50 protein-coding genes and 1 pseudogene (1 of these 51 cut by a window edge) are annotated in these 57,671 nt (G+C 65.3%); 21 read left to right on the top strand and 30 right to left on the bottom strand.

The genetic code is table 11. From position 1 onward, the window contains the following. A protein-coding gene (gene uvrA, locus ON00_RS14850; protein WP_010407071.1) for an excinuclease ABC subunit UvrA crosses the window boundary here: on the bottom strand, positions 1-2,356 show its 5' portion. 656 nt of this gene lie to the left of the window's left edge; 2,356 of the gene's 3,012 nt are visible here — the first part of the coding sequence; its start codon is at positions 2,354-2,356; its stop codon lies off the left edge, out of view. Between the two features lie 58 nt (positions 2,357-2,414). Between uvrA and ON00_RS14845 the strand changes: the two genes are divergently transcribed. The 3 genes from ON00_RS14845 (at position 2,415) to ON00_RS19925 (ending at position 5,344) form a co-directional block, all read left to right on the top strand. Beyond that, positions 2,415-3,629 carry a DNA cytosine methyltransferase gene (locus ON00_RS14845; protein ID WP_010407070.1) on the top strand — a complete coding sequence of 405 codons (1,215 nt, stop codon included), beginning with the start codon at positions 2,415-2,417 and terminating at the stop codon, positions 3,627-3,629. Further along, a complete protein-coding gene (locus ON00_RS14840; protein WP_010407069.1) occupies positions 3,616-4,434 on the top strand; it encodes a GIY-YIG nuclease family protein in 819 nt (272 codons plus the stop codon). Before ON00_RS14845 ends, ON00_RS14840 begins: the two co-directional genes overlap by 14 nt. 103 nt (positions 4,435-4,537) lie before the next feature. Then, the gene (locus ON00_RS19925; RefSeq protein ID WP_010407067.1) at positions 4,538-5,344 is read left to right on the top strand and encodes an energy transducer TonB; all 807 of its coding nucleotides are present in this window, start codon (positions 4,538-4,540) and stop codon (positions 5,342-5,344) included. A 6-nt stretch (positions 5,345-5,350) separates the two neighbouring features. On the opposite strand, the gene ON00_RS14830 is transcribed toward ON00_RS19925, so the two are convergent. The 11 genes from ON00_RS14830 to ON00_RS14780 all read right to left on the bottom strand — a co-directional run bounded on the left by ON00_RS14830 (position 5,351) and on the right by ON00_RS14780 (position 15,902). After that, complete coding sequence (locus ON00_RS14830; protein ID WP_010407064.1) at positions 5,351-5,995, bottom strand: trimeric intracellular cation channel family protein; 645 nt, start codon at positions 5,993-5,995, stop codon at positions 5,351-5,353. A gap of 172 nt (positions 5,996-6,167) precedes the next feature. Further along, a complete protein-coding gene (gene lpdA, locus ON00_RS14825; RefSeq protein ID WP_010407062.1) occupies positions 6,168-7,559 on the bottom strand; it encodes a dihydrolipoyl dehydrogenase in 1,392 nt (463 codons plus the stop codon). Beyond that, positions 7,552-7,818 (bottom strand): DUF433 domain-containing protein, encoded by a 267-nt coding sequence (locus ON00_RS14820; RefSeq protein ID WP_029622945.1) that lies wholly within the window; start codon positions 7,816-7,818, stop codon positions 7,552-7,554. The genes lpdA and ON00_RS14820 overlap by 8 nt, the downstream gene beginning before the upstream one ends. A gap of 22 nt (positions 7,819-7,840) precedes the next feature. Further along, a complete protein-coding gene (locus ON00_RS14815; RefSeq protein ID WP_010407057.1) occupies positions 7,841-8,338 on the bottom strand; it encodes a DUF1877 family protein in 498 nt (165 codons plus the stop codon). 14 nt (positions 8,339-8,352) lie between these two features. Further along, positions 8,353-9,579: a 2-oxoglutarate dehydrogenase complex dihydrolipoyllysine-residue succinyltransferase gene (odhB, locus tag ON00_RS14810; protein ID WP_010407055.1), complete on the bottom strand. Its 1,227-nt coding sequence runs from the start codon at positions 9,577-9,579 to the stop codon at positions 8,353-8,355. Between the two features lie 131 nt (positions 9,580-9,710). Further along, positions 9,711-12,641 (bottom strand): 2-oxoglutarate dehydrogenase E1 component, encoded by a 2,931-nt coding sequence (locus ON00_RS14805; protein ID WP_010407053.1) that lies wholly within the window; start codon positions 12,639-12,641, stop codon positions 9,711-9,713. 213 nt (positions 12,642-12,854) lie between these two features. Then, entirely contained in the window at positions 12,855-13,739 is an 885-nt protein-coding gene (gene sucD, locus ON00_RS14800; RefSeq protein WP_010407050.1) for a succinate--CoA ligase subunit alpha, read from the bottom strand. 62 nt (positions 13,740-13,801) lie between these two features. Continuing rightward, entirely contained in the window at positions 13,802-14,098 is a 297-nt protein-coding gene (locus ON00_RS14795) for a GIY-YIG nuclease family protein (RefSeq protein WP_010407049.1), read from the bottom strand. A gap of 53 nt (positions 14,099-14,151) precedes the next feature. Beyond that, positions 14,152-15,114 carry a malate dehydrogenase gene (gene mdh, locus ON00_RS14790; protein ID WP_010407048.1) on the bottom strand — a complete coding sequence of 321 codons (963 nt, stop codon included), beginning with the start codon at positions 15,112-15,114 and terminating at the stop codon, positions 14,152-14,154. Positions 15,115-15,265: 151 nt separating this feature from the next. Continuing rightward, positions 15,266-15,565 (bottom strand): hypothetical protein, encoded by a 300-nt coding sequence (locus ON00_RS14785; protein ID WP_010407046.1) that lies wholly within the window; start codon positions 15,563-15,565, stop codon positions 15,266-15,268. A gap of 10 nt (positions 15,566-15,575) precedes the next feature. Continuing rightward, positions 15,576-15,902 carry a YbjQ family protein gene (locus tag ON00_RS14780; RefSeq protein ID WP_010407044.1) on the bottom strand — a complete coding sequence of 109 codons (327 nt, stop codon included), beginning with the start codon at positions 15,900-15,902 and terminating at the stop codon, positions 15,576-15,578. A gap of 81 nt (positions 15,903-15,983) precedes the next feature. On the opposite strand from ON00_RS14780, the gene ON00_RS14775 reads away from it, so the two are divergent. Then, a complete protein-coding gene (locus ON00_RS14775) occupies positions 15,984-17,126 on the top strand; it encodes an acyltransferase family protein (RefSeq protein WP_010407043.1) in 1,143 nt (380 codons plus the stop codon). On the opposite strand, the gene zapE is transcribed toward ON00_RS14775, so the two are convergent. Both zapE and ON00_RS14765 read right to left on the bottom strand, forming a co-directional pair. Then, complete coding sequence (zapE, locus tag ON00_RS14770) at positions 17,065-18,174, bottom strand: cell division protein ZapE (RefSeq protein ID WP_010407041.1); 1,110 nt, start codon at positions 18,172-18,174, stop codon at positions 17,065-17,067. The two genes, ON00_RS14775 and zapE, sit on opposite strands and share 62 nt — an antisense overlap. Before the next feature lie 193 nt (positions 18,175-18,367). Further along, a complete protein-coding gene (locus tag ON00_RS14765; RefSeq protein WP_010407038.1) occupies positions 18,368-19,153 on the bottom strand; it encodes a succinate dehydrogenase iron-sulfur subunit in 786 nt (261 codons plus the stop codon). 266 nt (positions 19,154-19,419) lie between these two features. Here ON00_RS14765 and ON00_RS14760 point away from each other — a divergent pair, with 266 nt between their 5' ends. After that, entirely contained in the window at positions 19,420-20,163 is a 744-nt protein-coding gene (locus ON00_RS14760) for an SDR family NAD(P)-dependent oxidoreductase (protein ID WP_010407035.1), read from the top strand. A 56-nt stretch (positions 20,164-20,219) separates the two neighbouring features. On the opposite strand, the gene ON00_RS14755 is transcribed toward ON00_RS14760, so the two are convergent. From ON00_RS14755 to sdhC, 4 genes are all read right to left on the bottom strand, one after another. Further along, positions 20,220-20,780, bottom strand: coding sequence for an ATP-dependent Clp protease proteolytic subunit (locus tag ON00_RS14755; RefSeq protein ID WP_010407033.1), 561 nt, complete (start codon positions 20,778-20,780; stop codon positions 20,220-20,222). Positions 20,781-20,869: 89 nt separating this feature from the next. Next, entirely contained in the window at positions 20,870-22,672 is a 1,803-nt protein-coding gene (gene sdhA / locus ON00_RS14750; protein WP_010407029.1) for a succinate dehydrogenase flavoprotein subunit, read from the bottom strand. After that, the gene (gene sdhD / locus ON00_RS14745; RefSeq protein WP_010407027.1) at positions 22,665-23,063 is read right to left on the bottom strand and encodes a succinate dehydrogenase, hydrophobic membrane anchor protein; all 399 of its coding nucleotides are present in this window, start codon (positions 23,061-23,063) and stop codon (positions 22,665-22,667) included. Before sdhD ends, sdhA begins: the two co-directional genes overlap by 8 nt. A 1-nt stretch (position 23,064) precedes the next feature. Further along, on the bottom strand, positions 23,065-23,475 hold the full coding sequence (gene sdhC, locus ON00_RS14740; protein WP_083834118.1) for a succinate dehydrogenase, cytochrome b556 subunit: 411 nt from the start codon (positions 23,473-23,475) through the stop codon (positions 23,065-23,067). 241 nt (positions 23,476-23,716) lie between these two features. Here sdhC and ON00_RS14735 point away from each other — a divergent pair, with 241 nt between their 5' ends. From ON00_RS14735 to ON00_RS14725, 3 genes are all read left to right on the top strand, one after another. Beyond that, a complete protein-coding gene (locus tag ON00_RS14735; protein WP_029622943.1) occupies positions 23,717-25,060 on the top strand; it encodes a methyl-accepting chemotaxis protein in 1,344 nt (447 codons plus the stop codon). Between the two features lie 19 nt (positions 25,061-25,079). Further along, positions 25,080-26,459, top strand: a complete 1,380-nt coding sequence (locus ON00_RS14730) for a methyl-accepting chemotaxis protein (protein WP_010407018.1) — start codon at positions 25,080-25,082, stop codon at positions 26,457-26,459. 61 nt (positions 26,460-26,520) lie between these two features. Continuing rightward, complete coding sequence (locus tag ON00_RS14725; RefSeq protein ID WP_029622942.1) at positions 26,521-27,219, top strand: SDR family NAD(P)-dependent oxidoreductase; 699 nt, start codon at positions 26,521-26,523, stop codon at positions 27,217-27,219. 1 nt (position 27,220) lies between these two features. On the opposite strand, the gene ON00_RS14720 is transcribed toward ON00_RS14725, so the two are convergent. From ON00_RS14720 to ON00_RS14700, 5 genes are read right to left on the bottom strand one after another with little or no spacing between them, the layout of a single operon-like run. Next, positions 27,221-27,796 (bottom strand): nucleotidyltransferase family protein, encoded by a 576-nt coding sequence (locus ON00_RS14720; protein WP_010407011.1) that lies wholly within the window; start codon positions 27,794-27,796, stop codon positions 27,221-27,223. A 4-nt stretch (positions 27,797-27,800) separates the two neighbouring features. Further along, a complete protein-coding gene (locus ON00_RS14715) occupies positions 27,801-28,721 on the bottom strand; it encodes an XdhC family protein (protein ID WP_029622941.1) in 921 nt (306 codons plus the stop codon). 36 nt (positions 28,722-28,757) lie between these two features. Further along, positions 28,758-30,965, bottom strand: coding sequence for a xanthine dehydrogenase family protein molybdopterin-binding subunit (locus tag ON00_RS14710; RefSeq protein WP_010407005.1), 2,208 nt, complete (start codon positions 30,963-30,965; stop codon positions 28,758-28,760). Continuing rightward, positions 30,962-31,936, bottom strand: a complete 975-nt coding sequence (locus ON00_RS14705) for an FAD binding domain-containing protein (protein ID WP_010407003.1) — start codon at positions 31,934-31,936, stop codon at positions 30,962-30,964. The genes ON00_RS14710 and ON00_RS14705 overlap by 4 nt, the downstream gene beginning before the upstream one ends. Then, positions 31,933-32,433: a 2Fe-2S iron-sulfur cluster-binding protein gene (locus tag ON00_RS14700; RefSeq protein WP_010407001.1), complete on the bottom strand. Its 501-nt coding sequence runs from the start codon at positions 32,431-32,433 to the stop codon at positions 31,933-31,935. The genes ON00_RS14705 and ON00_RS14700 overlap by 4 nt, the downstream gene beginning before the upstream one ends. A 111-nt stretch (positions 32,434-32,544) precedes the next feature. Between ON00_RS14700 and ON00_RS14695 the strand changes: the two genes are divergently transcribed. Both ON00_RS14695 and ON00_RS14690 read left to right on the top strand, forming a co-directional pair. Next, positions 32,545-33,594, top strand: coding sequence for a glycerophosphodiester phosphodiesterase (locus ON00_RS14695; protein WP_010407000.1), 1,050 nt, complete (start codon positions 32,545-32,547; stop codon positions 33,592-33,594). Beyond that, positions 33,594-33,872 carry a hypothetical protein gene (locus tag ON00_RS14690; RefSeq protein ID WP_010406998.1) on the top strand — a complete coding sequence of 93 codons (279 nt, stop codon included), beginning with the start codon at positions 33,594-33,596 and terminating at the stop codon, positions 33,870-33,872. The genes ON00_RS14695 and ON00_RS14690 overlap by 1 nt, the downstream gene beginning before the upstream one ends. 22 nt (positions 33,873-33,894) lie before the next feature. On the opposite strand, the gene ON00_RS14685 is transcribed toward ON00_RS14690, so the two are convergent. Further along, positions 33,895-34,587, bottom strand: a complete 693-nt coding sequence (locus ON00_RS14685; RefSeq protein WP_010406996.1) for an esterase/lipase family protein — start codon at positions 34,585-34,587, stop codon at positions 33,895-33,897. Positions 34,588-34,674: 87 nt separating this feature from the next. On the opposite strand from ON00_RS14685, the gene phhA reads away from it, so the two are divergent. Further along, positions 34,675-35,541 (top strand): phenylalanine 4-monooxygenase, encoded by an 867-nt coding sequence (gene phhA / locus ON00_RS14680; protein ID WP_010406994.1) that lies wholly within the window; start codon positions 34,675-34,677, stop codon positions 35,539-35,541. Here phhA and ON00_RS14675 read toward each other — a convergent pair. After that, positions 35,538-36,284 carry a UTRA domain-containing protein gene (locus ON00_RS14675; protein WP_211207128.1) on the bottom strand — a complete coding sequence of 249 codons (747 nt, stop codon included), beginning with the start codon at positions 36,282-36,284 and terminating at the stop codon, positions 35,538-35,540. The genes phhA and ON00_RS14675 overlap by 4 nt on opposite strands. 16 nt (positions 36,285-36,300) lie before the next feature. Continuing rightward, positions 36,301-36,858, bottom strand: a complete 558-nt coding sequence (locus ON00_RS14670; protein ID WP_010406990.1) for an HD domain-containing protein — start codon at positions 36,856-36,858, stop codon at positions 36,301-36,303. Positions 36,859-36,979: 121 nt separating this feature from the next. Here ON00_RS14670 and ON00_RS14665 point away from each other — a divergent pair, with 121 nt between their 5' ends. Both ON00_RS14665 and ON00_RS14660 read left to right on the top strand, forming a co-directional pair. Continuing rightward, positions 36,980-39,118, top strand: coding sequence for a phosphocholine-specific phospholipase C (locus ON00_RS14665; RefSeq protein WP_010406989.1), 2,139 nt, complete (start codon positions 36,980-36,982; stop codon positions 39,116-39,118). After that, positions 39,111-39,866, top strand: a complete 756-nt coding sequence (locus ON00_RS14660) for an acid phosphatase (protein ID WP_010406988.1) — start codon at positions 39,111-39,113, stop codon at positions 39,864-39,866. The genes ON00_RS14665 and ON00_RS14660 overlap by 8 nt, the downstream gene beginning before the upstream one ends. Positions 39,867-39,879: 13 nt before the next feature. On the opposite strand, the gene ON00_RS14655 is transcribed toward ON00_RS14660, so the two are convergent. Together ON00_RS14655 and ON00_RS14650 are read right to left on the bottom strand one after the other, a co-directional pair. Further along, on the bottom strand, positions 39,880-42,006 hold the full coding sequence (locus ON00_RS14655; RefSeq protein ID WP_010406987.1) for a phosphocholine-specific phospholipase C: 2,127 nt from the start codon (positions 42,004-42,006) through the stop codon (positions 39,880-39,882). Positions 42,007-42,073: 67 nt separating this feature from the next. Next, positions 42,074-44,779, bottom strand: coding sequence for a TonB-dependent receptor (locus tag ON00_RS14650; protein ID WP_010406986.1), 2,706 nt, complete (start codon positions 44,777-44,779; stop codon positions 42,074-42,076). Positions 44,780-44,951: 172 nt separating this feature from the next. On the opposite strand from ON00_RS14650, the gene ON00_RS14645 reads away from it, so the two are divergent. After that, the gene (locus ON00_RS14645) at positions 44,952-45,788 is read left to right on the top strand and encodes a DeoR/GlpR family DNA-binding transcription regulator (protein ID WP_010406985.1); all 837 of its coding nucleotides are present in this window, start codon (positions 44,952-44,954) and stop codon (positions 45,786-45,788) included. 10 nt (positions 45,789-45,798) lie between these two features. On the opposite strand, the gene ON00_RS14640 is transcribed toward ON00_RS14645, so the two are convergent. Together ON00_RS14640 and ON00_RS14635 are read right to left on the bottom strand one after the other, a co-directional pair. Next, positions 45,799-46,224, bottom strand: a complete 426-nt coding sequence (locus ON00_RS14640) for a flagellar basal body protein (protein ID WP_010406984.1) — start codon at positions 46,222-46,224, stop codon at positions 45,799-45,801. Positions 46,225-46,226: 2 nt separating this feature from the next. Beyond that, entirely contained in the window at positions 46,227-49,082 is a 2,856-nt protein-coding gene (locus ON00_RS14635; RefSeq protein WP_040601685.1) for a hypothetical protein, read from the bottom strand. 93 nt (positions 49,083-49,175) lie between these two features. Here ON00_RS14635 and ON00_RS14630 point away from each other — a divergent pair, with 93 nt between their 5' ends. The 7 genes and pseudogenes from ON00_RS14630 to ON00_RS20940 form a co-directional block, all read left to right on the top strand. Further along, on the top strand, positions 49,176-50,204 hold the full coding sequence (locus ON00_RS14630) for a flagellar motor switch protein FliG (RefSeq protein WP_010406981.1): 1,029 nt from the start codon (positions 49,176-49,178) through the stop codon (positions 50,202-50,204). Positions 50,205-50,217: 13 nt separating this feature from the next. Then, positions 50,218-50,877: a FliH/SctL family protein gene (locus ON00_RS14625; protein WP_010406980.1), complete on the top strand. Its 660-nt coding sequence runs from the start codon at positions 50,218-50,220 to the stop codon at positions 50,875-50,877. Positions 50,878-51,036: 159 nt separating this feature from the next. Then, entirely contained in the window at positions 51,037-52,587 is a 1,551-nt protein-coding gene (gene fliF, locus ON00_RS14620; RefSeq protein WP_010406978.1) for a flagellar basal-body MS-ring/collar protein FliF, read from the top strand. Between the two features lie 13 nt (positions 52,588-52,600). Further along, complete coding sequence (gene fliN / locus ON00_RS14615; RefSeq protein ID WP_010406976.1) at positions 52,601-52,954, top strand: flagellar motor switch protein FliN; 354 nt, start codon at positions 52,601-52,603, stop codon at positions 52,952-52,954. Beyond that, the gene (locus ON00_RS14610; protein ID WP_010406974.1) at positions 52,951-54,294 is read left to right on the top strand and encodes a sigma 54-interacting transcriptional regulator; all 1,344 of its coding nucleotides are present in this window, start codon (positions 52,951-52,953) and stop codon (positions 54,292-54,294) included. Before fliN ends, ON00_RS14610 begins: the two co-directional genes overlap by 4 nt. A 5-nt stretch (positions 54,295-54,299) precedes the next feature. Then, complete coding sequence (flhA, locus tag ON00_RS14605; protein ID WP_010406973.1) at positions 54,300-56,384, top strand: flagellar biosynthesis protein FlhA; 2,085 nt, start codon at positions 54,300-54,302, stop codon at positions 56,382-56,384. 60 nt (positions 56,385-56,444) lie between these two features. Next, a pseudogene (locus ON00_RS20940) lies at positions 56,445-57,671 on the top strand (hypothetical protein); the annotation flags it as partial.

Below are 57,671 nucleotides of genomic sequence, written 5' to 3'. Positions count from 1 at the left end.
AGCGGCCGGGCTTGTAGCCGCGCGCCTGCGCCTCGGGCAGCCCTGCGAACCAGTCGCGGATCTGGGTGAAGGCACCGGTATAGGTGGCGGGGTTGCTGCGCGGGGTGCGGCCGATCGGCGACTGGTCGATATCGATGACCTTGTCGAGATATTGCAGGCCGGTGATCTTGTCATGCTTGCCCGCCAGCACCCGCGCGCCGTTGAGCGCGCGCGCGGCGGAGGCATAGAGCGTGTCGATCGTGAAGCTCGATTTGCCGCTGCCGCTGACCCCGGTGATGCACGTAAAGGTGCCGAGCGGCAGGCTGGCCGTCACGCCCTTCAGATTGTTGGCGGTGGCGTTGTGGACGGTCAGTTTCTTGCCATTGCCCTTGCGCCGGGTGGTCGGCACCGCGACCTCGCGCCGGCCCGACAGATAATCGGCGGTGATGCTGTTGGGGTTGGCGAGCACTTCCTCGAACGTGCCCTGCGCGACGATCGCGCCGCCATGGACGCCAGCCCCCGGCCCCATGTCGATGACATAATCGGCGGTGCGGATCGCATCCTCGTCATGCTCGACCACCAGCACGGTGTTGCCGAGGTCGCGCAGGCGCCGCAGCGTTTTCAGCAGCATGTCATTGTCGCGCTGGTGCAGGCCGATGCTGGGCTCGTCGAGCACATAGAGCACGCCCGACAGCCCGCTGCCGATCTGGCTGGCGAGGCGGATGCGCTGCGATTCCCCGCCCGACAGCGTGCCGCTGGTGCGATCCAAGTTGAGATAATCGAGCCCGACATTGTTGAGGAAGCCCAGGCGCTCGAGGATTTCCTTGAGGATGCGCTCGGCGATCGCGCGTTGCTGGTCGGTGAGGTCGGCGGGGACGGATTCGAACCAAGCGAGCGCATCGACCACCGACAGGCGGGTGACGCTGGAAATGTCGCGCATGCCGATCTTGACCGCAAGCGCCTCCGGCTTGAGCCGCGCACCGCCGCACACTTCGCACGCGGCGGAGCTTTGGTATTTGGCGAGTTCCTCTCGCATCCACGCGCTTTCGGTCGAGAGCATGCGGCGGTTGAGGTTGCCGATCACGCCCTCGAACGGCTTCTTCACGTCATACGACTTCTTGCCGTCGATGAAGGTCAGTGTCACCGGCTTGCCGCCGGTGCCGTGCAGGATGATGAGCTTCACCTCGCCCGGCAGATCCTCCCACGGCGTATCCAGGCTGAAGCCGAATTCGCGCGCCAGGCTGCCCAGCACCTGCATGTAATAGGGGCTTGGCGGGTTGGACTTCGCCCAGGGCACGACCGCGCCCTTCTTGATGCTGAGCGCATGGTTGGGGACGACAAGGTCCTCGTCGAACAGCAGCTTTTCGCCCAGCCCATCGCACGCCGGGCATGCGCCTTGGGGGGCGTTGAAGGAGAAGAGGCGCGGCTCGATCTCGGCGATGGTGAAGCCCGAGACGGGGCAGGCGAATTTCTCGCTGAACACGATGCGGTTGGCGGGGATGCCCGCACCTTTCATTGCGCCGCCAAGGCTCCCCTCCCGCTCGCGGGAGGGGTTGGGGGAGGGCATATCGCCTGAAAATGATTGGCGCGCCTCTTTAACAGCCCCTCCCCCAGCCCCTCCCGCAAGCGGGAGGGGAGCAGAAAGCGCCGCCACCGTTGTGTCCACCAAATCGACATAGGCCAGCCCCTCGGCCAGCTTCAGCGCCGCCTCGAAGCTCTCGGCCAGTCGCGTCGCCATGTCGGGGCCGACGACGAGGCGGTCGACCACCACCTCAATGTCATGCTTCAGTTTCTTGTCGATCGCGGGCGCTTCGTCGATTTCATAAATCTCGCCGTCGATGCGGACGCGGGTGAAGCCCGCTTTCTGCCATTCGAGCAGTTCCTTCTTATACTCGCCCTTGCGCCCGCGCACGACCGGCGCGAGCAGGTACAGCCGCGTGCCCTCGGGCAGCGCCATCACCCGGTCGACCATCTGGCTGACGGTCTGCGCCGCAATCGGCAGGCCGGTCGCGGGCGAATAGGGAATGCCGACGCGCGCCCACAGCAAGCGCATATAATCGTAAATCTCGGTGACGGTCGCCACAGTCGAGCGCGGGTTGCGGCTGGTGGTCTTCTGCTCGATGCTGATCGCAGGCGACAGGCCCTCGATATGGTCGACATCGGGCTTTTGCATCAGCTCGAGGAACTGGCGCGCATAGGCGCTGAGGGACTCGACATAACGCCGCTGCCCCTCGGCATAGATGGTGTCGAAGGCGAGGCTCGATTTGCCCGATCCCGACAGGCCGGTGATGACCGTCAGCGTATCGCGCGGAATGTCCACGCTCACGTCCTTAAGGTTGTGCTCGCGCGCGCCGCGCACCGAAATATGAGTCAGCATGAAGGACGTGTTCCAGATTTGTTCTTGAAAGGCAAATGGCAATCGGGCAAAACCCAACATGGCGTCGCCAGTCGGCATCGACAAGCAGGGGGCTTGCACCGGGCAAGCGATCGGGCATGGTGAATCGATGAACGAACGGCCCGGCTTTTACGAATTTTTCGCAGGCGGCGGAATGGCCCGCGCGGGGCTGGGCGGAACGTGGCAATGCCTGTTCGCCAATGATTTCGACCCCAAAAAGGCCAAGGCCTATGCCGACAATTGGGGCACGAACGAGCTGTGGCTTGGCGATGTGGGCGAGGTAACCCTCGGCCAATTGCCCGGCCAGGCGGATTTGGTATGGGCGTCCTTCCCGTGCCAGGACCTTTCACTCGCCGGGGCCGGAGCCGGGCTGACGGGCGCACGCTCGGGCGCGTTCTGGCCGTTTTGGAAGTTGATCCGGGATTTGAGCAAACAGGGTCGCAAGCCGCGCGCGATCGTACTGGAAAACGTCTGCGGGCTGCTGACATCGCGGAACGGCGCAGATTTCGCCGCGCTGTGCCAGACGGTGGGAGACGCCGGCTATTGGCTGGGCGCGATGGTGATCGACGCACAGCATTTCGTGCCGCAGTCGCGCCCGCGCCTGTTCGTCATCGCGCTCGATCGCGACGTGGAGATGCCCGCCCGCGTCTTCAGCCCGTGGGCGGTCGATCGCTGGCATCCCGAGCGGCTGCGACAGGCGCAGGCCGCGCTGCCGGAAAAGCTGCGCGCGCAATGGCTGTGGTTCACCGCCCCGGCCCCGGCCCCGCGCCAGGCACGCCTCATTGATGTCATCGAGGATCACCCCGGCGATGTCGCGTGGCACAGCGCTGCTGACACAAAGAAGCTGCTGGCGATGATGAGCAAGGGGAACCGGGCGAAGGTTGATCTGGTCGCGGGCAATGCCCGGCGGGCGATTGGTGCGGTCTACAAGCGCACGCGGTTCGAAGGCGGCAAGAAGGTGCAGCGCGCCGAGGTTCGCTTCGATCTGGCGGGCTGCCTGCGCACGCCGGGTGGCGGATCCAGCCGCCAGACGATCCTGGTGGTCGAGCGTGGCAAGGTGCGCACGCGGCTCATCTCTGCTCGCGAAACCGCGCGGCTGATGGGGCTGCCCGAAGCGTATCGCCTGCCCGAGCGCTATAACGATGCCTATCATTTGACGGGCGATGGCGTGGTCGTTCCGGTCGTGCGCCACATTGCGGAATGGGTGCTGGAACCTGCGCTGACGCAATCGGGGATCGCCCTTGCCTCTGCTTAAGGAACCGCGATCGCCGACCCGGCGTCGGGTCGCCGACATCGACACCAAAAGTGCCCCCGATGAGACGATCGAGCTGCGCCGCGCGCTTGAGCAGTTCAAGCGGCAGAAACTCTCCGATTTCTTCGACCAGGCCCCCACGACGAAAGCTGGGGTCTCGATTTCGGTCGGGGCGGTGAAATGGGGCGTCTACGCCTTTTTCGATTATGATGGGGAGCCGATCTATGTCGGCCAGACGCGCGAAACCGTGGGCGGGCGGATCGGGCGGCATTTGACCAACCAGCGGACCGATGCGGTGGCGATGTCGGTGCTCGATCCATTCGAAGTGCGTACGATCAAGGTCTGGCTGCTGCCCGAATATCAGGACGTGAAGGGCGATCCGAAACGCGTGCCCGCTGCGCGAGCCGCGGCAGACCACCTCAACGCGCTGGAACGCAGCGTGTTCGTAAAGCTCGTCAGCGAAAGCGATTTCGGCCGCATCCTGAACGAAAAGGATCCGCCCGACGTTCCGTTATGCGCTTTGCCGCCCGCGATCGAGGGCGAGATCGTCAGCCCCGACGTGCTCAAGCTTCGCCAACACCCCGATGTCCGGATCGCGCGGCGCGCGCAAACCATCGCCAGGCTGGCGCAGATCATCGCCGGACGCGACGTGCAGGCCGGGCTGCGGCGTGCGTTGGCGACGCAGGCCGATCGACTGGCATGGCTGGCGAACGAACGCTTCGCGGCGCTCGGCGGCGAAGCGGCGGTCGAGCAACGCGACGCGGACGAGCCGACGGACCATGACATGGATGGCGGGGAGGCGGCGTAATCCGCCGCGCCAAGCAACGCATGCGCGCGTAACGGCGAACGATCGGTTGCCCAGCGGCAACGAACCGCTAAAATCCGAAAAAAGAAGATGCTGGGGGCCATTCATGAAGACGATCGCGATTGTGGCGCTGTTGGGGCAGGTTCTCGCGACATCGACGGACGCTCCGCTGGTCCCAAGCGGTAAGTGGACCGTCGACTATGCCAATGCTGGCTGCATCCTGTCGCGGGATTATGGAACGGTGCCCGCAGTCACATCCATCGGGTTCAATCCCTTTCCGCTCGGCGACACGCTTGAAGTCATCACGGTATCGCCGGGCATCCCCGCGAAACGCTACCAGAAATTGAAGGGTACGCTGACGCTGCAGCCGTCGGGTGAAACCTTTCAGAGCGAGGTTACCGTTTATGGCATCGCCGCCAGAAACAACACCCTCACCACCTTGAACGCCGAAGGCGATATCGCGGCGAAGTTACTGCGCTCGACCAGCATATCGATCGCGTTGGCCGACGGAACCCGAAAGAGCTTCGCGGTGCCCGGCATGCCGGGCGCGGCAGCGGCGCTGAGGGCCTGCCAGGACGATTTGCTGAAGAGCTGGGGCATCGACCCCACCGAACGCGACCGCGTTCCGACGCCCAAACCGCGCACCGAGGTTGCGACGTGGCTCAGCACCGACGACTATCCCTCCGAAGCGATGGCATCGCATTCGGAGGGCACCTCCGTGATCGTATGGACGATCCAGCCGAACGGCCTGATTGGCGATTGTCGCATCGTCCAATCCAGCGGATCAAAACCTCTGGACGACACCGCCTGTCGCGCTTTCAAAAAGAAGGGAAGATATGCCGCGGTCATCGACCGTGACGGAAAACCTGCAACAGCGCACGCGATGCACAAAGTCGTATGGCGTCTTCCCTAACGGCAGCTATTTCGCCCCATAAGCCGGCAGCCCCAACCGCCACCGGATCGCCGCCGCGCGCAGCGCGAAGCCACAGCTTGCTGCCACGCCCGCCGCGACCGTCGGCGATATGCCCAGTTCGACCAGCGCGACGTGCAGCCCCGCCGCCAGCGCGGCTGCGGTGACATAGAGTTCGGGCCGCATCAGGATCGACGGTTCGCCCGCCAGCACGTCGCGGATGATACCGCCGACGCACGCCGTCACCACCCCCATCAGTGCCGCAGGCACGGGCGGGATGCCGAAGGCCAGCGCCTTGGCCGCACCGAACACGGCATAAGCGGCTAGCCCTACGCCATCGAGCCAATCGAGCGCCGAGGTCGGCGCGTGCGCGCCCTGCCACCAGCCGCGCGGTGTCGTCCACACCAAGACCGCCACCGCGAGGCAAATGGCGGCAACCAGCGGATCATGCACCCAAAAGACCGGCGCACCGATCAACAGATCGCGCACCGACCCGCCGCCAACCCCGGTGATCAGCGCGAAGAAGGCGGCGGTGACGAAGGTCTGCCCGCGCCCCGCCGCCGCCAGCGCACCGGTAATGGCGAACACGGCGATCCCGAACAAATCGAGCCACGGCAGGATCGAGCCGAATTGCCAGGGGGCGAGCGGGAGCATCCGCACTCCTGTAGCGCGCTTGCGCGAGGAAATGAATGCTGGGGCGGGGCGTGTCGCAGAGGTGGCGCGGCATGGGCAAAGCCCATGCCGTCGGTCGCGGCTGTAGCCGCGCCGGCCGGACGCGGCTCGGCCGCGCGGCTTTAGCTGACGCTAAAGCCTTAGCCGCCGCGTCTCAGACGTGGATCGCCTTCCCGCGTACCGCCATCGCCGCTTCCTTGATCGCCTCGCTATGCGTCGGATGAGCATGGCAGGTGTAGGCGATGTCCTCGCTGGTCGCGCCCATTTCCATGCCCAAAGCCGCCTCGGCGATCATCGTGCCTGCGGGCACCGCGATCGCCCAGACGCCGATTACGCGGTCCGATTTGGCATCGGCGATGATCTTCACGAAGCCGTCGGGCTCGTGATTGGTCTTGGCGCGGCTGTTGCCCGCCATCGGGAACTTGCCGACCTTGATCTCGCCTTTGGCCTTGGCCGCTTCCTCGGTCAGGCCGACCCCAGCGATTTCGGGCCAGGTGTAGACCACGCTCGGGATGACATCGTGGTTCACGATGCCGGTCAGCCCGCCGATATTCTCGGCAACGGCAATGCCCTCATCCTCAGCCTTGTGCGCGAGCATCGGGCCGGGGATGACATCGCCGATCGCCCAGATGCCGGGGACGCTGGTCTGGAAGCGGTGATCGGTGTCGATCTGGCCGCGTGCGTTGGTGGCAAGACCCGCCTTTTCGAGCGCCAGGCCGTCGGTATTGGGACGGCGGCCGATCGCGACCAGCACGCAATCCGCCGTGATCGTCTCGGCGGCACCCCCCGCGGCGGGTTCGACCGTGATGCTGGCGGTGTCGCCGCTCACCGAAACGCCGGTGACCTTGGTCGAGAGCTTGAATTCGATGCCTTGCTTGCGGAAGATCTTATTGGCTTCCTTGCGGATGTCGCCATCGAAGCCCGGCAGGATCTGGTCGAGATATTCGATGCAGGTGACCTTGGCCCCCAGCCGCCGCCACACGCTGCCCAGCTCAAGCCCAATCACGCCGCCACCGATCACGACGAGATGCTCGGGCACCTTGGCCAGTTCGAGCGCACCGGTCGAATCGACCACGACCTTCTGGTCGACCGTCACGCCCGGCAGCGGGGTGACCGAGGAACCGGTCGCGATCACGATGTCTTTGGCGGTAACGGTCTGCTCGCCGACCTGCACGGTGTGCGCATCGACGAACGCGCCGCGACCCTTCAGCCACGTCACTTTGTTTTTCTTGAACAGGAAGGCGATGCCGCCGGTCAGTTGCGTGACGGCGTCGATGCGCTGCGCGTGCATCGCGGGCAAATCGAGCTCGGGCGTGACCTTGATGCCCATCTTGGCCATCGTGCCATTGGCGGCGGCATCGAAATATTCCGACGCATGCAGCATCGCCTTGGAGGGGATGCAGCCGACGTTGAGGCAGGTGCCGCCCAGCGTCTCGCGGCTCTCGACGCACGCGGTGCGGAGGCCCAGCTGCGCCGCGCGGATCGCCGCGACATAGCCGCCGGGGCCGGAACCGATGATGAGGACGTCGTAATCATAGTCAGCCATGGTGGTGTTCGCCTTTCAGTCGGTTGCGTTTTGCCGCAACCAGATCGCGCGTGAAACCCAGCATTGCTTGGAGCTGGGCGCGGGTAAGATGGGGATAGTCTGCTAGAATATCGTCAAGGCTGTAACCGCCTTCAATGAGTCCAAGCAGGTGATCCAAATACAGTCGTGTGCCGACGATGCGGACCTTGCCCATGCAGACACTTTCGTCTGTGACGATGATACCGTCCCATGGGGTTCGGTGCTCGGGTGTCTTTGCCATTTGCCGTTCGCCGTTCGCTACTTCAGGCCAAGATACGGACCGCGCCGTCGCCAGCCGCCGCGCAAGCAGCGGAAAGCCGTCGCAAGGCGGGAACGCCCTGCAGAATATATTCGAGCGCCAACTCGTCGCCGTCGTCGGCGAAGGCATCGGCCAGATAGATATCGCTCTCTAGCATCGCCGCATTATCATATCGGCCCGACAAGGCAGCATCATCGATCTGGCGAAACGCCGTGTCAAAGGCTTGCATCTCCTCGGGGCTGATGATCCAGAATTCATCCAGCCCGTCCACATCCTGGCTAACCGCTTCGCCAATATCGGCGATGATGCCGAGCGGGCTGTGGCTGTCATATGCCGCACCGGTCAGCATGAAGTGAAGCGCATGCCAGGCTTTGTCGAATTCGATCAGATCGGCTTCGACATCACCGTCCTCGAAAGCAAATTTCTGCACTTCGCTGGGGTCGCGCCGTAACGCCGCGATGTCCGACGGGCTTGCCCGCCGCAGGTACATCACCATCCCCATTGCAGCGCCCCCCCTTATAGGTCGATCAAAATCCGGGTAGGATCCTCGATAGCATTTTTCAGCGCGACGAGGAACGTCACCGCTTCGCGACCATCGATCAAACGGTGATCGTAGCTGAGCGCCAGATACATCATCGGGCGGATCACGATCTCGCCGTTGACGACGACCGGGCGGTCCTCGATGCGGTGCAGGCCGAGCACGGCGGCCTGGGGCGGGTTGATGATCGGGGTCGACATCAGCGAGCCGAACACGCCGCCATTCGAGATGGTGAAGGTACCGCCCTTCATCTCGTCCATTTTGAGCGTGCCGTCCTTGGCGCGCTTGCCGAAATCGCCGATCGTCTTTTCGACTTCAGCAACCGACATCTGGTCGGCATCGCGCACCACCGGCACGACGAGCCCGCCCGGCGACGACACCGCGACCGAGATGTCGGCATAATCGTGATAGACGATCTCATCGCCCTCGATCGAGGCGTTGACGCTGGGGATGTCCTTCAGAGCGAGGCACGCCGCCTTCACGAAGAAGCCCATGAAGCCAAGGCGGACGCCATGCTTCTTCTCGAACAGATCCTTATATTTGGCGCGCGCTGCGATCACGGCGCTCATGTCGACGTCGTTAAAGGTCGTCAGCAAGGCGGCGGTGTTCTGCGCTTCCTTCAGTCGCTTGGCGATCGTCTGGCGCAGGCGCGTCATCCGCACGCGCTCTTCCTTGCGGCCCGTAGCGGCGGCAACAGACGAGGCGACCGGGAGCGGCTCGCTCGGCGCGGGGGCTGCGGCGGGGGTTGCGGCGGCGGCAACGACATCGTCCTTGGTCAGGCGGCCGTCCTTACCGGTGCCCTTGACGGTCGCGGGATCGACACCGTGTTCCAGCACCGCGCGGCGCACCGACGGGCTGAGCGCGGCGGGGGTATCGCTCGGCGCGGCCGGGGCCTGCTGCCCGGCGGTCGCCGCCGGAGATTCGAGCACGGCCGGTTGTGGCGCGGCCGCAACCGCAGGCGCGCCGTCACCCGCCTCGATCGTCGCGATCATCGCGCCGACGAGCACGGTATCGCCGACCTGCACCGCATGCTGGCCCATCACGCCCGCCACCGGCGAGGGGACTTCGACCGAAACCTTGTCGGTTTCGAGGCTCGCGATCGGCTCGTCGACCGCGACCTTGTCGCCAGGCTGCTTGAGCCATTCGCCGAGCGTCGCTTCGGTGATCGATTCGCCGAGTACCGGTACTGTGACTTCGGTTGCCATATCCGCCTCTTTTTCCACCCCGGCGGAGGCCGGGGCCCAGTTGCGCAACGCTCGATCATCAAGCGCCGCGCGAAATTACCTACCTCTCGCTACCACCCCGGCTTTCGCCGGGGTGGTAGCGAGACACTCCATCAAACCTTACGCGTCCGCCGAATTTCTTCGCGAACGCTGTGCCCCAGCGCATCGGCGACGAGCGCCGCCTGCTCGGTCTGGTGGCGCTTCATCAGCCCGGTGGCGGGCGAAGCCGAAGCGGCCCGCCCGGCATAGCGCGCGCGCGTCGAGCGCACGCCTGCTTCGACCAGACACTCCTCGATAAACGGATCGACGAAGCTCCACGCACCGTTATTCTTCGGCTCTTCCTGCGCCCAGACGACCGTCTCGAGATTGGGCATCTTCTTCAGACGCTCAACCAGCGGCTCGCCCGGGAAGGGATACAGCTGTTCGACCCGGACGATCGCGGTGTTGGTATCGCCAGCCGCATCGCGCGCTTCTATCAGGTCATACGCGACCTTGCCGGTGCACAGGACCAGGCGCTTCACATCGACATCCGCCGGAGCGGAAGGGTCACTGAGGATGCGCATGAAGTGGCTGTCGCCGAGGAAGTCCTCGGTCTGCGAAACCGCGAGCTTGTGACGCAGCAGCGACTTGGGCGTGAAGATCACCAACGGCTTGCGGAACGACCGGTGCATTTGCCGACGTAGCAAGTGGAAATAGTTGGCCGGCGTGGTGCAATTGGCGACCTGCATATTGTCCTGCGCGCACAATTGCAGGAAGCGCTCGACGCGCGCCGAGCTATGCTCAGGCCCCTGCCCTTCATAACCGTGCGGCAGCAGCATCACCAAGCCGTTGGCGCGCAGCCACTTGGCCTCGCCGCTCGCGATGAACTGGTCGATCATGATCTGCGCGCCGTTCATGAAGTCGCCGAACTGCGCCTCCCACATCACCAGCGTCTTGGGGTCGGCCAGCGCATAGCCATATTCGAAGCCGAGCACGCCATATTCGCTCAAGGGGCTATCGAGCACTTCGAAGCGGCCGTGCGGGATCGTCTCGAGCGGACGATACTTATGCTCGTCGGTCTGGTCGACCCACACCGCATGCCGCTGCGAGAAGGTGCCGCGCCCCGAATCCTGGCCCGACAGACGCACGCCATAGCCTTCCGACAGCAGCGACCCGAACGCCAGCGCTTCGCCCGTCGCCCAGTCGAAATTGCGGCCCGACTTGAACATCTCGCGCTTGGCATCGAGCACGCGGTTGAGCGTCTTGTGGACGGTCAGCCCCTCGGGGATCGTGGTCAGCGTGCGACCGAGCGAATCGAACAGTTTCTGCTCGATGCCGGTGTTGACGTTGCGCCGCGCAGTCTCGGCATCGGCGGGTGCGTGCAGCCCCGACCAGCGCCCGGCAAACCAGTCCGCCTTATTGGGCTTGTAGCTCGCCCCTGCCTCGAACTCGCCCTCGAGCAGCGTGGTGAACTGTTGAATATTGTCGTCGATCCAGGCGCGGTCGATCACCTTCTGCGCGATCAGCTTCTGGCCGTAGATTTCGCTGACCGGCGGGTGATCCTTGATCGCCTTGTACATCAGCGGCTGGGTGAAGCCCGGCTCATCACCTTCGTTATGCCCGAAGCGGCGATAGCACCACATGTCGATCACGATGTCGCGGTGGAAGCGCTGGCGGAACTCGATCGCCATCTTGGTGGCGAAGGTCACCGCCTCGGGATCATCGCCGTTGACGTGGAAGATCGGGGCCTGCACGCCCTTGGCGACATCGCTCGGATAGGGCGAGCTGCGCGCATATTGCGGGCTGGTCGTGAAGCCGATCTGGTTGTTGATGACGAAGTGGATGCAACCGCCAGTATTGTAGCCACGGATGCCGGAGAAGCCGAGACACTCCCACACGATGCCCTGGCCCGCAAACGCCGCATCGCCGTGGATCAGCACGGGGAGCGACGCTTTGTGCTCGGTCAGGTCGTTGGCGATGGTCTGGATCGCGCGGGTCTTGCCGAGCACGACCGGATCTTCGGCCTCCAGGTGCGACGGGTTGGCGACCAGCGACATATGCACGCTGATCCCGTCAAACTCGCGGTCGGTCGAGGTGCCGAGGTGATATTTCACGTCGCCCGAACCGGCGACGTCATCGGGATTGTCCGAACCGCCGCCAAATTCGTGGAAAATGATGCGGAACGGCTTGGCCATCACGTTGGTCAGCACATTCAGACGCCCGCGATGCGCCATGCCGAACACGATCTCACGCACGCCGAACTGGCCACCATATTTGATGACCGATTCGAGTGCCGGGATCATGCTCTCGCCGCCGTCGAGCCCGAAACGCTTGGTCCCGACATATTTCTTGCCGCAGAAGCGTTCCCACTGCTCGGCCTCGATCACCTTGTTGAGGATCGCCTTCTTGCCGAGATCGGTGAACTCGATCGCCTTGTCCTTGCCTTCCATGCGTTCCTGCAGGAAGCGGCGCTCCTCGACATCGGCGATGTGCATATATTCAAGGCCGACATTGCCGCAGTAATTGGCACGCAGGATATCGACGAGCTCGCGCACCGTGGCCCATTGCAGCCCCATCGTGCCGCCGAGATAGACCGGACGATCGATATCGGCGTCGGAAAAGCCGTGATATTCGGTCTTCAGATCATCGGGCATCTCACGCTTGGACAGGCCGAGCGGATCGAGATTGGCGGCCAGATGGCCGCGCACACGGTAGGTGCGGATCAGCAGCATCGCGCGGATCGAGTCGCTCGCCGCGCGCAGGATCGCGTCCTGTGACGGGGCGGCGGGCGCGGCGGCAGCGGCAGGCTTGCCCTTGGACGGCTTGGGCGCGGGCTCCATCTGGGTCGGATCGAGCGCCGAGGTGAGGTCATCGGTCGAGGAGAGCGGCCAATTCGCCTGCTGCCACGAGGCGCTGCCCGCGCTGCCTTCCAGCCCTTCGAACCAGGACCGCCAGGAGGGCTCGACACTGTCGGGCGACGTCTTGAAACGTGTATACAGCGATTCGATAAAAGCGGGGCTTACGCTGCCCGCCACATCCGCGAAATCCTGGCCTTCGAAACCCATTCTTCTTCTCCCTCGCCCCTCTCCGAGGGGAGAGGGATGCGAAGACTTGGGTCGCGTACTTCACGCGGCCCTAGTCGTAGCTGGGAGAGGGGTGTGCGGTCGCTCGCGACCGCGTGGCCCCGAGGGCCACATCGCCCCTCTCCCCACCTTCGCTAGGCAGCACGCTGCCAAGCTTCGGTACCCTCTCCCCATCCGGGGAGAGGGAGAGTTCAATCAACCGTTCAACACCGCCAACAAGGTGGTGCCGAGTTCGCTGGGCGAGTCCGCGACACGGATCCCGGCAGCTTCCATCGCCGCGATCTTGTCTTCGGCACCGCCCTGCCCGCCACTTACTATAGCACCGGCATGGCCCATGCGGCGGCCCGGAGGCGCCGTGCGGCCCGCAATAAAGCCGGCCATCGGCTTTTTGCGGCCGCGCTTGGCCTCGTCGATCAGGAACTGCGCCGCTTCTTCTTCGGCCGAGCCGCCGATTTCGCCGATCATGATGATCGACTTGGTCGCCTCATCGGCGAGGAACAACTCGAGCACGTCGATGAAGTTGGTGCCGTTGACCGGATCGCCACCGATACCGACCGCGGTCGTCTGGCCAAGGCCTGCATTCGACGTCTGGAACACCGCTTCATAGGTAAGCGTGCCCGAACGGCTGACAACCCCGACCGAACCCTGACGGAAAATGCTGCCGGGCATGATGCCGATCTTGCACTCGCCGGGCGTCAGCACGCCCGGGCAGTTCGGGCCGATCAGCCGCGACTTGGACCCCGACAGCGCGCGCTTCACACGCACCATGTCGAGCACCGGAATACCCTCGGTGATGGTGACGATCAGCGGAACCTGCGCATCGATCGCCTCGAGGATCGAATCCGCCGCGAAGGGGGGCGGAACGTAGATGACGGACGCGGTCGCGCCGGTCTTGGCAACCGCCTCGGCCACGGTGTCATACACCGGCAGATCGAGGTGCGTCGTGCCGCCCTTGCCGGGGGTAACGCCGCCCACCATCTGCGTGCCATAGTCCAGCGCCGCCTTGGTGTGGAAGCTGCCGGTCTCCCCGGTCATGCCCTGGGTGATAACCTTGGTGTTCTTGTCGACGAGGATGCTCATAAGGGTCCTGCTCTTCGTTCAATTCCACCCCGGCGAACGCCGGGGCCCAGTTGCGATTCGGCTCATGGCTGCGCGATCCGGTCGTAGAGATCTTCCCAATCCGGGTTGAGCCCTTCGATCTCGTCGACTTTCCAGCGCCGCTTCCATTCCTTCATCTGCAGCTCGCGCTGCCTTGCATCTTCCCAATCGGCTCGGGCTTCGTACCAAACGAGAAGTTTGCACCCGTACCGCTTTGTGAACCCGTCAACGAGTCCGTTGCGATGCTCCCAGGCGCGCTTGGCGAGATTTATCGTCGAACCCAGATAAATCGTGCCGTTGCGCTGACTGGCCATGATGTAGACATAAGCGTGCCCGTTCACAGCCAGCCTTCCACGACTGGGCCCCGGCGTTCGCCGGGGTGGTGCCTACCCCTTTAGTTCAAGCTCGAATCGATAGCCTTGCACGCGACCAGCAGTTCCTTGACCGCGTCGACCGACACGGCAAGGTTGCCCTTGGCTTCATCATCCAGCGCGATCTCAACCACCTGCTCGACGCCGCCCGCACCAATCACCACCGGCACGCCGACATAGAGATTGTCGATGCCGTACTGGCCGGTGAGGTGCGCCGCAGCCGGAAGAACGCGCTTCTGGTCGTACAGATAGGCTTCCGCCATCGCGATGCCGCTGGTGGCGGGCGCATAATAAGCCGAACCGGTCTTGAGCAGGGCAACGATCTCGCCGCCACCGCCGCGCGTGCGCTTGACGATCGCGTCGATCTTTTCCTGGGTCGAACGGCCCATCTTGATCAGATCGGGAACCGGGATGCCCGAAACCGCCGAATATTGGATCACCGGGACCATGGTGTCGCCGTGCCCGCCGAGCACGAAGCTGGTCACATCCTTGACCGACACCTGGAATTCCTCGGCGAGGAAGTGGCTGAAGCGCGCCGAATCGAGCACACCGGCCATGCCGACCACCTTATTGTGCGGCAGACCCGAAAATTCGCGCAGCGCCCACACCATCGCATCAAGCGGGTTGGTGATGCAGATCACGAACGCGTCGGGCGCGTTGGCGGCGATACCCTCGCCGACGGCCTTCATCACCTTGAGGTTGATGCCGAGCAGATCGTCACGGCTCATGCCGGGCTTGCGCGCGACACCGGCGGTGACGATGATCACGTCCGCGCCTGCGATGTCCTTGTAATCATTGGTGCCGGTGATCTTGGCATCGAAGCCCTCGACCGGCGAGCACTGGCTGAGATCGAGCGCCTTGCCCTGCGGCACGCCTTCGACCACGTCGAACAGGACGACATCGCCCAGACCCTTCAGTGCTGCGAGATGGGCGAGCGTGCCGCCGATGTTGCCGGCGCCGATCAGCGCGATCTTCTTGCGAGCCATCGAATGTCCTTCTTCGCTGTGGCCGCGTGCGGCCGACCTGTCTCGGCCGCGTTCGGCCTGAACGCGCGCGGCTTAGGCCGGTTTTCCCTGCGGGGCAACCCGAAACACAACGCCTTTGTCAAGGCCTATTGCACATGGTTCGCAAGTGCAATTATTCCGCATCCGGCTGCTCCATTGCCACGTACCGCCGCTCACCGGTCTTCGCATCGAACCATACCGACACCGGCTTGCCCGAGACATCGTCGATGAAACGCTCCGATGTCTCGCGCCAGTCCGGCCCTTCGGGCGCGCGCTGCACCGCGCCGTAGCGCACGCGCTCAAACGCAATGCCGCCCGCCAGCAGCCCGGCTGTAAGGACCGTCGGCCACGTCCCCGGATCCAGCACCACGCCAATCAGCGCCGCTGTCAAAAACAAGGCGGCGGCGACCAGCACGAAGGTGCGCAGCATCATTGCAGGGGCCTCATTCGGGCGCGGGATCGAGCAGCACAGCGGTGCCGTAGGCGACGACCTCGTTCATCGCCTGCGCGATCTCGCCCGAGTCGAAGCGCATCATCACCACCGCGTTCGCGCCCATCAGCGTGGCGTTGGCCACCATCCGGTCGATCGCATGGCGGCGCGTATCTTCCACCAGCCTCGTATATTCAGGGATTTCGCCACCGACGATCGAGCGCAGGCTGGCGGTGATGTTGCCGCCAATCCCGCGGCTGCGCACGACGACGCCGAAGACCTGACCGAGCGTCGCGCGCACGGTGTGGCCGGGGACGGTCTCGGTAGTGGTGACGAGCATGGGCATGGGTCCCCGCAGGCGATGAGCGGGTGTAGCGCGCGTGTTACGCGGTGTTAAGCCCATATAAGGTACGGTGTTGCGATGGCGGCATCAAAGCCTCACGCGATCATCGCGCTCGACCTGTTGCGCTTCGCCAGCGCCCTGCTCGTCGTCGCCTTTCATTACGGTGCCGCGTTCGCCCTTGCGCCGAGCGCCGCGGCTGCTGCGCTGCTGCACGCCTTGCCGGTCACCGCCCCGCTCGCGCGGGCAAGCTGGTTCGGGTGGATCGGGGTCGAACTGTTTTTCATGATATCGGGCTTCGTGATCGCGCTGTCGGCCGAGGGCATCGGCATCGCCACGTTCCTGCGGCGTCGGGCCTTGCGATTGCTGCCGGCCGCGTGGATTTGCGCAACGGTGACCTTGGGTGTGGTGGCGGTCACCCTGCCCGCGCACGACCTGCCGCTGCGCTGGCTTCGCTCGGTTACCTTTTGGCCCGGGGACGGCGGCTGGATCGACCCGTCCTATTGGACCCTGCCGATCGAGATATGCTTTTACCTGTTGATCGCGACCGGTCTCGGCACCGGCGGTACCCTCGCCGCCATCGAGCAGCGGGCACGCTGGCTCGGGCTGGCGAGTGTCGCCTTCTGGATCGTCGTGCTGTGCACCGGCTGGACCGCGTCCCCGCTGCTGCAATATCAATCTGCCCCGCTGCTGCTCTCGCGCTATGGTTGCATCTTCGCCTTGGGGGTGACGATCTTGGCCCTGCTGCGCGATCACACAACGCGCTTGCGTCTCGGTCTGCTCAGCCTGTTCGCCGCGACCGCGCTGCTCGAAATCGCCGCGCACGCGATCGAGCGCGCGACGACCTTGCGGATCGCCGCGACGCCCCTGGTGCCGATGCTCGTTTTTATCGCCGGGCTGGTGGTGATGCTGGCATCGCTGAAGCTGCAGCCCTTGCTGCAGCGGTACATCGGCACCAAAATCGCATCGCGCGTCGGCCTGATGACGTATCCGCTCTATTTGATCCATCAGGACGTCGGTGCGGCGGCAGCGGCCGCACTGATGCGCGGCGGATTACCGTTCGCGCCTGCTATCCTGTTGACGCTGGTCGGCGCGCTGGCCTTTGCCTATTGGGTCGCCTCGGTCGCCGAACCGGCGCTGCGCCGCCCGCTCGCGCGGTTGTTCAGTCCGCGCCATGCCCCTGCGCGAGATAGGTTTCGGAACGCATCTCTTCCAGGCGGCTGATCGTGCGGTCGAACTCGAAGCGCCCGTCGCCGCTTTCATAGAGCTGCGCCGGTTCGGCGTCGGCGGCGGCGAGCAATTTGACCTTCTGCTCGTACAATGCGTCGATCAACGCCACGAACCGCGCCGCTTCGTTGCGGTTTTCCGGCCCTAATTTGGGAATGCCGACCAGAATCACCGTGTGGAAGCGCCGGGCGATCGCAATATAATCGGCCGGTCCGCGTGCTTCGGCGCACAGGCGCTTGAAGCTGAACACCGCGACGCCTTTCAGTGCCTTGGGCACATGCAGCGTGCGGCCTTGCACGATCAGATCCTCGGACGGCACGTGCGCGCGATCCTCGACCGGAAAATCGGTCAGGCGGAAAAAATCGCCCGACAGGATGCGCGTCGCCTCGGGGCCGTTGGGCACCAGCCAGGTATCGACCTGCCCCAGCCGGTCGCGCCGATAATCGGTCGGGCCGTTGAGCGCGATCACGTCGAGCCGCGATTCGATCAGCGCGATGAAGGGCAGGAAATGCTCGCGGTTGAGACCGTTCTTGTAGAGATCGACCGGCGGGCGGTTGGAGGTGGTCACCACCGTCACGCCCTCCTCGAGCAAGTGCGTGAACAGCCGCGACAGGATCATCGCATCGGGGCTGTTGGTCACCATCATCTCGTCAAAGGCGAGCAGCCGCGCTTCCTCGGCTAGCACATGGGCGAGGCCGGGGATCGGATCGCCCTGCTCCTTGGCGCGCTCGATCGCGAGGCGCTGGTGCACCTCCAGCATGAATTCGGCGAAATGGACGCGCCGTTTCCGGCGGATGTCGAGGCTGGTGTAGAACAGGTCCATCAGCATCGATTTGCCGCGCCCGACCCCGCCCCACAGATATAACCCGCGCGGCGGCGCGGGCTTGCGACCGAGCGCGCGCCATAAGGTGGAACCGCGCTTCGGGGTGGCTTGCAGCGCGGTCGCGAGATCGGCGAGGCGCTGGGCGGCGGCGGCTTGCTCGGGATCGGGCTTGAGCTCGCCCGAGGCAAGCAGCGCGGCGTAGCGTTTGAGGATGTCGGTCATGGCTTAGCGCCTCGTACGGGCACCCCGCGGCAGTGCAGTCACCGGGCGACGTTGCGGTAAATCCTTCTCCCTTTGGGCGAAGGTGGCGCGAAGCGCCGGATGAGGTGACGCACACTATCGCCAACGTCGCCCTCACCCTTCCCGCGCCGACGGCGCGGGCCCCTTCCCTCTCCCGGTGGGAGAGGGAGAAGCATCAAACGATCCGTTCGACTTCCAGCTTCTTGATCTCGGCAATCGCCTTGGCCGGGTTCAGGCCCTTGGGGCAGACGTTCGCGCAGTTCATGATCGTGTGGCAGCGATACAGGCGGAACGGATCCTCCAGATCGTCAAGCCGCTCGCCGGTCATTTCGTCGCGGCTGTCGGCGAGCCAGCGATAGGCTTGCAACAGGATTGCGGGGCCCAGGAACTTGTCCGAATTCCACCAATAGCTCGGGCACGAGGTCGAGCAGCACGCGCACAGGATGCACTCGTACAGGCCATCGAGCTTCTCGCGATCTTCCGGCGACTGCAACCGCTCCTTGCCCGAGGGCGGCGGCGTGACGGTCTGCAGCCACGGCTTGATCGAGCTGTACTGCGCGTAGAAATGCGTGAAATCAGGGACCAGGTCCTTGATCACTTCCATGTGCGGCAGCGGCGTGATGCGGACTTCGCCCTTCACGTCCTCGATCGCCTTGGTGCAGGCGAGCGTGTTGGTGCCATCGATGTTCATCGCGCACGACCCGCAAATGCCTTCGCGGCACGAGCGGCGGAAGGTCAGCGACGAGTCTTGCTCGGACTTCATCTTGATCAGCGCATCGAGCACCATCGGCCCGCACGAATCGAGATCGACCTCGAACGTGTCGTAATGCGGGTTCGCGCCGGCATCAGGATCGTAGCGGTAGATTTTGAAATTTTTGATCCGCGACGCTTCGGCAGCGGCTTTGTGGACCTTGCCCTTCGGCTTGATCTTCGAATTGGCGGGAAGAGAGAATTCGGCCATCGCTTGCTCGCGCTTTCCATCCGTGGGGGGCGGCATTCCGCCCTAGAGTCTTATAGGCCGTACACAAGCAAGGGCTCGCTCGCAAACCCCTATGGCAACGAATTGCTGCAAGCGCGATTGTGCAGGGCAACACCGACGCGCACCAATCTTGGACGCTGTAAAGAAGAACTAGCGGCGCGGCGCGTTGAATGCACGCGGCGTAACGCCATTTGCCGGTCAGCGCCGAAGACTCGCCAGCGGGCGAGCCGCGCCAGGGAATTTGCAGCATGACCAGCAAGCTTGAGGGCAAGAAAGCGATCGTCACCGGCGGATCGCGCGGGATTGGCGCGGCGATCGCGCGCCGACTCGCCGCCGATGGCGCAGATGTCGTCATCACCTTCGCCGGCAACCAGGATGCCGCCAACCAGACCGTCGGTGCGATCACCGCCGCCGGCCGCAAAGGCTATGCGATCCAGGCAAACAGCGCGGACCCCGTTGCGCAGCGCGCCGCGATCAAGGACGCCACCGAAAAGCTCGGCGGGCTCGACATCCTCGTCCACAATGCCGGAATCGCCGACTTCGCTTCGATCGAGACCGATCCGGCCGACGCGTTCACTCGTCAGTTCGGCGTCAATGTCGAAGGCGTGTTCGCCGGGACAGCGGCCGCCGTGCCGCTGATCGCCGATGGCGGACGGATCATCGTGATCGGCAGCATCAACGCACACACCATGCCGATCGCAGGCGGTGCCATTTACGGCGCGACCAAGGCGGCGGTGGCGGGGCTGGTGCGCGGCTGGGCGCGGGACCTCGGCAAGCGCGGCATTCTGGTCAACGTCATCCAGCCGGGCCCGATCGATACCGACCTTAACCCCGCCGACGGCGATTTCGCCAAGCTGCTCACCCCCGGCATCGCGCTCGGCCGCTATGGCACGGCGGATGAGGTGGCAGCGCTTGCGGCCTTCCTCGCCAGCGACGAGGCGTCGTACATTACCGGCGCGGCGATCGACATCGACGGCGGCTTCTCGCTGTAAGCAATCGGGTGGTGCCGGAGGCCCCGGCACCACCCCATCGCCGCCCAAAAGCGCGGCTAGATCACATCGAGCACCAGACCAAGCGACCGCGCCTCTTCCGCCTCGATATACCAGTTGGACGGGGCCTTTTCGCGCAATTCCTCGAAATCGACGCGGCTGCCGGTCACGATGTCGCGAAAGCCCTCTTCCTCGATCAGGATCGAATGCTCGACCTCGTGCAACGCCGCCTTGATCGAGGCGACGACCATGCGCAGCGGGCCGTTGAGGTTGAGCGTCTTGGTGATCGTCCGCTCATGGATCATCAGCCGGGTATGGCGCGTCAGGAAACGGCGATTGACCGGGAACGCCGCCATGAAGGTCGCGCCCGCCGAATAGACCGCGACCTTGCCCAGGAACAAAATCTCGCGCCCGTCATGGTCTTCGAGCAAGCGGATGTCGTCGGCCATCGTCCGCGCGACCTCTGGGTCGCCGCCCAGCGTGGTCAGGGCGATGACGAGCGTGCCCTCACCCGGGCATTGCTCGAGCTGCTGGCGGAAGCTTGCATACATCATCTGGTCGACGGGACCCGACAGGCGGATGTGCGGGTTGGCGAGCAGGGGATAGCGGGGCTGGGACATGTGCGCGCAAACCTCCGACGCGCGCGGGAGTTCCGGCGCGAAAGCAACTTCCCGGCCCTCCCCTGAAAATGGAGGGCCGGGACGCGCGATCAGTAAACGCGCTTCTTGGGCTTGATGTATTCGATGTCGTCGGTGAGCGTGTAGTCGTGCACCGGGCGGAAGCCGAGATCGACCGTGCCGTCCTTGCCGCCCCAACCGGTGAAGGTCGCGGTGGTGTGCTTCATCCAATTGACGTCATCGCGATCGGGATGATCCTCATTGACGTGCGCGCCACGGCTTTCCTTGCGGTTGGCCGCCGAGTTCATCGTCACCACCGCTTGCGCCAGCAGATTGTCGAGTTCGAGCGTCTCGACCAGATCGGTGTTCCAGATCAGCGAGCGATCCTGCACATCGACATCGGCCAGGCGGCTGTAGGTCGCACCGATCTTCTCGACGCCTTCGCTAAGCAGCGCATTGTCGCGGAACACCGCGCAATTCTTCTGCATCGTGCGCTGCATCTCGAGCCGGATCGCCGCGGTCGGCGAGCCGCCCTTGGCGTTGCGGAAATGGTCGAGACGGCCAAGTGCCAGCTCTTCCGACCCCTTAGGCAGCGGTCCGTGCGGCGTGTTGGGCTTGAGCGTGTCCTTCAGGCGCAGGCCGGTCGCGCGGCCGAACACCACGAGATCGATCAGGCTGTTCGAGCCGAGGCGGTTCGCGCCGTGCACAGAGACGCACGCCGCCTCGCCGACGGCGAACAGGCCCGGCACGACGCTGTCGGGGTTGCCATCCTTCAACTGCACGACTTCGCCGTGGAAGTTACAGGGGATGCCGCCCATATTGTAATGCACCGTCGGCGTAACCGGCAAAGGCTGGCGCGTCAGGTCGACGCCGGCGAAGATCTTGCCGGTCTCGGTGATGCCGGGCAGCCGCTCGGCCAGCACCTTGGGGTCGATATGGTCGAGGTGAAGGAAGATATGGTCCTTCTCCTTGCCGACGCCGCGCCCCTCGCGGATTTCCATCGCCATCGAGCGCGACACGACGTCGCGGCTGGCGAGATCCTTGGCGCTCGGCGCATAGCGCTCCATGAAGCGCTCGCCCTCGGAGTTGGTGAGATACCCGCCCTCGCCGCGTGCGCCCTCGGTGATCAGCACGCCTGCGCCGTAAATGCCGGTCGGGTGGAATTGCACGAATTCCATGTCCTGCAGCGGTAACCCGGCGCGCAGCACCATCCCGCCGCCGTCGCCGGTGCAGGTGTGCGCCGAGGTCGCCGAGAAATAGGTGCGGCCATAACCGCCCGTCGCCAGCACGACCGCATGGCTGCGGAAGCGGTGGATCGACCCGTCATCCATGCACAACGCGATCACGCCCCGGCACACGCCGTTTTCCATGATCAGGTCGAGCGCGAAATATTCGATGTAGAAGTCAGCATCATACTTCAGGCTCTGCTGATACAAAGCGTGCAGCATCGCGTGGCCGGTACGGTCGGCGGCGGCGCAGGTGCGCTGCGCGGGCGGGCCTTCGCCCATATTCTGCATCATGCCGCCGAACGGGCGCTGATAGATCTTGCCTTCGTTGGTGCGGCTGAACGGCACACCGGCATGTTCCAGCTCGTACACCGCCTGCGGTGCCTCGCGGACCATATATTCGATCGCGTCCTGGTCGCCGAGCCAGTCCGACCCTTTGACGGTGTCGTACATGTGCCAGGTCCAATGGTCCGGACCCATATTGCCGAGGCTGGCGGCGATGCCGCCCTGCGCCGCGACGGTGTGGCTGCGCGTCGGGAACACCTTGGTGATGCACGCGGTCTTCAGCCCCGCCTCGGCGCTGCCCATCGTCGCGCGCAGGCCCGAGCCCCCGGCACCCACGACAACCGTGTCATAGGTGTGGTCGATGATCTTATATGCCTCAGGCATGCGGCGCTCCGGTGGTGACGGTGAAGGCGACCTTGAGGATCGCGAAAAGGGCAATGGCGGCGGTGCCGAAGGTGAAGAAGTTGAGGACCAGCAACCACAAGACGCGTGCTGCGCCGTGGACATAATCCTCGATCAGCACCTGCAGGCCGAGTCGGAAATGGTAGAAAACCGACACGATCAGCAAGCCCATCGGAATCGCCGCCCACGGCGATTGCAGCCAGTTGCGGGCGGTGTCGTAATCATAAGCCGGCATCCGCGCGATCGCGACGAAGAACCAGACCATCAGGAACAGGTTGGCCGCTGCGGTAACGCGCTGCGCCCACCAGTGATGCGCGCCTTCCTTGGCGCTGCCGAGACCGCGAACGCGGCCGAGTTCGGTTCCATTGCCCATCTTATTTCACCATCAGCAAATAGGCCCAAAAGGCCGCGGTCGCCAGGACCGAGAACACCATCGTCGCGATCGACCCGGTGCGGTTGCCCTTCAGTTCATAGCCGGCCCCGGTGTCGAGCACGAAATGGCGGATGCCGGTGGCGAGATGCTGGAAGAAGCACAGCGTCAAGCCGATGCCGAACAGATACCCGATCGCCCCGCCGGCAAACCCGCCGAACACGAAGGTGAAGGTCGCATAGCTTTTCGCACCAGCGGCCAAAGCCGCCAGCCACCACACCAGCACCACCGTCCCGACCGTCGCCATGCCGTCGCCAGTGATACGATGCAGAATCGAGACAATCATGTGCGGCCCGGGTTTCCAGATCGACAGATGCGGGCTGAGCGGGCGGGCGCGGGGAGCAGAACTGGCCAAGGCGGAACGTCCTCGTCGATGGATGGGTCGAAATCTAAGGTCTGATACAGGTGTGCCCTCTTAGACACCGAAGCGCGCGATGCAAGGTGTGTGGGGGCTTGTGCACGTGCAAACGCTGCAAGCAGGCCGCCACGCGCGTTGCGGTTACAGCCCGTTAACCAAATCGCGCTACGCCACGTGTCGGACCGTCCGCTTCATCGGTCCTGCCAAACACGGAGTTTTCGCCTTGACCGTCAATGAATTGCCCGCGCCCGGCACGGTTGCTGCGACGATCGACATTCGGGCGCGGCTGCGCGCGTTCGATTCCGACGCCACGCTGGAGAGCGCCGCGCGCGACGTGTGGACGGTGCTGGAACCCGATGCGGCGGACATCGCGCTTGCTTTCTGGGCGCAGTGGCGTCGCGCCAGCCCGGGCGCGCAAAGCTGGCAACCGCATGAAGAAGCCAAGATGGTGGAACTGGGCGTCACCTATTTGCGCCACCGCTTCTGTGACGTGTCGGGTCGCTTGTGGGTCGAATCGATGGAGCGCTCGGTCGCCTCGGGCTACAAGGCCGGTGTCTCGACCATGGCGTTGCTGTCGATGACCTGCGCCAGCGACCGCGCCGCGCTTGAAATTCTATTCAAGCGGGTAAAGTCGGACGATCCGCGCTTGCCGAGCTTTATCGACACCGTGATGCGACTGACCGGCCTCGAAGCCGAGATTACCGTAGAAATCTACAACGCGTTCCGGGCCCACACCGCGCGCGGCGAACGTGACCGGCTGGCGATCGATTTCCGCGAGGGGATCGCGGCCACGGTCGAACAGGCAACGCAGGAATCGGAAGTGCTGCGCGGCCAATCGGTGAAAACCTCGACCTCGGCGCGCGGGATGCTGGGTAAGACCAGCGAAGTCGCCGCCGCCGCCGAACAATCGGCGATGGCGATGCGCGAAGCGGCACAGACCGCCGCCGGGCTGATCCGCGCGATCGAGGATGCGCGCACCGAAGTCGAAGCCGCCGCCGAAATCGCCACGCGCGCCTCGACTCAAGCCGGGGCCGCCGTCGGCATGTCGGAAACGCTGAGCGACCATGCCAAGTCGATCGAATCGATTCTGGGCCTCATTCGCGACATTGCCGGGCAGACCAATTTGCTCGCGCTCAACGCCACGATCGAGGCGGCCCGTGCCGGAGACGCCGGGCGCGGCTTTGCCGTGGTCGCGCAGGAAGTGAAGAGCCTGGCCAACCAGACCGCACGCGCGACCGACGACATCGCCGCCAAGATCGCCGCGATCCAGTCCGCCACGCGCTCCACGGTCGAGACCAACGCCTCGATCAAGGCGACCGTTTCGGAAGTCCAGGAGAGCGCCAACCGCATCCGTTACGCCATGGAAGCACAGGCGCAGACCGTCACCGCCATCACCGCTGCCGTCGATGAAACCGCGCTTGCCGCCGATTCGATGTCCAACACCATCACCGCGATCCGCGAGGACACCGAAAGCGTTGCCTCCGAGATCGACCGCGTCGGGCGCGGCTTCGATTCGCTCGATACGAAACTTGGCATGCTCAAGAACAGCGCAAGCGAATTCGTCGCAAAAGTCGCTGCATGAGCCCTGGAGAGGACCTGACATGGCTGGAAGCGGGACGCCCGAGGGCGCGACCGCCGGTGGTTGGAGTGGCGTAAGCCGCACCGCCGCCGCGCGCGTCGCGGACTATGATTGGGATGGCAGCGTCGCCGCGGCCTCCACCGAAATCGCAGAGGCCATCGTCGGTCACGAAGGCGAGATCGCGCGCGCTTTCTGGGAGTATTATCTTTCGCTGCCGCAAACCGCGCATATCCGGGGGTTCTTCACGCCCGACTATCTGTCCGCGCGCGTGGCGCACAGCGCAAAATATACCCGCGCCAAATATGCCGCGCCGCTGGACGACGATTGGATGCGCATGGCGATCCGCCACGCCACCGATTCGCAAAAGGCCAATATTCCACTGCCAGCGCTGCTGACCTCGTTGAGCTTTGCGCATAGCCGTACGCTCGAACGGATCGAGGCGAAGCTCGGGATGGGGTCGCCCCGGCTGCGGGTGCTGGCGGATTGCGTGCAGCGACTTGGGCTGGTCGAGGCCGATGTGATGGCATCGCATCTCGGCGCGCGCGATGCCGAGCGGGCCCGCGACGAGCGCCGCACGCGGTCAAGCGCGTTCAGCGCGACGATCGCCGGGTCGATCGAGGGCACCGCCGCGCTCGGCAATCGCATCCGCATTCAGGCGCAGGGCGCTGCGCGATCGGCGCGCGGGATGCTGGGCAAGACCAGCGAAGTCGCCGCCGCAGCCGAGCAATCGGCGATGGCGATGCGCGAAGCGGCGCAGACCGCCGCCGGGCTGATCCGCGCGATCGAGGACGCGCGCACCGAAGTCGAAGCCGCCGCCGAAATCGCCACCCGCGCCTCGCCTCAGGCGGGGGCCGCCGTCGGCATGTCGGAGACGCTGAGCGACCACGCCAAGTCGATCGAATCGATTCTGGGCCTCATTCGCGACATTGCCGGGCAGACCAATTTGCTCGCGCTCAACGCCACGATCGAGGCTGCGCGTGCGGGCGATGCCGGGCGCGGCTTTGCGGTCGTCGCGCAGGAAGTGAAGAGCCTCGCCAGCCAGACCGCGCGCGCGACCGACGACATCGCCGCCAAGATCGCCGCGATCCAGTCCGCCACGCGCTCGACGGTCGCGACCAACGCCTCGATCAAATCGACCGTGGCCGAGGTGCAGGAAAGCGCCAACCGCATCCGCTACGCGATGGAGGCACAGGCGCAGACCGTCACCGCTATCACTGCCGCTGTCGATGAAACCGCGCTTGCCGCCGATTCGATGTCGAACACCATCACCGCGATCCGCGAGGATACCGAAAGCGTTGCGGGGGAAATCGAAACGCTCGAACACGATTTCGGCGAGGTCGACGATCGGCTCGGTGGCTTGAAGCGCGCCGCCGACACCTTCTCGGCCAGCGTCGCGGCCTGAGCGCTCGTCATCACCGTCGAGCGATATGGCGGCGACCGCGATCGCCCGCTACACCGCGCGCATGACCCATATTCTCCTCACCGGCTCCTCGCGCGGCATCGGTGCCGCCACCCTGACCGCACTCCAGACCGCCGGCGCGACCGTGATCGGGCAAGGCACCGCAAGCGGCATCCCGGCCGACTTTGCCGATCCGGCAGCTCCGCGCGCGCTGTGGGATGCGGCGCTCGCGGCGCAGGGCGGGCGGATCGACGTGCTGATCAACAATGCCGGGGTGTTCGAGGCCAATCCGATAACGCGCGACGACGCCGCCTGGGTGGCGGAATGGGAGCGCACGATGCGCATCAACCTGACCGCTGCCGCCGAACTGTGCCGCTTCGCAGTGCTGCATTGGCAGGACCGTGGGACTGGCGGTCGGATCGTCAACATCGCCAGCCGCGCCGCCTATCGCGGCGATTCGCCGCAGCATTGGCATTATGCCGCATCCAAGGCGGGCATGGTCGCGATGACCAAGAGCATCGCGCGCGGCTATGCCAAGGACGGCATTCTCGCCTTTGCGGTGTGCCCGGGCTTCACCATGACCGGCATGGCCGAAGACTATCTGGAGAGTCGCGGCGGGGACAAATTACTCGCCGACATTCCGCTCGGCCGCGTCGCCAGTCCCGAGGAAGTGGCCGAGGTCGCCCGCTTCCTCGCGCTCGACGCACCGCCATCGATGACCGGGGCGGTGCTCGACGTGAACGGCGCGAGCTACGTGCGCTAAGTCAGCGCAGCGCGCGCAACCGTTCGAGATCCTCGGGCCGGTCGATATCGAGCAATTCGGCTTCGGGCGCGATCACATGCCGCCCAGCGCGCACCATCGCGCGTCCGCCTTCGTCGCCGGACAGCATCATCAGCGCCTCGAACTGATCGACCCCGAACAAAGCGGGCGGGCTGCTGTGGATACCGTTGCTCGAGGCGACCACGGCATCCGGGCCGGTCGCCGCCTCAAGCAAGCGATGAATGTGCGTCGCGGTCACGCGCGGCATGTCGGCCAGCGCAATAACAACCGCCGCGCACCCGATCTCGCGCGCCGCCGCGACGCCGAGCTTGACCGAGCCGGACATGCCATCGTCGGGGTTGTGATTGTGGAGAACGGCATAGCCACGGCTGGCGAAATCGAGCTCTGTGCCCGAACACACCACGAAGCGCGCCTTGAACGGCACGTCCTCCAGCGCAGTGACGACATGGTAGGCCAGCGGCTTGCCGAGAAAGAACTCCTGCAATTTATCGGCGTCGCCGAAACGGCGCGATCGCCCGGCGGCGAGCAGAATCAGCACGCACTCTTCGACCGCGATCATCGTTTCAGTCCTTCCGGTTGAACGCTCCTACCATGGCCGCCGCGATCGACAGCGCGATTTCGGCGGGACCGATCGCACCAATATCCAGCCCGACCGGCGCATCGATGCGATCGATGTCCGTCTCTGCAACGCCCGCCGCCGCCAAACGCTCCCGCCGCGCGGCATGGCTGCGGCGCGAACCGAGCGCGCCGACATAGGCGGTTGGCCGCGCCAGCGCCGCGATCAGCGCGGGATCGTCAATCTTGGTGTCGTGGCTGAGCGTCACCACCGCGCTCGCCGGGCCGGGATCGAGCGCCGCGATCGCCTCATCGGGCCAGCGATCGTCGAGCGTGACACCGGGGAAACGCTCCTCGGTCAGGAAGCGCGCGCGCGGATCGATGATCGTCACCTGGATGCCCAATTGCCGCGCGAGACCGGCCAGCGCCTGCGCGATCTGCACCGCGCCAACGATCAACAGCCGTCGTGGCGGATCGTAGCGATTGACGAACGCTGCGCCCTCCAGCGGGCGCAGTGAGCTTTGCCCGGTTGCGAGATCGGTCGACACCGCCAACGCCTTGCCGCTCGCCTGCGCCTCGGCGATGCGGTCGAACAGTTCGGGATCGAAGCCTTCGGCCGATACCGGCTGCACAAGCACCGAAATTTCGCCACCGCACGGCAGGCCGACTTCCCAGGCGGCGGCATCGGCCACGCCATAACTTTTCAGCTGGAACGGCGCGCCGGCGATCACCTCGGCGGCGGTCGCCAAGATGTCGCTTTCGACACAGCCGCCCGAAACCGATCCTTCGAACCGGCCATCGGCGTGCACAATCATATGGCTGCCACGCGGGCGCGGGGCAGATCCCCAGGTCGAAACCACCGTGGCAAGCGCCAGCGGCGCGCCCTTCCACTGCGCGGCGGCGTTCAGCACGGAATCGTTATCGGCCATCATCGTCTCCTAAATCCTCCCCGGCACGGGGAGGATTTACATCTCCGGCAAACCGGCCAGAATCTTGTCGAGCGTCAGCGGGAAATCGCGCACCCGCACGCCGCAGGCATTGTAGATCGCGTTGGTCACCGCCGCGCCCGCGCCCGAAATCGACAATTCGCCTAGCCCCTTCACCCCGATCGGGTTTGCATGGGTGTCGATCTCTTCAAGGAACAGCACGTCGAGCGGCGGCACATCGGCATGGCTCGGCACATGATATTCGCCCAGATCCTGGTTGACGAACTGGCCGTGGCGCTGGTCGAGCACCGCTTCCTCCATCAGCGCATAGCCGATCCCCCAGATCATCCCGCCAATCGCCTGGCTGCGCGCCAATTTGGCGTTGAGGATGCGCCCCGCCTCGAACACGCCGAGCATCCGCCGCACCCGCGCTTCGCCGGTGACGGCATTCACCGCAACTTCGGCGAATTGCGCACCATGCGCCGCCTGGCTGAACGTGCGCGCGTTGGAGCCTTGCGAAATCTTGCCCATCGCCACCAGCGGCGCATCACCGACGAGTTCGGCAAGCGGCACGCGCCGGTTGCCCGCAACCGCATGGCCGTCCTTCAACGTCATGTCCTGCGCCTTGGCCCCCATCCGCTCGGCGAGCGTCGCGACAATGTCCTCGCACGCCAGCGCGACCGAGGACCCCGCGCTCGCCGCACCGAACGACCCGCCCGAGCCGGCGCCCGGCGGCAAATCGGTATCGCCCAGGATCACGTCGATCCGCTCCATCGGCAGCCCGAGCGCCTCACCCGCAATCTGCGCTAGGATCGTATAGCTGCCCGTGCCGATATCGGTCATGTCGGTCTCGATCCGCGCGCGGCCATCTGGCGACAGCGTCACACGCGCCTCCGAATCGACCAGCAGATTGATCCGCACCGCCGCCGACACCCCCATGCCGATCAGCCACTCGCCCTCGCGCACTTGCCCCGGCTGCGCCGACCGCTTGGCCCAGCCAAACGCCTCCGCCCCACGATCGAGACAGGCGACGAGTCCGCGCGTCGAGAACGGCGCGCCCGTCATTGGATCGACCTTGGGCTCATTGAGCTTGCGAAAATCGATCGGGTCGCGGCCCAGCGCCTCGGCCATTTCGTCCATCGCGGTTTCGAGCGCGAGCGTACCGACCGCCTCGCCCGGCGCGCGCACCGCGCCCGCCATCACCATATCGAGCGTGACCACCTTGTGGCTGAAATGCCGGACCGGCGCATCGTAAAGCGAGATCGAGCCCAAGGCGACCGGCTCCATGAAACCGCCATCAGGGCCCTGGCTCACCACACTGTCATGCCCGACCGCTAGCAGCTTGCCGTCTTCGGTGGCGGCGAGACGAATGCGCTGGTTGGTATCGGTGCGGCGATAGACATTGTGGAACAATTGGCGACGCGCCATCGCGATCTTGACCGGTCGCCCCAGCTTCTGCGCGGCGATCGCGGCGAGCACCGCATCGGGCCCCAGCATCTTTCCGCCGAAGCCGCCGCCAATATAGGGCGACAGGATGCGGACCTTGTCGTCGGCAATACCAAGCGCCTTGGCCAGCACCGGCCGCGCGACCTTCAGGATCTGCAGGCTGGAATGCAGCGTCAGCGAATCGCCCTCCCAGATCGCGACCGAAGCATGCGGCTCCATCGCGGCATGGACGTGGTTGGGCGTGGTGTAGACTTGGTCGATCGTCACCGCCGCCTGCGCCATGGCGGCATCGATATCGCCCTTGGCAATGTCCTGCAGTCGCGAATCCTTGGGCGGGCCGCTCGCCTTATCGATATCGGCCATCGTGTCGAAATGGCCGGGTTCGATGGCGACATGCACGCGCACCGCTTTCGCCGCAGCCCGCGCCGCCTCGAAGCTGGTCGCGACCGCGACCCCGACGACCTGGTCCCAATGGTCGATCTCGTCATTCCCGGCATGCGCCGGACCAAACGCCGCCGCCTGGCGCGGAATGCGCGGATCATCGACGATGATGTCGAGCACGTCGGGCAGTGCCCGCGCGGCGTCGGTATCGATGCCCGTCACCTTGCCCTTGGCGGCAGGCGCAGTGATCAGATAGCCATAGGCCACCTCACCTTCGACCAGATGTTCATAGCCGTACCGCGCCGTGCCGCTGACCTTGAGCGCACCTTCGCTACGGTCGAGCCCCGCGCCGAGCACGCCTTGCACGCCGCGATCCATCGCAAGGCCGGGATGATCGGCGTTCATCGTGAAGTCGCTCATGCAACGGCTCCTGTCAGCGTGCGCAGCGTCGCGATCAGCGTCCGGCGCGCGAGCGGGATTTTGAAATCGTTCGCGCCGTGGCCCTTGGCACCCGCCAGCAGCGCATCCGCCGCTGCGGCAAACACCGCGTCATTCGGCACCTGCCCGACCAGCGCCGCCTCGACCGCAGCATCGCGCCACGGCATTGGCGCGAGCCCGCCAAAGGCCAAAGCGGCGGAGACGATCTTCCCGTCCGCAACCGCGACCACCCCCGCTACCGACACCAAGGCAAAGGCATAAGACGCGCGGTCGCGCACCTTGCGATAGCCTTGCGCACCGGCAGGCGGCGCGGGCAGTTCGACATGGGTGATGAGTTCGCCCGGTCGAAGCACCGTCTCGATGTGCGGCGTGTCCCCCGGCAAGCGATAGAAATCGCCGATCGCGATGCGGCGCTTGTCGCCATCCGAGGTGAGCGTGACGATCGTCGCATCCAGCGCGCGCAGCGCCACCGCCATGTCGCTCGGGTTGGTCGCGATACACTCAGCACTCGTGCCCAGCACCGCGAGGTTGCGGTTGAACCCGTCCATCGCCGAACAGCCCGCGCCGGGGTCGCGCTTGTTGCACGCCATCGCCGTGTCGTAAAAATACGGGCAGCGCGTGCGCTGGAGCAGATTGCCGCCAGTGGTCGCCTTGTTGCGCAATTGCCCCGATGCCCCGGCGAGCAAAGCGCGGCTCAGCACGGGATAATCGGCGATCACCTGGGGATCAGCAGCAAGGTCGCTATTGGGCACCAGCGCCCCGATCGTCAGCCCGCCATCGCCGCGCCGCTCGACCCGTGCGAGATCGAGCCGACTGATGTCGACCAATTTCTCCGGCGTTTCGATCTGCAGCTTCATCAGATCGAGCAAATTGGTGCCGCCCGCAATGAAGCGACCACCGGCGGCGACCGCAGCTTCGGGGCTCTCGGCGCGGCTGTAGGTGAAGGTCTTCATGCGCGCTCCGCCCCAGCAACTTCGGCAATGGCATCGACGATATTGGGATAGGCGGAGCAGCGACACAGATTGCCGCTCATCCGCTCCGAAATCTCAGCCCCGTCGAGCGTGACCGTTTCCAGATCGGCACTGACATGGCTCGGCCAGCCCTTGGCCACCTCATCGAGCATCCCGACCGCCGAACAGATCTGCCCCGGCGTGCAATAGCCGCACTGATATCCGTCATGCTTGATGAAGGCGGCCTGTAACGGATGCAGGTGTTCTGCGCTGCCAAGTCCCTCTATCGTCAGAATGTCATCATCCTGATGCATCACCGCCAAAGTGAGACACGCATTGATCCGTCGGCCGTTGACCAGCACCGTGCACGCACCGCACTGGCCATGGTCACAGCCCTTCTTCGTTCCCGTCAGCCCGAGATGCTCGCGCAGCACATCGAGCAGCGAGGCACGGATATCGGGCTCGACCGCATGGGTCGCGCCGTTGATGGTGAAATGCATTGAGGCTCGCCTCCCGTTGAGCTTGGGGTAACGATTATGAACGCTTTGGTTTCCGTATATCGGCGCACGCCCGCCCTTCTTAAAGGGATCGCGCGCACGCGAATAGCCGGTATGTCGGCGCTGCTGCTGGTATCGGGCGGCGCGATGGCGCAGACTGTGCCGGTGAAGCCGCTCTCCTCCCCCATCGTCATCGCCCATCGCGGCGCGAGCGGGCTGCGTCCCGAACACACCATCGCCTCTTATACGCTGGCGATCGAACAGGGTGCCGATTTCATCGAGCCCGATCTGGTACTGACCAAGGACGACGTGTTCGTCGCGCGCCATGAGAATGACATTACCGGCACCACCGATGTCGCCAAGCATCCCGAATTCGCCGCACGCCGCACCACCAAGGTGATCGACGGCGAAACCCATACCGGCTGGTTTACCGAGGATTTCACGCTCGCCGAGTTGAAGACGCTGCGCGCGATCGAGCGGTTGCCCAAGGTCCGCCCCGACAACGCCAAATATGACGGCCAGTTCGAAGTGCCGACGCTGGCTGAGGTGATCGCGCTGGCCAAGAAGCATTCGGTCGGCGGCCGCGTCGTCGGCATCTATCCCGAGACCAAGCACCCGACCTATTTCGCCAGCATCGGCCATCCGATGGAAGCCCGCCTCGTCGCGCAGTTGAACGCGGCGGGCTGGTCCAAGCCGAGCGACCCGGTGTTCATCCAGTCGTTCGAGGTCAACAACCTCAAGCAACTCCACGGCATGACCGGCCTGCGCCTGATCCAATTGATGGACGCTGCCGGTGCCCCCGCCGACAAGGCCGCGCCGAGCTATGCCGCGATGGCAACGCCAGACGGACTGAAGGCCGTCGCCGCTTACGCTTATGGCATCGGCCCTAACAAGGACATGATCCAGCGCGGCGATGCCGCCCCGTCGACGCTGGTGGCGGACGCCCATGCGGCAGGGCTGCGGCTCCACCCCTGGACCTTCCGCGCGGAGAACCTGTTCCTGCCGCCATCGCTGCGCGTCGGCACCGATCCGGTCGCGCGCGGCAAGCTGGCCGAGGAAATCACGCGCTTCCTCAATCTCGGCATTGATGGCTTCTTCACCGATTTCGCCTATATCGGGGTGGACGCGCGCAACGCCCAGCGCGCCAAGGCGAAAGGCCAGTAATGCGCAAATCCGTGATCGCCGTCGCCGCCTTGCTCCCGCTGCTTGTCGGCGGATGCCTTGCCAAGACGGCGGTCAATGTCGCCACCCTGCCCGTGCGCGCCACCAGCAAGGTGGTCGACTGGACCACGACGAGCCAGTCCGAAGCCGACCGCAATTACGGCCGCAAGATGCGCAAGCAGGAAGCGCGCGAAGGGCGGGAGTTGAAGCGGCAATATAAGGAATGCCGCGCGCAAAACCGCGACGATTGCGATCAGTACCGGCCCCACGCCCAACGCTAAACCCGCGACGGGCGGCGGTGCGTCAGGCCGTATCGCTGCCCAGCACCCGCGCCACCGCCAGCATCACCGCCGGGCGCACTTGCACCCCGACATGGCTGCTGCGCACTTCGATCGCGCGGCTGGCGGCATCATGACAGATCATGCCGTTGACCAGTCCGTCGCTGCGGCTCCAGATCGCGGTGCTCGGCACCGGCAACGGCTCCGCGACCAGTGCGCTTTGCGCGCGGACATGGGGCGCGTCGACGCGCTCCCCGGTTAGCAGCTCGAACGCGCGCCACACATTGGTCGCGCGCGGGTCGCCGGCGAAGGGCGAGCTGATCGTCAGCACCTCGCGCACCGTGTCGGGCAAGCGGTGCGCCGCGAACCGCGCCATGATCCCGCCCAGGCTGACGCCGACCAGCGTCACCGGCTCCCCCGTTTCGTCATACAAAGCGCGGATCCGCGCCAACAGCCGCTCTCCGTCCGGTCCAATCGTGCGCGCGCCGAGATTGCGCCCAAGCCCCCAGCCCTCGGCACGGTAGCCGAGCCGACGCAGATAGCGCCGCAGGAACACGCCAGAAACATCGCTGTTGAACAGCCCCGGCAGCAGCAGCACGGGTCGCCCATCGCCACGCGGAGCCTGCGCCAACAGCGCGTGCGCCCCCGCCAGCGAGGCGAGGCCCCATGCGCCGCGCGGCAGTTCCAGCGCCCATAAAAGTTTCGATGGGGGCTTCATGCGGGCAGGACTTGGTACGCCGCATGGGACAGTCGTTTCATCTGCAACCTATTTCCTGCCCCGCCACCACTATGATACCCTATCGACATGACCGAAGAAACGCATGTTCTCGACCGCCCACCAGCCAACGCGGCGGATGATTGGACGATCCCGCAAGACTGGGCGCACTTCACGCCCGAGGAACACCGGGTGTGGGACACGCTGTTCGCCCGTCAGGCGAAGCTGCTGCCGGGCCGTGCCTCGGACGCCTATTTACGCGGGCTGGATGTACTGAAGCTGTCCAAACCCGGCATTCCCGATTTCGAGGAGCTGTCGGAACGGCTGATGAAGCTCACCGGCTGGCAAGTCGTCGCGGTGCCGGGGCTGGTGCCCGATGACGTGTTCTTCGATCACATGGCCAATCGCCGCTTCGTCGCGGGCAATTTCATCCGCCGCCCCGACCAGCTCGATTATCTGCAGGAACCCGATGTGTTCCACGACGTGTTCGGCCATGTGCCGATGCTCGCCGATCCGGTCTTTGCCGATTATCTAGCGGCCTATGGGCGCGGCGGGCAGCGCGCGCAGGGGCTGGACGCGCTCAAATATCTCGGGCGGCTTTACTGGTATACGGTCGAATTCGGGCTGATCGCCGAGCCCGAGGGCTTGCGCATCTATGGCGCGGGCATCGTCTCCAGCTTTGCCGAAAGCCGCTTTGCGCTCGACGATGCCAGCCCCAACCGCATCGCCTTCGATCTCAAGCGCGTGATGCGCACCGACTACCGCATCGACGATTTCCAGCAGAATTATTTCGTGATCCCGAGCTTCGACGAACTGCTGCGCGTGACGGTCGAGACTGATTTCGCGCCGCTTTATGAGGAACTGGTCGGCATGTCCGACATACCGGTCGCGACGCTGCTGCCCCAGGACCGCGTCCTTACGCACGGGACGCAGGCCTACGCACTCGGCAAGGGCTAATCGCGCGTGCGCACCTCGACCAGCACGCGGATCGCGTCGTGGCGCCAATATTCATGGTCATATTCGATGATGCGGTCGCCCGCATCGAAACTGCGGCGCACGACCAGCAACCCCGGCGTGCCCGACGCCACCCCCAACGCCCGCGCGACATCCTTGATCAGCGCGCACGGCCGCATCTCGACATGGTTGCGCACCACCCGAACACCATAGCGCCCGGTCAGCACCGCCGTCAGCGAGCCATCCAGACCCTCGTCGAGCAAGTCGGGTGCGATAACGGGATCGACCAGGATCCGCTCGACCAGCACCGGTCGCCCGTCGATCGCGCGGCGGCGGTCGAGCGCGAACAACGGCGTGCCAATTGCGCAACCGAACACCGCCGCGTCCGCCGCCGACGCCGCCACCGACTGCTTGCCCAGCGTTTCGGTCGTCGGCACGCGGCCCTGCTCGGCGACATAGGCCATGAAGCCCGCCCAGCGCGTCGGATCATAGACCACCGGCGGTGGCGAGACGTACCAGCCGCTGCGGTCGCGCCGATAGATCAGCCCCTCCGCCTCCAATTGGAACAGCGCCTCGCGCACCGTGCCGCGCGCCGCGCCCGACCCAAGCTGAAGCTGCCGCTCGGACGGTAGCCGCGCCCCCACGGCCAGTGCCCCCTGCGCGATCTCCCCTGCCAGGTGATCGCGCAGCGCGAGATAGTGTGGGCCTGGCCCAGCGTCTGCTGCGTTCTGCATACGCTCCGTCATGGCCGAAGCCGGAGGGTCACGCCAGCGTGTGCACCGCGAGCCGTTCCAGCAGCGGGCGATAGCTGGCGAGATCTGGCACCTGCCAGTCGGGCTGCTTGCCGATATCGTCATAGCGGCGCAGCGCCACCGCATCGGCGAAATACGGTTCCTGTTCGAACGCGGCGATGCCCGCTGCATCAAACGCACCGCCCTGCAAACGCAGGCTGAGCGCGGAGGCGGCACTCAAGCCCGCTTCATAGCGCGGCTCGACCGCGCAGAGATAGCGCTTAGCGGCGACGTGCAGGCGCACCGGCTCATATACGGCGGGGGGAAAGGCCGTGGCGAGCAACGCCGCGCCAAGCTCTTCGTGCCGCGCGTCCGCGCCGTGCAGATCGGCGGCAAGCCCGGCCCCGTCGACGAACTGACCAATGTCGTGGAGCAAGGCCGCCGCAATCAGCGTGTCCGACGCGCCATCTTCACGCGCAGCCTGCGCGGCTTGCAGCACATGCTGTACCTGATCGACCTCCTCGCCATAACGATCGTCGCCATGCTCGGCGAACATCGCGTAAATCTGGTCGATAAGGGCGGCGGACATGACATTTTCCTTTGCAAAAGCGATGACCCCAAGCGCGAGTGTCGCACGATTGTCGCTTAACTGGACTATACCAGATTTGTGACCCGCTGGCGACACCCGCCCGGATCGACGGAGGTTTGTGGTGAGCGATGCGACCAGACGGCGGTTTCTGCAGATGGCGGCGGGGGCCGGTGCGGGCGCAGCCGGGATGCTGCCGGGCCTGATCGAGCGCGCCGCCGCGATCGCCGCCAACAGCCCGACCGGCACGATCCGCGATGTCGAGCATGTCGTGATCTTCATGCAGGAAAACCGCTCGTTCGATCATTATTTCGGCAGCTATAATGGCGTGCGCGGGCTGGGCGATCCCCGTCCCCTGCGCCTGCCCGGCGGGCGCAGTGTGTGGGCGCAACCGAGCGCGCAGCATCCCGATGGCTTCGTGCTGCCCTTCCACGGCGATTCGACCACAACGCAGTCGTTCCGCGTCGATGGCTCCGAACAGGGCCATCAGCACAATCTTACCATCTTCAACCGGGGTCGGTGTGATCGCTGGGGCGCGACGCGGCAATTGCACCAGCGGATGCTGCATTATGGCGCGGGCGACCTGCCCTTTTATTACGCACTCGCCAATGCGTTCACGATTTGCGACGCCTATCACGCCTCGACGCTGACGCAGACCTATCCCAACCGGCTGCATTTGTTCACCGGCTGCAATGGCGGCGGCACGGTCGGTGGCGATCCCGAAATGGACAATTATGGCGAGGACGAAACGCCCAGCGCTGACATGGCGACCGACCAGCCGCTGCGCCCCGATGCCTATCGCTGGACCACTTATGCCGAGCGGCTGGAACAAGCCGGGGTAAGCTGGAAGGTCTATCAGGAATATGACAATTTCGGCGACAACACGCTGTCGGTCTTTCCCGCCTTCCGCCCGTGCGCGCGCGATTCCGCTTTGTATCGGCGCGGTCGATCGTGGGTGAGCGAACATAAGACCGGTGCCGACCGCACCCGCTCGGACGGGGAGCAACTGGTCGAGGGCTTCCGGCGCGATCTGGCGGCGGGGACCTTGCCGCAAGTGTCGTGGATCGTCACCGCCGCCGACCTGTCCGAACATCCGACGGCCGTGCCCGCGCGCGGCGAACATCTCTGCGCCGAGCTGATCGCCGCCTTGGTCGACCATCCCGAGGTCTTTGCCAAAACGGTGTTCATCGTCAATTATGACGAGAGCGGCGGCTTTTATGACCATATGCCCTCGCCCGTGCCGCCGGTGGGGGACGTGCCGGGCCACAGCACCGTCTCGATCGCCGGAGAAGCGAAGCATTATGCCAGCGGCGACAATCCGGGCGCACAGCCGATCGGCCTGGGCATTCGCGTGCCCGCACTCCTCGTGTCGCCGTGGAGCCGCGGCGGCTTTGTCTGCTCCGAACTGTTCGACCATACATCGGTGCTGCGCTTTCTCGAGGCGCGCTTCGGCGTGGCAGAACCCAATATCGGGCCATGGCGGCGCGCGGTGTGTGGCGACCTCATCTCCGCCTTCGATTTCGCGCACCCCAATCGCGACTGGGCGAGCCTCACCTTGCCCGGCACCGCCGATTTCGAACAGCGCATCGCGCGCTCGCAAGCCGGGCGCGCCACCGCGATTCCGGCGGTGCAACGCGCAGCGCGCCAAATGGCGGGGCAACGGCCGGCCCGCGCGCTGCCCTATCGGCTCGACATCCTCGCTCGGGTCGATGCGGATCGGCGCTTCCGGATCGACCTGATCAATCGCGGCACGACCGGCGCGGTGTTGACCGTCCACGACAATCTCGATCGCGGCGGCCCATGGCACTATATGATCGGCGCGGGCGACCACTATGCCAGCACGCAGTGGCATGACGACGGCACCGTCACCGACCGCTACGACCTGAGCGTGATCGGCCCTGACGGGCTGCTGCGCCGCTATGCCGGAACGTTGGCGGACACGGCAGAGGTCGGCATGGTCGCGCTGCCCAGCCAGGATGCGGTCGAGCTCCTGCTCGCCAATCCCGGCACCGCGCCGCGCCGCTACACGATCACGCTCGATCCGGCCTATCCAACTGTGGCCGCGCGAACGCGCGACCTCACGGTGCCCGCCGGAGCAACGCTGCGCGACCGCTGGGATCTGGCGGCCAGCGACCGCTGGTATGATCTGACAATCCGTTCGCCCGACGCCCCCGCCTTTTTGCGTCGCTTCGCGGGCAAGGTCGAAAACGGGCGACCGGGCCGGACCGACCCCGCCATTGGAGAGATGCGTCTCTATGTCTAAGCGCCTTTTCCTCGCAGGCCTCGTCGCGGTTGCGACAATGGGCAGCGCCGTCGCCGCGATCGGCGATCCGTGGATGCCGCCCGTGGATGGGGTGCGCATCCTGTCCGCCCCGCCCGCCGCCGGATCGGCGCGCGATATTGCCGATCGCGCCATCTTTCAGGCGACCCGCGCACTGCAGGGCAGCCCGCGCTGGCAAATTGCACAGCGCGATGTCGAAGACGGCCCGTTGTCGCGTTATGCCTGCGCGCTCGGCGTGACGTTGAAGGCCCGCGACGTGCCGATCCTGGCGAGTCTCTTCGACCGTGCAGGCGCGGGTTTCCTCGTCGAGCCCGTCAAAACCCATTACGCGCGGGCCCGGCCCTATGCCGACAACGATGCGCCCATGTGTCAGGCGCGCACCGCCGCGCTCGCCCGCAGCGGCGATTATCCCTCGGGCCATGCCGCCAACGGTTGGCTGGAGGCGTTGTTGCTCGCCGAACTCGCGCCCGACCGGGCGAGCGAGATCCTCGCGCGCGGTCGCCAGGCGGGCGAAAGCCGCGTGATTTGCGGCGCGCATTCGGCCAGCGCGGTCGAGGGCGGCTGGCAAGCCGGGGCCGCAGCGTCGGCGGTGCTGCACGGCTCCGCCTCGTTCCGCCAGCAGCTCGATCTGGCGCGTGTCGAACTCGCCCGCGCCCGCATTACCGCCCCCAAGGTCGATCCCGCCGCGTGCGCGATCGAGGCCGAGGTGCTGGCGCGCGCGTATTATTGAAGCCCCGGTCGCCTCACGCGACCGGGTTGGGCGACGCCATCACCAGCGGAGCCGCGCCATGCGCGACCGGATCGCTGAACCCTTCGGCGCCGCTCTCCCGATGCCCGGCAAGCCGCACCTGCTCGGAAGCACTCGTGACGAGGAAATCGTACCAGCCGTGGCTGCCCGACAGATCGACCGGCACGACGCTTTCGGCGCGCGCGGCAACATGCAACGTGCGCGGTGGCTGGCCATAAGCAAGATCGTGCACGCTAAGCGCTAACGCGCCGTCTGTATGGTTGCGTATCCGCAATGTCGTCCGCTTGCCTTCACCCTCCAGCACCGGCGCGAAGCCCGCGCTGCGCCCGGTGAAGCGCCGGTGGAACCCGGCCGGCCCGAGCAGGAACGCATCATAGGCCCCATCCGCGCCCACCGGCAGTTCGGCGGAAAGCGATTGCCCTGCGCCCACGGTGTAGCGGCGCGGCCCGCCCGCCAGATCGGTCAGCGGATAGAGGTGGAACACCGCCGCCCGCTCGCGCCCGGTGTTGGACAGCAGCAGGCCCGGCGCTTGCCCTGGCACAACCGCCAGCGTGGCATCGAGCCGATAGGGTGTTGCGCGGCGGCGGCGGATGCCCGCTTCCTGCACCGGCGCGGTCAGCGCGGCGGGCGGCAGCGGGCGCATTTCCTTGAGCGTCGCCGCACGGTCGGACAGCGCCCGCGTCGGTGGCAAGGCGCTGGCAAAGGCCCGGTCATCGGCACGCGAAAAATCGAAGCAGGACGTCAAATCACCGCAGACCGCGCGCCGCCACGCGCTGATATTGGGTTCGGCCACGCCGAAGCGGGTTTCGAGGAAGCGGATCACGCTGGTGTGATCGAACACTTCGGACGCGACATAGCCGCCGCGGCTCCACGGCGAGACGACATACATCGGCACGCGCGGCCCCAGCCCATAAGGACGGCCGAGATATGCCGCATCGGCCTCGCCTTGCGAATGGCGGTGATATTCGTCCTCGGCCGCAACCGTGGTGCCGCCGAGCAAGCGTGCCGGATCGCGCGGATCGTGCGCGGGGGGCGCTGGCGGCGGGACATGGTCGAACAGCCCGTCATTCTCGTCGAAATTAAGCAACAACACCGTCTTGGCCCAAACGTCCGGGTTGGCGGTCAGCGCGTCGAGCACCTGTGCGGTATAGTCCGCCCCCTGCAGCGGCGTGGAAACGCTCGGATGTTCCGACGCTGCCGTCGGCGCGATGATCCACGAGACTTGGGGAAGTTTGTCGGCCAGCACATCGGCCTTGAGCAGATCGAGCCCGCGCGTCGTCAGCGTTCGCCGGATCAGATCGGCGTCCGGCCCCGACGTCGCCTTGCGCGCATCGCGATAGCGGCGGAAACCGATCAGCGGGTTGTCGCTGAAATTGTCCTCCATCTGCTGATAGATTTGGAAGCTGATCCCCGCCGCCTGCAGCCGCTCGGGATAGGTCGTCCAGGCATAGCCGCCATGGCCGCGCGGATCTTCCAACCCGTCATAGCCATTGTCGATCGCCGGGCCATGCCCGCGCGCCTGCGGATCATGCGTGCCGGTCCACACATAGAGCCGGTTGGGATTGGTGCTGAGATGCAAAGCGCAATGATAGGCGTCACACAGCGTAAAGGACTCGGCCAGCGCATATTGGAAGGGAATATCCTCGCGCGTGAAATAGGCCATCGCATGGTCGTGCTTGGCCTTGGGCCAGCCGCCCATCCGGCCATTGTCCCACGCCGCCTGGCTGTCGGGGAAACCGTGCGGCGTGCCGAGTGGCCGCATCAGCCGGAAATCGCGCTTGGTGTCGAGGTGGAAGGGCGCGATCCAGTCGGGCGGCCCGGCATGTTCGCTCGGCTGCACGAACACCGTCGCCCCGCGCCGTTCGCCCAGATCGGGCACGGGAATGGCGAAGCGATCGCCAAAGCCGCGCACCCCTGGCATCGCGCCGAAATAATGGTCGAACGCGCGGTTTTCCTGGGTGAGGATCACGACATGTTCGACATCCATCACCGTCCCCGTGCGGCGATTGGCGGGGATCGACAAGGCGCGCGCAATCGACGGGAACATGCCGCCCGCCGCCGCGCCGCCACCGGCCATCAGGGTCTTCAGGAAAGCGCGGCGATCGGCGGGGGGCAGCGACATGGGCGTTCGTCCATTCACAAGAAGACGGCGCGCCGGACAAGCCCGACGCGCCGCCCGGTGGGGGTCGTCAGAACTTCAGCGTGAAACCGGCAAAGACGGTACGGCCACTCTGAGTCTCGTTATGCAAGCGGTGATAGATGCTGTTATACTGCACCTCGGTGGTGTTGGCGATGTTGATTGCGTCCAGCGTCAGCCGCAGCTTGCTCGTGAGGTTCACGAACGCCGCTGCATCGACATACACCGTGCCGTCGAAACCGTCCTGGCTCGCCGGGTTGGAGCCGTCATAGACGCTGAGCAGATAGGACGAACGATAGTTCGCCGATCCGCGAATGCCCCAGCGCTTGGTCTCGTAATACAGCGTGCCGTTGGCGTTGGTCTTCGACAGACCCGGGATCGGAGACTTGATGCCCTTCACCGGCGCGTTCGAATCGAGCACCGTCACGTTCGCCGAAACGCCGAACTTGTCGAACGGGGCCGGCAGGAAGGTGAAGTTGGTCTGCGCCGCGGCCTCGAAACCGGTGACATAGGCCTTGCTCAGGTTCACCGGCCGCGAGAATTGCGCGACGATGGTGGTCGGCGTCACGCCCGACAGCGTCGAAAGCGGCAGGCCCGTCGTGCTGAACGGGACATTGTACAGCGTCTCGGTCGAGATCAGGTTGCTGATGTCCTTGTGGAACACGCCAACCGAGATCAGCCCGATCTTGCCGAAATACCATTCGGCCGACAGGTCGTAAGCATTGTCCTTATACGGCTGCAGGTTGGGGTTGCCGACGCTTGCGGTGATCTGGCCGCTATCGGCATTGGCGCTGCCCGCCGCCGCCAGCGAACCCAGCGAGGGACGGTTGATGTTCTTGGCAGCCGCCACGCGGATGAGGAAGCTCGGCGTGACTTCCAAAATGGCGTTGAGTGCCGGGAGCACGCCCGAATAGCTCGATTTGGTGAAGTTGCTGCCGATCGGCGTATCGTTGCTGTTGGTGATCAGGCCATTGCTGTTGAGGTCGGTGAAATATGCGCGAAGGCCGACATTGCCGCGCAGCCGCATCCCCGCAACATGGCCATCCCAATCGAGCTGGCCATAGGTCGCCTTGGTGGTTTCGGTGACGGTGTAGGTGTTTTCGATGTCGGTCGCACCGGCGGTGGTGTGCGACGCATTATATTGGGCGAACGCGGCCGCATAATTGCCGGTGATCCAGCTCGCCGCCTTGTTCTGCGTGAAGACGTCCGCATAGGCGGTCACCGCGGTGCCGGTAAATTGGCGGAACTGCCCGTCATTGTAGATTTCGGAGCCCGACGTGCTGTAGCGGCGATAGCTCGCCCCGCCGCGCAACGTGAACACGTCGCCCAGCTTCAGGTGGGCGTTGCCGGTCGCTTCACGCAGGCTGGTCTTGTTCCAGAATTCGCGGAAGTAGAATTCCTTGAACTCATATTTCGACGCATCGGTGGTGTTCCAACGATAGACGTTGGTCGCCGAGGTGCCGTCCGCCGCATAGGTCGTGGTCATGCCACCGTAAGCGCGCAGGTAGAGCTTGTCGTCATACGGCGTGGTGTATTTCGAATCTTCATAGCCGACATGCCCGTCAAAGCCGAGATTGTCGTTCACATCCCATTTGCCGGTCAGCGCGATCTGGTTGAAGCGGTTCTTGTTGAGCGAGCGGCGATGTTCGCTGGCATAGGTCACGTTATCGACGTTGATCGAATCGACGAAGTTGCTGCTGTCCCAATGGATCGCGTTGATCTTGGACGTCGTGTCGAACGCGACCGAGCCCGAGGTGTTGTTGGGCCGCGTCGCGAGATGATATTCGTCGCGGTGCGTGGTGAATTCGCCATGCAGCGCATCGAGCGTCAACAGCACATTGTCCGCCGGACGCCACTGGGTGGCAAGCGTCAGGCCGAGACGCTCCTGCTGGGCGTCCCAGACCGACAGGCGGTTACCCGAGGCGAACACCAGATCGCCCGACTTGAACTTGGTCTGCTGGTCGGCAGACAATGACGAGATGTCGAGGCCGCTTTTGAGGTAACCGGCGATCTTGCTCGCGCTGAGCTGGGTCGGCGAATAGGTGTTGTAGCCCTGCTCTTCGGTCTTGCGCTTCGAATAGGCGACCGAGACGAGCACGCCGAAGGTGTCGCCCCAATTCTGGCCGATCATCGCGGCGATGCGCGGCTGCGCATCCTTGGTGTAGCTGTTGGTGCCGAGCTTCGCCGAGATCGCGCCGGTAATGCCCTGCTTATATTCCAGCGGCTTGGCGGTGAACAGGCCGACCGTGCCGGCCATGCCGCCTTCATTCTGCGCCGCCTGATAGGTCTTTTCGACCTCGATGCGCGAGAACAGTTCGGACGCGAAGATATTGAAGTCGAACGCGCGGTCGCGCGAGCGCTGGCCACGGCTGTCCATCGCTGAGTCGACGTTGCCCAGCACTTCCATGCCGTTGAGCTGGACGCGGGTATAATCCGGCCCCAGGCCGCGCAGCGTGATGCGGCGGCCTTCGCCCGCTTCGCGGTTGATCGCCACGCCCGGCAGGCGCTGGATCGATTCGGCCAGGTTGAGTTCGGGGAACTTCGCCATGTCTTCCGCGACGATCACATCCTTGACGATGTTGGAATCGCGCTTCAGGGCACGCGCTTTGGCGAGCGACTGGATATAGCCGTTGACGACGATATCGGCCGGTGCCGCATCGGTGCTGGCGGCGGCTGGATCGGTCGCGGTCTGCGCCATCGCGCTGGTTGCAAAAACTCCGCTCGTGGCGGTTGCGATCGCCAGGATCGCCGTGCTCATTTTACGCATTTTGGTGCCCTCCCTGCGCGGCGGTGAAAGCCCATGCCGCGCTGCCCGACCCGGCCGGTAGAGCGCGCACATGACGCTCGTGTGACATTTTGTGGTTTTATGGCGGTTTTGATGTGGATAAATGTGAGTTTCCATTGTGTGACAGCCGCGATATGATCCGGCCATGCAGACTCCGTTCTCTCCGCTCGACGATGCTCCAGGGCCGCGCGTCATCCAGAGTTCGCGGATTGCGGCGATCCTCAAATTGCTCGAGGCGCGCTCCAGCCTGTCGATCGCGGAGCTGGCCGCACGCTTTGACTGTTCGGAAGAAACGATCCGCCGCGATATCCGCCAGTTGGAGCAAACCGGCCGCGTGCTGAAGGTGCATGGCGGCGTGCGCATGCCCGATGCGGACTTCGAAGCGCCCTATCGCTTGCGCTTTCGCGAGCAAGCCGATGCCAAACAACAGATCGGCCGGGCGGCTGCAGAACTGGTCGAGCCGGGCATGACGCTGCTGATCGATTCGGGCACCACATCCTTCTGGCTGGTGCGCGCCCTGGCGCGGGTGCCCGATCTCACCATCGTCACCAACAGTATCGAGGTCGCGAGCGAAGTGCTTGGCCGCCCAAAACAGCGCCTGTTCCTCGCAGGCGGCATCATCAATCACGATTATCGCGCCGCCTTCGGGCCGGAGGCGATCGCTTATTGTGGCGGCTTCATTCCCGACTTGACGATTTTTTCGATGGGCGCGATCGATGTGGAGCGCGGCTTCCTCGATTTCGAGCCCGACGAAGCCACCTTCAAACGCGCCTTGATCGAAAGTGCGCGCCGGATCGTCGTGCTGGCGGATTCGACCAAATTCGGGCGCAAGGGCACAACGCGGGTGGCAGGCTTTGGCGATGTTGCCGATCTGGTGACCGATGCGCCGCCGCCCCACCCCTTTGTCACGGCGGCGGCAGCCACCGGCATGGCAGTCCATGTAGCCCGCCCGGCGTCGGCCGCAGAGGCACAGCCGCTATAAGGCCAACGCCTTACCCGCCATGGCCAATCGCCGTCTTCAGCATCGAAAGCTGTTTGCGGTAAATGTTGGTCATCGCCGCGAAATCGGCCTGAATCTGCCCCATCTTGAGCAATTGATCTTCCAGCGTGACGTTGTTGCCGTCGGGCTTGGTCTCGCTCACATTGGTATCGAGGATCGACGATGCCCCCATCGGCGCGCGCGCGCCGAGCGCGGCCATGCTCTCGGTCAATTGCACCGTGGGCACGGCGATACCCGGCGCACCGCCCGCCGCGCCGCCCTGCGCCGCAAGCAGCGCCGAGAAATTGGGGGCCGCGACATCGCGGGCCTTGAAGCCCGGCGTCTCGGAATTGGCGATATTTTGCGAAATGACGCGCTGACGATCGGCCAGATGCTTCATTTCGGTGCGGATGCCCGACAGGATTGCGGGAACAGCCATGCTCAGCCTCCGAACAGGGATACGAGGGAACCGCTATTGCTCGTGTCCGAAGTCGACGAGCTCAGGCGCGCAAGGGCAGATTGATACCCCGCCAGTTGCGCCTGCTGATAGGCGCTCACCGTGCCGCCACCGGCCTTCTTCGTGTTATTGACGATCGACGCCTTGGTATCGTCCCAATAGAGCGAACGATACGCAGTCTGCGTCATCGACAATGCCGACTTGATCTTGCCCAAGGCCGCTTTGGCATCCTCAGGCGTCGCCAAGGTCAGCGAGGTGCTGAGGTCGAGCCCATAGGCACCGCCCGGTCGCACGGTCGGCGCATTGGCCGCGACCGGCAGCGGCGTCTCGATCCGCTGCGGCGCAATGCCGAGCTTGGACAGCGCGTCGCGATCCCCGGTGCCGGGAATAAGCTCGATCGAATGCCCCGCAGCGGCATCGATGCGCAGGCTCTTCATGCCGCTGATCCTGGGCGTACTGGTGCTGCCCTTGGTGCCCGTCAGCTTGCCGATCCGGTCCGACAGCGTCTGCATCGTGTCATCGGCGGTGATGGTGATCTTCTTGGCGGTGCCGCCATCGATGCTGATCGAGAAGCTGTCGCCCACGCGGAGTGCGGTCTGCGTCACCAATTTGGCCGAGACTTCGGGGTTGATCGTGCCCGTGCCAAAGCCGATCGCGCCCAGGCTGTTATCCCCGGTTGCCGCCACCGCCAGCCGCACCGGCTGCGTCGTCTGCCCGCTTTGACCGAATTGGGTGGTACTGGCGATCGCGCCGGTCGCGCCGTCGATCCGGCTGACAAAACCATCCACGGTGCCCGAGCGCGCCGCACCGATCGTGCCGGACGTCCGCCCGCCCGCATAGATCGCACCGTCGAGAAAGGCGACGCTGTCGACCTGATCGTCCTGCGCGCTGCCAACATACGTGACCGCCGCGCCGCTCAGTGCACCGTCGATGCGCGCGACAAAGCCATCGCGCCCGCCCGACGTGCCATTCACCTGTGTGCCCGAAAGCGCCGCGCTCGCGGACCCACCGACCGCAATCGTGCCATCGCTTCCCACCGCCAGCGCGCGGGCATCGGCCGTGCCCAGATCAAGCGTCGCCAGATCGTTGGACAGGGCGCTCGCATCGAGCTTGCGCAGTTGCGCGGTGCCATTGTTGTTCACCAGCGCCAGCACATTGCCGTCGCTGCCGATCGCCAGCGCCGTGACCGATTCGCTTCCACCCGAATCGATCGCGCGACGATCGGCAACGTGGCCCGTCGAATCGAGACGCGCGACAAAGGCGTCGCCGCCCCCGGTCGCGCTCTTGCCCCCGACGAAGACCGAACCATCATTCCCGATGGCGAGCGCTTTGGCGACGTCATTGCCAGTGCCCGGCACCACCGTCGTAAACGCTTCATCGCCCAGCGTGCTGTAGCGCGCGACGAACATGTCGCCGTCATGCGTCACCCCGTCGAGGCTGCCCGTGACGGTGCCCGCCACCACGACGTCGCCATTGGCGGCGACACTGACGGCAGCGCCGGTCGAGGCCCCGGCCGCGCCGAGCCCGCGTTCCCACACCACTTTGCCCGCGCCGTCGAGCTTGGTCAGGAACAGCGTGTCCGATCCGTTCGAGCGTTCCGACCCCAGATCGCCGCGCGTCGTGCCCACCACATAGGTGTTGCCCTGCGCATCGGTCGCCATCGCCGCGGCATCGGTATTGGCCTGGACGGCGGTGTTCTTGGTGGTGGTCGCCACCGCCTTGCCATTGTAATCGGTCTTGAAGGTTGTCGTCGAACTGGTCGTCTTGCCGGCGATCTTTGCCTGTTCGGTGGCAACACGGTCGAGCGCGCTCAGCGTCGCCACCGACTTTTGCACCATCGCGCCGGCAGGATCGGCGAAGCGGAAGATCTGCGTCGCGGTCGGGGTGGTGGCGGTCTGCTGCCCGGCGACCGCCGTCTGCCCGGGTGCGAGCGCGACCGGCCCGCTCTCTCCGGTCGCGACGAGCAGCGCGGGCTTGGCGTTGATCTGGTCGATTGTCACACGGTCGGTGCCGTTGGGCGCGTTGAGCGTCAGGCCCCATTTGTCGGTGCCGCGTTCCGGGGTGAAGTGCGCCAGCCACTTCGGCTGCTGCATCCCCTTGTCATCAAGCTGCAAGCTGCCATCAGGATTGAGGCGGGGAAGCGCTGAAATGGCGGCGTTGAGCGCGTCCGAGACCGAGTCCAGCGTCGGCGGTTGCGGCCCCTGCGACAAATCGACCGTCAGCGTGTCGCTCGCCCCCGGCTTGGAGAGCGTGATCTTGAGTTGCTCCTGCCCGGTCATCCCCGGCAGCGGGTCCGACCGGCTCGCCACCACTTCCGGCCCCTTTACGGTGTACGCATCGGGCGACGGAATCCCGACGGTCGTCGCGCTGCGCGCGGGCTGAGCGAGCGAGAGGTCCAGGATCCCGTTGGGCGCGTGCGCCAGAAAGCCCTGCAAATCCGTCAGGCCTTTGGCGAAGGTCGTCTGCAGAGTCGCGCGCTGCGCGGCGTTGCTGGTGGTGGCAGTCGCGGTTTCGGCGAGCAGCCGCAAGCGATCGAGCGCCTTATAAGTGGTAAAGCTGGTCTGCACGTCGCTCGGCAGCGCAGCCGGGCCCGTCGCGGGCTTGTCGATGATCGTCGTCATCGCCTTGATCGCGGACACCTGCGCCGACACCGGCAAGGTCGTCGGCGTTTCCTTCCACGGCGGCGTGGTTGGCGCAGTCGTAAACTGCGCCTTGGCGACGCGCACGGCTTTGGTCTCGATCGCGGGCGCACTGCTGTTGGACGCGCTGAAATCCGCGAACGAATTGCTGCCCGTCATGAGGCTGAGCCCGATCAAGCTACCCGATAAATCCGCCGACATCTCCGTCATCCCTATAAGACTCTTCCTATAATAGCAGGGAGAGACGCTCGAAGGCCGTGCTTTCGGCGAATTTTCTGGGGAAAATTGGTGAACATGATGGCGCAAATGGGCGAACCGCCTGAAATGAAGCGATTCACCGGGCAACAGCGGGCTGCGGCCTTGATGCTCGCACTCGGAAGAGAACATGGCGCGCCGATCTGGGAACAGCTGTCGGTCGACGAGATTAAGGAATTGTCCGCCACGATCGCAGGCCTTGGCCGCATCCCTGCGGTGGTGGTCGAATATCTGCTGGTGCATTTCAGCGGCGAGGTCGCCAGCATGGCCTCGCTGCACGGTTCCTATGAATCGACCGAGCGCTTGCTCTCGGGCATCCTGCCGGGCGAGCGCGTCAAGGACATCATGGAGGACATTCGCGGCCCCTCCGGCCGGACGATGTGGGACAAGCTGTCCAACGTCAGCGAAACCGTGCTCGCGCAAGGCTTGCGCCACGAATATCCGCAGACGGTGGCGGTGATCCTGTCGAAGCTGCGCTCGGAACATGCCGCCCGCGTGCTGTCCGAATTGCCCAGCGAATTTGCGGTCGATGTCATCATGCGCATGTTGCGGATGGAGACGGTGCAGAAGGAAGTCATCCTCGAAATCGAGCAGACGCTGCGCACCGAATTCATGGCCAATCTGTCGCGCTCCAACAAGCGCGATCCGCATGAGGCGATGGCCGACATGTTCAACGCGCTCGACCGCTCGACCGAGGAAAAGATGCTGGCGGCGCTCGACGAGCGCGTGCCCGAATCCGCCATCCGCATTCGCGCCTTGATGTTCACCTTCGAGGATCTGGGCAATTTGCTGCCCGCCGCGATCGGCGTGGTCGTGCGCAATGCCGACAAGCGCGAAATGGCGCTGGCGCTGAAGGGGGCCCCGGAGGAGATGAAGAAGCTGTTCTTCAGCACCATGACCGAACGCGCCGCCAAGCTGCTGCGCGAGGACATGGCCGGCATGGGGCCGGTGCGTGCGCGCGATTGCGAAGAAGCCCAGTCCTCGCTCGTCCGACTTGCCAAGACCCTGGCCGATGCCGGGGAAATCACGCTGGTCGATCCCAAGAGCGACGACACGATGATCGTGTGACGGAGACAGGCATATGAGTTTTGAAACCGTCCAGCGCTTCGCCTTCGACCGCGTCTTTACCGAGATGGGTCCGACGCCGTTCGACATGCCCGATTCGATGCTCGATCAGGCGGCGCTGCGCGCCGAGCTGGACGCGCGCAAGGCCGATCATGAAAACGCCCTCTCGATCGCCCGCGCCGATGCGTTCGAAGCCGGGCTTGCCCAGGCACGCACCGAACGCGACGCGGCATTGCTGTGTGCCATCGATGCGATGCACGGCGCGCTCGATGCGCTCGACGCGCGCTTTGCCGAGACCACGCGCCGCATCGTTGCCGACGCCACCGACGTGGCGCTGGCTGCGGCCGATGCCATTGCCGGCCGCGCGCTCGTGCGCGATCCGACCGGGCTGATCGATGACGGGATCGGCCGGGTGCTGCAGCAGGTCGCGCGCGGCACCGAGCTGCAAGTCCGCGTCCACCCCGATCTGGTCGAGGCGGTCGAGCAGCGCGTCGCCACGCGCCAAGCCGCCGACCGGCGCAAGCTGCATGTCGGCGTCGTGCCCGATGCGACGCTCGCCCCGGGCGATGCGTTGATCGATTGGGAACAAGGCGGCCTGCTGCTGGAAAGGGCCGCGCGACTGGCCGCAGTGGAAAGCGAACTGGCCTCGCTGCTGCCCCCTCCTCCGACCGCCTGATCGCTCCACACGGCAATTTTTTCCGCCCGGCAGAAATTGCCGCCCGTCTCCATCCTATAAGATAGTCATGGGGGCTCGCCCCTACGGTCAGGATCGGGACTCACTTTGGAAGCAGCGCGCACTCTCTTTTCGCAATTGGGCGTAAGACGGCTTGCCGTAATGGCCGGTGTGGCGCTGGCCGTCTTGGCGGCGCTGGCATTCGTCGCGACGCGCGGATCGACCTCTTCGATGGGCTTTTTGTTCACCGACCTCGATCCCGCCGCCGCACAATCGATCACCGAAAAGCTGAAGGCGAAGGGCGTCGAGTATCGCCTGTCCGCCGACGGCACCTCGATCCTCGCCCCACAGGACAAGCTCGCCGAATTGCGCATGGCGATGGCGGGCGATCATCTTGGCGGCAAGATCGGCTATGACGTGCTCGACAACGAACAGAGCTTCGGCGTGTCCGCTTCGCGTGCGAAACTGAACGAGACCCGCGCGATCGAAGGCGAGTTGGGCAAATCGATCGAAAGCCTGGACGGCGTGTCCAAGGCGCGCGTCCACATCGTCATGCCCGAGCGCGCGATGTTCGCGACCGAAAGCCGCAAATCGACCGCCGCCGTCACGGTGAAGACCAAGGGACGGCTGTCCACCGAAGCGGTCGCCTCGATCCGCTATCTCGTCGCGTCCTCAGTGCCCGAGCTCGCGCCCGAAGCAGTGTCGGTGGTCGATCAGACCGGTGCCCTGCTGGCCCGCGCGGGCGATGCCGGGTCAGCCGGCGGTGCCGAAGCCGATGAGCGCCAGACCGCCACCGAGGCCAAATTGCGGGACGAGATCGAATCGCTGCTCGCGCCGATCGTCGGCATGGGCAAGGTCCGCGCCGAGGTGTCCGCGCTGATCGACCGCGACCAGACGCGCGAGGAAACCACCGCCTTCGACCCCGACAAGCAAGTGATCGGCCACCAGACCACGGTCGAATCCGGCGACCAGAATGCCGAGAACAACGCGACCACACCGCAAGCCTCGGTCGCGGGGCAATTGCCCGACGCGCAGGCGACACCCGCTGGAGGAACCGGCACCTCGCGCAAGACCGCGAGCACGCAGAATTCCGAAGACACCACTTATGAGAATAGCAGCACCCACACCGTAACGGTGCGCGTTCCCGGCCAGATCAAGCGGCTGTCGATCGCGGTGATGGTCGATGGCGGCCCGAAGGGCCTTCCCGCTGCCCAGATTCAGCGGCTGACCCGGATCGTCGAAAATGCGGCCGGCATCGACACCAAGCGCGGCGATAGCGTCGTCGTCGAAAGCATGCCCTTCACCGCTGGCGATGCGCTGGCTGAAAATAAGAGCGGGCTGCTGTCGCTGCTGCCAATGGACAAGATTTTCTCGCTGATCGAACTGCTGGTGATCGCGGTGGTCGGGGTGATCGTCCTGCGCATGTTGCTGCCGAAACCATCGCCGGAACCCGCCGTTGTCGCAGAGCAAGTGCAACAGCTCGGCAGCGACCCCGAGCGCCTGGCGCTGGCCGCGCGCGCCGCCGATGGCGACCCCGACGCGATGCAGCAAATCGCCGCACTCGGCGGCGACCAGCATCTGCTCGACCAGGAAATCGCGCTCGCGCAGGTCGATGGCCGCATCAAACTTTCGGCGCTCAAACGCATCGGCACCACGATCGCCGAAAGCCCGCCCGAATCCGCCTCCGTAATCCGGCAATGGATGAACTCATAAGATGGAACAGCCCATGGATTCCGAACCCTCGCTGGTCGCGCTCGACCCGCCTGTGCAGACCGAACAACCCTTCATCGCCGATTTCGCGGACGAGCCAAGCCGCGCGCCCGCCGGGGGCAGCCCGGCCGAGGGGCTCGAAGCGGTCTATGATGTGCCGGTCAAGGTGCAGGCCGTGCTCGGCCGGTCGCGCATGCCGGTCGGCAAATTGCTGCAACTCGTCGTCGGCACCGTCGTCGAGCTCGACCGTCGCGTTGGGGAGCCGGTCGACATTTTCGTCAACAACCGCCTGATCGCGCGCGGAGAAGTCGTGCTGATCGACGGCTCGCTGGGCGTGACGCTGACCGAAATCGTGCGGGGCGAACGATGAAGGGCATGACCCCAGCGGTACGATTGCTGCTCGTTGGGGCCCCCGGCTCCGAATTTCGCCTCGCCGCCGATCTGGCGCGCGCGGCGGGGGCGGACGTGACGATGGCGGACGATGCCGCCGAAGCCATCGCGCTGCTGCGGATAAGCGGTGGCGACCTGGTGATGATCGATGTCGATGCCGATGTGCGCGGTTTCTTGCAGCATTTGCGCGACGAACGCTTCGCCGTGCCGGTCATTGCGTGCGGCATCAACGCCTCGGCCCAGCAAGCGGTGGCGGCGATCCGGGCTGGCGCGCGCGACTATCTGCCGCTGCCGCCCGAACGCGCGCTGATCGCCGCCGCGATCGCGTCGGTTGTCGCGCGCGGGTCGATCGAAATCCTGGGCGACGCGCCCGATCTGGCGCGGGCGCGCAACCTTGCGCTGGCGGTGGCACGCAGCGCGTCGCCCGTGCTGCTGGTCGGCGAAACCGGCACTGGCAAGGGCCTGATGGCCCGCGCGATCCATGAAGCATCGGGTCGGCTCGGTCCGATCCTGGTCGTCGAATGCGCCGGAGTCGCGCCTGAAATCGTCGATTCGGAACTGTTCGGACATGAGCAGGGCGCCTTTGCCGGTGCGCTTGGGCTGCGCATCGGCCGGTTCGAAAAGGCCGGCAGCGGCACGATCCTGCTGCGCGAGGTTGGGGCGCTGTCGCCGGGGACGCAAGCGCGCCTGCTGTCGGCACTGCAGGAACATCACATCCGGCGCATCGGCGGCAGCCATTCGGTGGCGGTGCAGGCGCGCGTCCTCGCCACGTCCACGATCGACCTGCAGCAGCGCGTTGCGGCAGGCGCATTCCGCGCCGATCTGCTTGCCCGCCTCGGCCTTGCCCGCATCGAAATGCCGCCGCTGCGCCAGCGGCGTGGCGATATCGCACTGCTCGCACGGCACTTTGCCCACCGCCTCGCCGACGCGGACGGGCTGTCGCCGCGTCCGCTCAGCGATGCGGCGGAAGGCGTGCTGCAGGCCTATGGCTGGCCGGGCAATGTCAGCGAACTGGAAGACGCCATCCACCGCGCCGTGCTGATCGCGCGCGGCCCCCGGATCGAGGCGCGCGACATCGTCCTGGTCGATGGCTCGCAACTCGCGCAGGAGCACGCCGCCACCGAAGGCCGCCTCGAAATCGAAGGGCTGGTCGGCCGCACGGTCGAAGAGGTCGAGCGCGAACTGATCCTGCAAACGCTGCAGCGCTGCCACGGCAACCGCACTTCGGCATCGGGCATCCTCGGCATTTCGGTGCGGACGATGCGCAACAAGCTGAAGACCTTTATTGAGGCCGGTATCGCCGTGTCGCCCGCGCCGTGAACGCTGTGCTGCCGCTACCCATTACCCGCTTGCTCGAACGGATCGGTGCCGGGCGCGATCTCGCGCTGGCGTTCGGCGTCATCGCCATCATCGGCATGCTCATTTTGCCGATCCCGGCATGGCTGCTCGATATCGGCCTCGCTTTGTCGATCACCTTGTCGGTGATGATCCTGATGACCTCGCTGTTCATCGAAAAGCCGCTGCAACTCTCGGCCTTCCCGACGATCCTGCTGATCGCGACGATGCTGCGGCTCGGCCTCAACCTCGCCTCGACCCGGCTGATCCTGGGGCACGGCCATGAGGGGCCGCAGGCAGCCGGCGGGGTGATCGGCGCGTTCGGCGAATTCCTGATGGGCGGCGAAACGATCATCGGCCTGACCATCTTCGCGATCCTGATCGTCATCAATTTCGTCGTCATCACCAAGGGTGCGGGCCGCATCGCCGAAGTCGCCGCCCGCTTCAGCCTGGACGCCATGCCCGGCAAGCAGATGGCAATCGACGCCGATCTGTCGGCGGGCATGATTTCGGAAGAACAAGCCAAGGAGCGCCGTGCCGAGGTGGAGGCCGAAAGCGGTTTTTACGGCTCGATGGATGGTGCCTCCAAATTCGTGAAGGGCGACGCCGTCGCCAGCCTGCTGATCACCGGCATCAACATCATCGTCGGGCTCGGCATTGGCGTGTTCTCGCACGGCGTGCCGGTCGCCGAGGCGTTCCGCACCTATACCGTGCTGACGGCGGGCGACGGTCTGGTCAGCCAGATCCCGGCGCTGATCGTCTCGGTCGCGGCGGGCATGCTGGTGTCCAAGGGCAGCGCGCGCGGCAAGACCGGCAATGCGCTGGGCGAACAGCTCGGCCGCTTCCCCAAGGCGTTTGGCATGGTCGCTTTCCTGATGGGCGCGCTGGCGCTGATGCCGGGCCTGCCCTTCGTGCCCTTCGCCGGTTTTGCCGGTCTGTCGGGCTGGCTTGCCTGGAGCATGAGCCGCAAGGCAATCGCCACCGCCAATGCCGAGCGGCTGGCCGAAGCGACCGAGGCCGCGACGGTCAAGATCGTTGAGGAGCCGATCGCGCAGACGCTGGCGATCGATTCGCTGCGCATCGAAATCGGCTATGCGCTGCTGCCGATCATCAACGATGCGACGCGCGAGCCGCGTCTTGATGATCAGGTCCGCGCGCTGCGCCGTCAGATGGCGACCGATTACGGCTTCGTGCTGCCCGCCGTGCGCATCATCGACAATATGGCGCTGGGGGCGAGCGAGTACGTCATCTACATCAAGGAAAGCGAAGCCGCGCGCGGCGAGGTGCGGCTCGACAAGTTGCTGCTGATCAATCCCGGCGGCGGCGCTCCCGGGCTGCCCGGCGAGCCAACGCGCGAGCCGGTGTTCAACCTGCCCGCTTTGTGGATCGACCGCGAGTTGCGCGAGGAAGCGGGCTTCCGCGGCCTGACGGTCGTGGATTGCGGCACGATCATCACCACGCACCTGACCGAGCTGGTGAAGGACAATATCGCCGATCTGCTGTCCTACACCGAAACGCAAAAGCTGCTGGGCGACATCCACAAGGACGCGGCAAAGCTGGTCGCCGATATCGTGCCGTCCAAGGTCTCGGTGTCGAGCGTGCAGCGCATCCTGCAGAATTTGCTGTCGGAAGGGATTTCGATCCGCGACATCCCGACCATCCTCGAAGGCATTGCCGAAGCGTCGGCCTCGACCAGCAATTTGACGATGATGACCGAACATGTCCGATCGCGCCTCGCCCGGCAGATTTCGGTCGCGCAAACCCGCGACAACGCCATTCCGGTGGTGACGCTGTCGCCCGAATGGGACACCGCCTTTGCCGACAGCATCGTCGGCACCGGCGACGACCGCCAGCTCGCTATGGCCCCCTCCACGCTACAAGGCTTCGTGTCGGCGGTGCGCGAAACCTATGACCGGCTGGCCGAGAGCGGCGAGATCCCGTGCCTGCTCACCAACCCCAGCGTGCGCCCGTTCGTCCGCTCGATCATCGAGCGCGTGCGGCCTTCGACCGTGGTGCTGTCGCAGAACGAAATCCACGCCCGCGCTCGCATTCGTGCGCTTGGCACGGTCAGTTGAGCACGCTCCCGCCGCGACCCGCCTATAATGGGATGAAGGCCTCGCCGTGAAAGGAACTGCATGCAGATCGTTGGAAGCGGAATGGCCGGATTGCCCGGCGCAATCGGTCGCCCCAACGGTGTAGCGCAGGGTTTTGCGGCAACCCTTGGCGACCTCGTTTCGCTTAGCGTTCCGGCGGCTGCTACCGCTTCGCCTGTGCTGCCGTTGTCGACCGCCACCAGCGACACCGGTGCGATGGCGTTCACCACGCTCGCCCTTCTGGGGAGTGCATCGGCGACGACGCTGACAACCGCACAGGCCGCTGCGACACCGAACCCGCCCGCGCCGTCTTTGATCGGCGCGTTGGGCACCGCGCCGACCGTATCGGTGAGGAGTACGCCAATTTTGGGCGTGGTCGCCACCAATGCCCCGGTCCCGTCGGCTGGGCGTGATAACTCTGCACTGCTCGCGGCAGGCATAGCCTCGGGAAATGCAGAGCGTCCTACGGCCCTGCTCCCGCACGCCTTGCCCAACGCCTCCGCAGCCATGGCCGCCACGGCACCCAGCACGCCGTCGCTTGGCAACCTTGTGCCGGAGCCCCGCGCTGTAGCGACGGCATCTACCGCCCCCTCCGCGCCGGAGATCGCGACAGACCGCGCCCCGACGCTTCCGGTGGCAAGCAGTGCCGCTAATGGCGGTTCCGTTGCCGCCACGCCCGCCCCGACGCCAACTGTGCCCGAACCGTTGCCAACCCTCCAGGGCACGCGGAGCCCAATTACAGCAGGCCCGGCGCGCGAACCGCGCAACGCGGTCACTGCAAACGCCACCGGGCTCACCGTTGCACCCGCAACCGTAACCACTGCGAAGCTCGACCCGACCGCAGTTGCCTCCGCGGTGCTGGAGACCGATGCGGCTCCCGTGCCACCGCCCATCGCCGTTGCCGCCAACCTTTCCCGCCCGACCGAAGCAGCGCGCGCGTCGCGCGCAACGCCGGTCGCGGCCGCATTTTCCGCGCCAATATACGGCACCACGCGCACCGATACGGCATCATCGCCGTCAACCGTCCTGACCATGGGCAAAGCGGATGTCGCCGACACCACCGCAGTGGCATCCGCGCCGACCCAAGGATTGCCCAATACGACCGTATCGACCGTGCTACCCCCGCAAAGCGGACAAATGCAGCCAATGGCGGAACCCGGCGACCAGCCCGCAGCCATAACGCCGGAGACCAATGCATCCGACACGCTCGCGCAGTCCGGCAAGACTGGGAGCGACGAGGAGAACGAGATCGCGCTTGACCCAGCGGTT

Source organism: Sphingomonas echinoides ATCC 14820, from assembly GCF_000241465.1.
Taxonomy (GTDB): domain Bacteria; phylum Pseudomonadota; class Alphaproteobacteria; order Sphingomonadales; family Sphingomonadaceae; genus Sphingomonas; species Sphingomonas echinoides.
This window is presented reverse-complemented; position numbering and strand designations above follow the sequence as displayed.

Excerpts from the sequence above, each read along its gene's own strand:
- ON00_RS14610 (WP_010406974.1), top strand. The coding sequence starts at position 52,951 with ATGAAGGGCATGACCCCAGCGGTACGATTGCTGCTCGTTGGGGCCCCC.
- ON00_RS14660 (WP_010406988.1), top strand. The coding sequence starts at position 39,111 with ATGTCTAAGCGCCTTTTCCTCGCAGGCCTCGTCGCGGTTGCGACAATG.
- sucD (WP_010407050.1), bottom strand. The coding sequence starts at position 13,739 with ATGAGCATCCTCGTCGACAAGAACACCAAGGTTATCACCCAGGGCATG.
- sdhA (WP_010407029.1), bottom strand. The coding sequence starts at position 22,672 with ATGCCTGAGGCATATAAGATCATCGACCACACCTATGACACGGTTGTC.
- sdhD (WP_010407027.1), bottom strand. The coding sequence starts at position 23,063 with ATGGGCAATGGAACCGAACTCGGCCGCGTTCGCGGTCTCGGCAGCGCC.
- ON00_RS14845 (WP_010407070.1), top strand. The coding sequence starts at position 2,415 with ATGGCGTCGCCAGTCGGCATCGACAAGCAGGGGGCTTGCACCGGGCAA.
- ON00_RS14710 (WP_010407005.1), bottom strand. The coding sequence starts at position 30,965 with ATGAGCGACTTCACGATGAACGCCGATCATCCCGGCCTTGCGATGGAT.
- ON00_RS14625 (WP_010406980.1), top strand. The coding sequence starts at position 50,218 with ATGAGTTTTGAAACCGTCCAGCGCTTCGCCTTCGACCGCGTCTTTACC.
- ON00_RS14705 (WP_010407003.1), bottom strand. The coding sequence starts at position 31,936 with ATGAAGACCTTCACCTACAGCCGCGCCGAGAGCCCCGAAGCTGCGGTC.
- ON00_RS14655 (WP_010406987.1), bottom strand. The coding sequence starts at position 42,006 with ATGTCGCTGCCCCCCGCCGATCGCCGCGCTTTCCTGAAGACCCTGATG.
- ON00_RS14785 (WP_010407046.1), bottom strand. The coding sequence starts at position 15,565 with ATGATGCTGCGCACCTTCGTGCTGGTCGCCGCCGCCTTGTTTTTGACA.
- ON00_RS14815 (WP_010407057.1), bottom strand. The coding sequence starts at position 8,338 with ATGGGGATGGTGATGTACCTGCGGCGGGCAAGCCCGTCGGACATCGCG.
- ON00_RS14725 (WP_029622942.1), top strand. The coding sequence starts at position 26,521 with ATGACCCATATTCTCCTCACCGGCTCCTCGCGCGGCATCGGTGCCGCC.
- ON00_RS14780 (WP_010407044.1), bottom strand. The coding sequence starts at position 15,902 with ATGCTCGTCACCACTACCGAGACCGTCCCCGGCCACACCGTGCGCGCG.
- ON00_RS14830 (WP_010407064.1), bottom strand. The coding sequence starts at position 5,995 with ATGCTCCCGCTCGCCCCCTGGCAATTCGGCTCGATCCTGCCGTGGCTC.
- ON00_RS14775 (WP_010407043.1), top strand. The coding sequence starts at position 15,984 with ATGGCGGCATCAAAGCCTCACGCGATCATCGCGCTCGACCTGTTGCGC.
- ON00_RS19925 (WP_010407067.1), top strand. The coding sequence starts at position 4,538 with ATGAAGACGATCGCGATTGTGGCGCTGTTGGGGCAGGTTCTCGCGACA.
- odhB (WP_010407055.1), bottom strand. The coding sequence starts at position 9,579 with ATGGCAACCGAAGTCACAGTACCGGTACTCGGCGAATCGATCACCGAA.
- ON00_RS14640 (WP_010406984.1), bottom strand. The coding sequence starts at position 46,224 with ATGGCTGTTCCCGCAATCCTGTCGGGCATCCGCACCGAAATGAAGCAT.
- ON00_RS14685 (WP_010406996.1), bottom strand. The coding sequence starts at position 34,587 with ATGAAGCCCCCATCGAAACTTTTATGGGCGCTGGAACTGCCGCGCGGC.
- ON00_RS14690 (WP_010406998.1), top strand. The coding sequence starts at position 33,594 with ATGCGCAAATCCGTGATCGCCGTCGCCGCCTTGCTCCCGCTGCTTGTC.
- mdh (WP_010407048.1), bottom strand. The coding sequence starts at position 15,114 with ATGGCTCGCAAGAAGATCGCGCTGATCGGCGCCGGCAACATCGGCGGC.
- ON00_RS14760 (WP_010407035.1), top strand. The coding sequence starts at position 19,420 with ATGACCAGCAAGCTTGAGGGCAAGAAAGCGATCGTCACCGGCGGATCG.
- ON00_RS14715 (WP_029622941.1), bottom strand. The coding sequence starts at position 28,721 with ATGGCCGATAACGATTCCGTGCTGAACGCCGCCGCGCAGTGGAAGGGC.
- ON00_RS14720 (WP_010407011.1), bottom strand. The coding sequence starts at position 27,796 with ATGATCGCGGTCGAAGAGTGCGTGCTGATTCTGCTCGCCGCCGGGCGA.
- ON00_RS14635 (WP_040601685.1), bottom strand. The coding sequence starts at position 49,082 with ATGTCGGCGGATTTATCGGGTAGCTTGATCGGGCTCAGCCTCATGACG.
- ON00_RS14645 (WP_010406985.1), top strand. The coding sequence starts at position 44,952 with ATGCAGACTCCGTTCTCTCCGCTCGACGATGCTCCAGGGCCGCGCGTC.
- ON00_RS14630 (WP_010406981.1), top strand. The coding sequence starts at position 49,176 with ATGATGGCGCAAATGGGCGAACCGCCTGAAATGAAGCGATTCACCGGG.
- fliF (WP_010406978.1), top strand. The coding sequence starts at position 51,037 with ATGGCCGGTGTGGCGCTGGCCGTCTTGGCGGCGCTGGCATTCGTCGCG.
- ON00_RS14805 (WP_010407053.1), bottom strand. The coding sequence starts at position 12,641 with ATGGGTTTCGAAGGCCAGGATTTCGCGGATGTGGCGGGCAGCGTAAGC.
- ON00_RS14820 (WP_029622945.1), bottom strand. The coding sequence starts at position 7,818 with ATGGCAAAGACACCCGAGCACCGAACCCCATGGGACGGTATCATCGTC.
- lpdA (WP_010407062.1), bottom strand. The coding sequence starts at position 7,559 with ATGGCTGACTATGATTACGACGTCCTCATCATCGGTTCCGGCCCCGGC.
- phhA (WP_010406994.1), top strand. The coding sequence starts at position 34,675 with ATGACCGAAGAAACGCATGTTCTCGACCGCCCACCAGCCAACGCGGCG.
- ON00_RS14675 (WP_211207128.1), bottom strand. The coding sequence starts at position 36,284 with ATGACGGAGCGTATGCAGAACGCAGCAGACGCTGGGCCAGGCCCACAC.
- ON00_RS14670 (WP_010406990.1), bottom strand. The coding sequence starts at position 36,858 with ATGTCCGCCGCCCTTATCGACCAGATTTACGCGATGTTCGCCGAGCAT.
- ON00_RS14650 (WP_010406986.1), bottom strand. The coding sequence starts at position 44,779 with ATGAGCACGGCGATCCTGGCGATCGCAACCGCCACGAGCGGAGTTTTT.
- fliN (WP_010406976.1), top strand. The coding sequence starts at position 52,601 with ATGGATTCCGAACCCTCGCTGGTCGCGCTCGACCCGCCTGTGCAGACC.
- ON00_RS14695 (WP_010407000.1), top strand. The coding sequence starts at position 32,545 with ATGTCGGCGCTGCTGCTGGTATCGGGCGGCGCGATGGCGCAGACTGTG.
- zapE (WP_010407041.1), bottom strand. The coding sequence starts at position 18,174 with ATGACCGACATCCTCAAACGCTACGCCGCGCTGCTTGCCTCGGGCGAG.
- ON00_RS14700 (WP_010407001.1), bottom strand. The coding sequence starts at position 32,433 with ATGCATTTCACCATCAACGGCGCGACCCATGCGGTCGAGCCCGATATC.
- ON00_RS14755 (WP_010407033.1), bottom strand. The coding sequence starts at position 20,780 with ATGTCCCAGCCCCGCTATCCCCTGCTCGCCAACCCGCACATCCGCCTG.
- ON00_RS14730 (WP_010407018.1), top strand. The coding sequence starts at position 25,080 with ATGGCTGGAAGCGGGACGCCCGAGGGCGCGACCGCCGGTGGTTGGAGT.
- ON00_RS14765 (WP_010407038.1), bottom strand. The coding sequence starts at position 19,153 with ATGGCCGAATTCTCTCTTCCCGCCAATTCGAAGATCAAGCCGAAGGGC.